The sequence below is a fragment of the Methylobacterium thuringiense genome, assembly GCF_022179645.1.
GTDB classification, from domain to species: domain Bacteria; phylum Pseudomonadota; class Alphaproteobacteria; order Rhizobiales; family Beijerinckiaceae; genus Methylobacterium; species Methylobacterium thuringiense.
The window spans coordinates 169778-225919 of sequence record NZ_BPRA01000014.1 but is presented as its reverse complement, the minus strand read 5'-3'; the positions used below and the strand labels follow the sequence as shown (position 1 = coordinate 225919).

The following is a 56142-nucleotide window of genomic DNA, read 5'->3' as shown; positions in this document are numbered from 1 at the left end:
GGTGCGGACGATGCGGGCCATGTCGAGCCACTCCACAGCGGCCACCGCCACCAGAACCAGCCAGAGCCCGGCGCGAAAGAACACCAGCAGCACGATCACGAAGAAGACGAAGGGCAGGGCGTAGAGGATGTCGACCACCCGCATCATCAGCGCATCGACCGCTCCGCCGAGCATCCCCGAGACCGCGCCGTAGGTGACGCCGACGAGCAGCGCGACGAGGGTCGCCGTCAACCCGATCAGCAGCGAGATCCGCCCCGCCACGAGGCAACGGGTGAGGAGGTCGCGCCCGAGCACGTCGGTGCCGAGCAGGAAGTGCAGTTGTTGGATCCGCACCTCGACGACGAGGCGGCGGCCGTCCTCCGCGCGCTCCAGGATGGTCGGCGGGCCGAAGAGATCCGAGCGGGGCAGGTAGCTCAGGCTGCGCTCGTCGATTCTCTTGTCGGATGTGAGGGTCAGGCGGACGGTGCCGTCCCGCTCCGAAAAATCCGCGACGGCGAGGCGCATGCGGAAGGCCAACCGATCGATCGCCGGCCGGACCGTCTCCGGGCGCGGATGGGCCGCGAGGCCGGGCGCCGTGCGGACGAGGTCCGGGTAGATCCGTTCTGGCGTATGGCCCGTCAGAAGCGGCCCGATCAGGCAGGCGAGGGCGACCGCGACGAGCATGACGAGCGCGGCGAAGGCTGGGCGATTGCGGACCAGGCGTCGGCGGGCGAGGGCGGCCAGCGATGTTGCGCGAGCGGGGGCGCTCATCGGGCCGGGATGTTCCACGTGAAACATCGGCGGCTGCGGCCACGAATTCCCCTACCCTCTCCCTCATCCTGAGGTGCCCGCCCAGCGGGCCTCGAAGGAGGGCTCCAGAGATCGCGAGGCTCGCTGCAGCACCTCAGGATGAGGGGATCTGTTTGAATGGCCGCCCCCGCGCGCATTACGCCCCTAACCTCAAGCGCGGGTCCACGACAGCCGCCAGCAGATCCGCGATGAGATTGAACGCAACCACCATCACTGCGACCAGAACCACGGTCCCCATCACCAGCGTATAGTCCCGGTTGAGCGCACCATCGACGAAGTAGCGCCCGATCCCCGGCAGCCCGAAAATCGTCTCGACGATGACCGAGCCCGTGAGCAGGGCCGCTGCCACGGGGCCGAGGGTCGAGAGCACCGGCAGCAGCGCCCCGCGCAGGGCCTGCAGGGCGACGCGCCAGGGTGGAAGGCCCATGGCGCGTAGCGTCCGGATATGCGGCTGCGCCAGCACTTCGTTCAGGGCCGAGCGCGTGAGCCGGGCGATGGCGGCGATCTGCGGCAGGGCCAGGGTGATCACCGGCAGGACCAGATGCGTCGGGCTTCCGCCGTCCCAGTCGCCGACAGGCAGCCAGGCGAGGCCGAGCCCGAACACGATCTGCAGCAGCGGTGCCGTGACGAAGGTCGGCACCGCTAGGCCGAGGGACGCTCCGATGCCGACAAGGCGGTCCGTCATTTTTCCGCGCCGGAAGGCGGCGAGGGTGCCGAGGCCGAGGCCCAGCAGCAGGGCCAGCCCGAGTGCGAGCGAGCCAAGCGTCGCCGAGACCGGCAGGCCTCGGGCAAACAGGTCGTTCACGGTGAGGTCGCGGAACGAGAAGGACGGCCCGAGATCACCTTTGGCCAGCGAGAGTAGGTAACGGCCGTACTGCACGATCAGCGGCTGATCGAGCCCGTAGAGCCGCTTCAGGTTCTCCATCGCTGCCGGCGGCAGCGGCCGCTCCAGATCGAACGGACCGCCGGGCGCGAGCCGGATCAGGAAGAAGCTCAGCGTCACCACGACGAAGAGTGTCGGGATCGCCTGGAGCAGCCGGCGGAGCGCGTAGCCGATCACGGGCTGACACCCTGGCCGTCGTTGCGAGCCGAAGGCGAAGCAATCCAGGGCCGACGCGTCGACGTCGGGTATGCGGCCCTGGATTGCTTCGCTGCACTCGCAGTGACGATGGGCGGCATCGCACTCTCCCTACGACAACGCCAGGAAGCGCGTCGGCGCGACGTTGCGCAGGTTCGGGTGGATCCCGTGCAGGCGGGGCGAGACCAGCGCCTTCGAGCGAAAATGCAGCACGGGAATCCAGGGCAGTTCGTTCACCACGATGCTCTCGGCCTCGAACAGCAGGCCGGCACGCTTCGCCACGTCGCGCTCGGAGGCGGCCTGCTCCAGCAGCCCGTCGAAGGCCGGGCTCGACCACTTCCCCGTGTTGAATCCGTCGTTTCCTGTTTTCAGAAGAAACAGAAAATTCTGCGGGTCGGCATAGTCGGCGTACCAGGAGTAGCGCGCGAGATCGAAATCGCCGCCGTCGCGCAGATAGGCGAAGTGCGTTTTGGCATCCGTGTTGACGAGGCGCGTCGCGATGCCGAGACCGCGCCACATGTCGGCGAGCGCCACCGCTGTGTTCCGGTTGTTGTCGGTGGTGTTGAAGCGGTACTCGACGGTCAGAGGTGTCTTGCCCGGTCCGTAGCCGGCCTCGGACAGCAGCGCCCGCGCCTGCTCCTCGCGGTCGATCAGCAGGATCTCGCGGCCCGGAAGCTCCGGCGGATCGCGATAGTTGTCGAGGCCGGGCGGGCAGAGCGAATAGGCCGGCCCCATGGTCTCGCCCCAGACGGCCTGCGCCAGGAATTCGCGGTCGATCACCAGGGACAGGGCGCGACGTACCCTCACATCGTCGAACGGCTTTTTCCGCACGTTCACGGCAATGGCCATGAGGCCAAGCACCGGGCTGAGCTGGACCTGATCGCCGAAGCGGCGGCGCAGCGAGACCATCTGGTCGGCCGGCAGGTCCGACAACGAGTCGATTTCGCCGGCCGCGTAGCGCCTCACGGCGGCCGAGAGATCCGGCGTCGGGATGAAGGCCACGGTCTCGATCGGGATCGCGGCGGCATCGCGGAAATGCGGGTTCTTGGTCAGGGTGATGCGGTCGTTCGGCACCATGTCGACGAGGGCGTAGGGACCGTTCGAGACGAGCCGGCCCGGCCGGGTGAAGGCGTCACCGTATTGCGCGATCGAAGGCCGGTGCACCGGCAGAGAAGTCTGGTGGGTCAGGAGTTCGAGCAGGTAGGGCACCGGCTCGGCGAGCGCGATCACTACGGTTCGCGAATCGGGCGCGGTCACACCGAGCGTGTCCGGTGCCGCCTCCCCCCGGTTCAATGCGGCGGCGCCCCGGATCGGATAGAGCACCTCGGCGTATTTCGCCGCCGTCTTCGGATCGAGGATGCGGCGCAGGCCGAACACGAAATCCTCGGCCGTGACCGCATCGCCGTTCGACCAGCGCCCGTCGGCACGCAGCGTGAACGTGTAGGTCAGGCGGTCGCCGGAGACGGTCCAGCTCTCGGCCGCACCGGGGATGATCTTTCCGAAGTTGTCGTAGGTGAGCAAGCCCTCGTAGAGATCGCGCAGGATATGGGCCTCGGCCACCGTCGAGGTCTTGTGCGGATCGAGCGTCTCCGGATCGGCATCGTTGCCGCGCCTGTAGTTCTTGGTATCTGCCCGCGCAGGTTGGATGAGGGACAGGCCGAGCCCCAGCGCCGCACTGCCCTTGAGCCAGGAGCGCCGGGCGATCGTCATGAGCGGGTGGCTCGTGCCTCACCCGTCATTGCGAGCGCAGCGAAGCAATCCAGGGCCAACGCGCCGACTTTGCGGGTGCGGCCCTGGATTGCTTCGCCTCCGGCTCGCAATGACGGATGTGGCATACGTCAGGCCCCAGTCTCCGCGCGAAAGCCGGCAGCCTCGATGCCGGCGACGGCGCAGATCTCGTCATTGTCCGAGGTATCGCCGGAGATGCCGACCGCGCCGAGCAGGCGGCCGTCGGAACCACGGATCAGCACGCCGCCCGGCACCGGCACCAGCGCGTCCGGCCCGACGAGATGGCTCACGGCGGCGACGAATTCCGGCTGCTCCTGCGCTCGCTTGGCGATCGCCCGGGAGCCGAGGCCGAGCGCCAGCGCGCCGTTGGCCTTGCCGCGCGCGATCTCGGCCCGGCGCAGCGAAGTACCGTCCTCGGCCGCCAAGCTCTTGAGGGCGCCGCGCGCATCGTAGACCACGACGCAGAGCGGCTTCAGGTCGCGCTCGCGCGCCGTCTGCAGGGCGGTGGCGACGAGGGTCTGCGCCGCGGCGAGCGTCAGGTCGGACATCGGGCTTCCTCGATCGGTGCGGGGAGAGGGCTCCGTCGATAGCCTGGATGGGCAGGGTTGCAAACACGCGCCCTCCCCTGGCCAGGGCATGTGCGCAATCTACGTCTCGTCCCGATCCCGCTCCGAACACCAAGAGACGATCATGGCTACGACCGACCCGACCGGCGAGCGCCCCCCACGTCACCTGTCACATGACGAGTTCGGTGGACGGCCGCATCAAGACGCGGCGCTGGACGACGCTGGACGCCGACGACCACTACGAGACGATCCACAAGCGCCTCGATGGCGACGCCTGGATGTGCGGCCGCATCACCATGCAGGGCTATGCCGACAGCGCGAAGCCGCTGGCCAAGGAGCCGGACAGCTCCGAGCCGATCGACGGTGGCGACCACATCGCGAAGACCGGCGCCTCGGGCTATGCCATCGCGCTCGACGCACGCGGCCGTCTCGACTGGGGCGCCCGCAACGACATCGAAGGCGACCACGTCGTCGTGGTGCTCACGGCCACGGTGCCGGACGACCACCTGCGGCGGCTCCGGGCCGGGGGCCAATCCTACATCATAGCCGGCGAAACGACCGTCGATTTCCCGCTGGCGCTGCGGAAGCTGCGGCAGCATTTCGGCATCGCACGGCTGCTGGTGGAGGGCGGCGGCCGCATCAACGGTTCGATGCTGAAGGCGGGCGTCGTGGACGAGCTGAGCCTTCTCGTCGCGCCGGCCGTCGATGGGCTGATCGGCACGCCCGCCATCTTCGATGTCGAGGGCAGCGAGGACGAGACCTTGGCCTCGCGCCGGCGGCTGACGTTGACGGGCTGCGAGCAATTGGACGGCGGGACGGTCTGGCTGCGCTACGCGATAGGTGCCGTCGAGGCATAGGGAAGAGGCGAAACGGCTGGAAGCGTCGACCGGGACGGTCCGTCCGTCACTGCCCCGCCAGGCAGGTCTGCACCACCTCGCGAAACGCCTCCTCGCCGACGTCGCCGCGCTGGAGCCTCGCCGTCTTCGGCCCCGCCTGCAGCACAACCTCGCCCGCCCCCCAGATCGCCTTCCAGACCTCGCCGCCCTTCTCAAGCGCGACCGCGGTGACGTCCCAGTTGAAGGTGTAGTCGGAGAGCGCGACCTTGGAGACTTGCAGGCCGAAGCTCACGCCGCCGGCCGCGACGCTGCCCTTGCCGTTCGCCTTGGCGAAGACGGCGGCGGCCTGCTTGGCGTCGAGGTTATGGATCGTGGCGACGAAATCGCCCGGACCGGCGCAGCCGATCTCGGCGATCAGGCATTCGAGCGAATTGTCTTCATCGCAGAGCGAATCGTAGACGACGATCCTGGCCGCCGCGTCGTCCTTGACGATGCGCGTGCGCGGCGCGGCCTCGGCTCCGAGGGTGCCCAGACAAAGCAAGACGCAAGCGAAAGAAACGACGAGCCGCTGGATCACGCTGGCGATCTCCCGGCGGTCTTCTGCGAGACACCGCCGGGTCTTCGATACGCCGAAGATGGTTAAGGGGCCGCAACCTCGAGTTCACGCACCTCCGCGTCGTCCTCCACCCGGGCCAGGACCTCGCGCGCCGCATCCTCCTGCCGCTGGCGGTTCCACAGGGCGGCATAGACGCCGTTGCGGGCGAGTAGGGTGACGTGGTCGCCGCGCTCGACGATGCGGCCGTGGTCGAGCACCAGGATCGCGTCGGCGTTGACGACCGTCGAGAGCCGGTGGGCGATGACCAGGGTGGTGCGCCCCTCGGAGACCCGGTCGAGGGCCGTCTGGATGTCGCGCTCGGTGAAGCTGTCCAGCGCCGAGGTCGCCTCGTCGAGGACGAGGATCGGCGGCCCTTTCAGGATGGTGCGGGCGATGGCGACGCGCTGCTTCTCGCCGCCCGAGAGCTTCAGCCCGCGCTCGCCCACCGGCGTGTCGTAGCCCTCGGGCAGGCTCTCGATGAAGCGGTCGATCTGGGCCGAGCGGGCAGCCTCGCGGACTTCCGCCTCCGTGGCCTCCCAGCGCCCGTAGCGGATATTGTAGCCGATGGTGTCGTTGAACAGCACGGTGTCCTGCGGGACCATGCCGATGGCGGCGCGCAGGGAATCCTGCCGGATCGCGGAGATGTCCTGGCCGTCGATCAGGATGCGTCCGCCCTGCGGCTCGTAGAACCGGAAGAGCAGGCGCGACAGGGTCGACTTGCCGGCGCCCGAGGGGCCGACGATGGCAACCGTCTGTCCGGCCGGCACCTCGAAGGACACGCCCTTCAGGATCGGCCGGGTCGGGATATAGGCGAAGCGCACATCCTCGAAGCGCACGCTCCCGCGCGTGGCCCGGAGGGGGGCGGCACCCGGCTTGTCCGCGATCTCGGGGTTCTGGTCGAGGATCCGGAACATGTCGTCGATGTCGATCAGCGCCTGTTTGATCTCGCGGTAGATCATGCCCATGAAGTTGAGCGGCATCGCGAGCTGAACCAGCATCGTGTTGACGAGCACGAAGCCGCCGATGGTGGCGCGTCCGGCCATGATGTCGGTGGCGGCCAGCCACATCACGCAGGTCATGCCGAGGGTAAAGATCACCGCCTGGCCGGCATTGAGCACGGCGAGGGAGACATAGGTCTGCGTCGAGGCCTTTTCGTACTTCGCCATCGAGCCGTCGTAGCGTTCGGTCTCGCGGGCCTCGGCGCCGAAATACTTCACGGTCTCGTAGTTCAGGAGCGAGTCGACGGCCTTGGAATTGGCGTCGGTGTCCGACGCGTTCATCCGCTTGCGGATCGCGATCCGCCACTCCGTCGCCTTCCAGGTGTAGCCGAGATAGGCGGCGATGGTGACGGCGACGATCGCCGAATAGTGCCAGTTGAACTCCCAGGTGAGCAGGCCGAGCACCAGTGCCAGCTCGATGATCGTCGGCACCAGCGTCAGCACCATCAGTCGCGACAGTTCCTCGATGCCCGAGCGTCCGCGCTCCAGCACGCGGGTGAGGCCGCCGGTTTTCCGTTCGAGGTGGAAGCGGAGCGACAGCCGGTGCATGTGCGCGAAGGTGCGGAGCGCCAGCCGTCGCACGGCATGCATCGCCACCTTGGCGAAGACGCCGTCGCGGATCTGCGTCAGCGCCGCCATGGCGATGCGCGAGAACCCGTAGAGGGCGATCATCGCTGCCGGGATCGCCCAGATTCCGGTCGGAATTGCTTCGGCGTGCGCGCCCTCCTTGCCCGCGCCGATCACGGCCACGAGGGCGTCCGTCGCCCATTTGAAGGTGAACGGCATCACCATCGTCATGCTCTTCACGACGAGGATCAGGCCGAAGGCGAAGAAGATCCGGCGCTGCAGATCGGGCCGGCCAGCCGGCCAGAGATGGGGCCAGAGCTTCTTGTAAGTGGCCAGGAGGCCGGGACGCTGCGGCGCGCCCTCCGCCGCGGGGGCGGGCGAGGATGTCATGCGGAAAAACTTCTTGCGGGATGATCCCGCCATATAGGGGCAGGGATGCTGCAGCGCATCTCCTCGTCGCCGGGAAGGCGCGATCCGCACCTTAAGTCGATCGTCGGGCTCGCCGCGGCGCCGAGCAGCCGTCGGCGGCGCGAACCGCGGTTTCAGCGCAGACCGCCCGGTGCTTGCGCCGGAACGGTTCAGGTCGGCACGCCGTTTCCTGCGCAACTCATCTCCACCGGAGGAAACGATGCGCAAGTCCTTGATCGCCACCGCGGCCGCCCTGACCCTGTTCGGGGTCTCGGCCGCCCAGGCGCAGACCACCGTGATCGAGCGCAACGCGCCCGACACCGTCGTGGTCGACCGGCCCTCGACCGAGTCGAAGTCCGTCACCGTGAAGGATCACGGCGACGGCTGCGTCTCGAAAACGGTCCGCACCGAGAACGACGAAGGCGACACCAAGACCGTCAAGAAAGAGACCTGCGACTGATTTTTTGCGCGTTCGGGCCGCGATTCCCGGACCCAGATGAAAAAACCCGCCCCGGATGCTCCGGGGCGGGTTTTTTCGTCGGGCCGGATCGGCGCGGGCTACTGGTGGGCCAGGATCGCGAGCAGCAGCAGGGCGATGATGTTGGTGATCTTGATCGCCGGGTTCACGGCGGGGCCGGCCGTGTCCTTGTAGGGGTCGCCGACGGTGTCGCCGGTGACGGCCGCCTTGTGGGCGTCGGAGCCCTTGCCGCCGTGATGGCCGTCCTCGATGTACTTCTTGGCGTTGTCCCAGGCACCGCCGCCCGAGGTCATCGAGATCGCGACGTAGAGTCCTGTCAGGATCACGCCGAGGAGCGAGGCTCCGACCGTGGCGAAGGCCTCGTTCTTGCCGGCGATGGCCTGGATCACGAAGAACAGCACGATCGGCGAGAGCACCGGCAGCAGCGAGGGGACGATCATCTCCTTGATCGCAGCGCGGGTCAGCATGTCGACGGCCCGGCCGTAATCGGGACGGTCGGTGCCCTTCATGATGCCGGGCTTTTCGCGGAACTGCCGGCGGACCTCTTCCACCACCGCGCCGGCGGCACGGCCGACGGCGGTCATCGCCATGCCCGCGAACAGGAACGGGATCAGGCCGCCGAGCAGCAGGCCGACGACGACGTAGGGGTTCGAGAGCGAGAAATCGACGGTGACGCCCCGGAAGAACCGGTACTGCGTGTCGCTGGCATTGGCGATGAAGTAGTTCAGGTCCGAGGTGTAGGCGGCGAACAGCACCAGCGCGCCGAGGCCGGCGGAGCCGATCGCGTAGCCCTTGGTGACGGCCTTGGTGGTGTTGCCGACCGCGTCGAGGGCGTCGGTAGCCTTGCGCACGTCCGCGGGGAGACCGGCCATCTCGGCGATGCCGCCGGCATTGTCGGTCACGGGGCCGAAGGCGTCGAGCGCCACGATGAAGCCGGCGAGCGCCAACATCGCGGTCACCGCAATGGCGATGCCGAACAGGCCGCCGAGCGCGTAGGTCGAGATGATGCCAGCCACGATCACCAGCGCGGGCAGCGCCGTGGATTCCAGCGAGATCGCCAGGCCCTGGATCACGTTGGTGCCGTGGCCGGTGACGGAGGATTGCGCGATCGACTTCACCGGGCGGAAGTTCGTGCCGGTGTAGTACTCGGTGATCACCACGATCAGCGCCGTGATGGCCAGCCCGATCACCGCGCAGCCGAACAGGCCGCCCGAGGTGAAGGTCACACCGGTGCTCGTCTTGAAGGTGGTGCCGAACCCGCCGAACAGGGCGAAGTTCACGATGGCGATGGCGCCGATGGAGAGCACGCCCGCGGTGATCAGGCCCTTGTAGAGCGCGCCCATGATCGACTGGTTGGCGCCGAGCTTCACCGCGTAGGTGCCGGCGATCGAGGTGAGGATGCAGGCCGATCCGATGGCGAGCGGGTAGAGCATCATCGCTTCGAGGATGGGCTGACCGGCGAAGAAGATCGCGGCGAGCACCATCGTGGCGACGACGGTTACGGCATAGGTCTCGAACAGGTCGGCGGCCATGCCGGCGCAATCGCCGACGTTGTCGCCGACGTTGTCGGCGATGGTGGCGGGGTTGCGCGGGTCGTCTTCGGGAATTCCGGCTTCGACCTTGCCGACGAGATCGCCGCCGACATCGGCGCCCTTGGTGAAGATGCCGCCGCCGAGGCGGGCGAAGATCGAGATCAGCGAGGCGCCGAAGCCGAGGGCCACCAGGGCGTCGATGACCTCGCGGCTGGCGGGCGCGAGGCCGGCGCCGCGGGTGAGGTAGGTGTAGTAGATCGCGACCCCGAGAAGCGCGAGGCCGGCGACCAGCATGCCGGTGACGGCGCCCGACTTGAAGGCCACGTCGAGGCCGCCGCCGAGCGACGTCGTCGCGGCCTGGGCGGTGCGGACGTTGGCGCGCACCGAGACGTTCATGCCGATGAAGCCGGCCGCGCCCGAGAGCACCGCGCCGATCAGGAAGCCGATGGCGACCTTGATGCCGAGGAAATAGGCGAGCGCCACGAAGAGGACGATGCCGACGATGCCGATCGTCGCGTATTGGCGCTTGAGATAGGCCTGGGCGCCTTCGGCGATCGCACCGGCGATTTCCTGCATGCGGGCGGTGCCGGCGTCGCGTTTCATCACGTCTCGGATCGTGACGATCCCGTAGGCGACGGCGCAGAGCCCGCCTAGGATGATCAGCAGCAATGCGGTCATGCGTTCGTCCTTGAGCTTATCGTTCGTGTTTGCCGAGCTTAGCCTTTGCGGCCATGGGACGGTTGCTCGGATCAGGACGCTCCTCCCTCGAAGAGCGGGCATTGATTGCCAAACTTCAGCGTCGAGCGCAAACGATGGTTACGCTTCCGCAGAACTTATTTTTGCGCTGCGCAAATTGAGAATAATTTCGATTTGTCTCGGAGTTTGTTGTGCGCCGCAGCGCAGACTTTATTGCGGCGGCGAAACATTGGAATCGATCGAGATTTTGTGCGGCTCGGTCGCCGTCATGACGTCATGTTGCTGTGATGTTTCGGCGGCTCAGCGCCACAACGAAGAGATGATCCGCCGATACGACGTGCGGCCGAGCCGTTCGCAAGGCTCGGCAGCATCACGCTCGGGATCTGCAGGCGCAACGAATGCGCAGGATAATTCCAGGAACCGCAGCTTTCACCGCGGAGTCGGATCGCGAAAATTCACGGCAGTCCGGTCAGCGCGCGCAACCGTTTCGGCGCTCGTCGGCGACGATCTCGGCGATCTTCTTGCGGGCGGCGGCCGAGAGGGGCACGTCGGCGATGTCGTCGTAGCGGCAATCGGCATTGCCGTATTCGCGGATCGCCTGAGCCGTCTTGAAGCAGTAGCCGGCGTCCTTGTAGGTCGAGTTCCGCTCGGCCCGGAGCTCGTCGCAGGGGAACCCTGCAAGCGCTGGCGACAGGGTGATGCAGGAGGCGAGACAGGCGAAGGCGAGGCGCAGCACGGGCGGGCTCCGGGGGATGGGGACCGCGTGATCGCAGCCCGGCCGAAGTCATGCAGCGCCGCTGGTTGCCTGAATAGAGCGCTGCCGTCAGCGCTCTATAAAATTCAGGGAAGTTCGCAATCTGCGCGAGCCGAGATTGCTCTGCCCGGCACAGATAAGGTCGCTACGATGAGATCGACTCCGAGGACTGAGTCGATCCATTCGACTGCTCACCGCAGTGGAGCGCGCAGGCCGGGTGCCAGGATCTGCTCGTTGACGTGCCGGCGCTGGCCGAGGCGGCCCTCGGTACTGGCGTCGCTGTAGTAGTCGGCGCCCGAGAGGCCGAAGCCGCCGCCGTTCATCACATGCGGCACGGGCACGGCGTTGACGATGCGCTCACCGGGACCGGGCACGACAGCACTGAGGGGCCGGCCGACGAAGCGGCCGCGATCGGGGTCGACCTGCAGGACGGTCGGGCCGACGGCGGAGGCACGGTTCGCGCGGTCGAGCAGGCTCTCGGCGCGGGCGAAGCCGGTGAGCGACAGGCCGATCAGGGCCGCGGCGGCGAGAAGGCTGGGATGCGACACGGGCTCAGGTCTCCGGCAGGCTGCGGTCGATCGGGTCCGCGCTGACCGATCCTGACGCCGAAACGCTCAGACCGGGTAAACGCGCCGCCCGCATCATAGGCTCTCGATCACGCTGCGTTTTGATCGAACCGATCAAAACGCAGCGTGATCGATTCAAGAGTTTAGAGCAGGCTTCGCGCGAAAAAGCGTTGCCACTTTTTCGCAGCCTGCTCTAGCCCCGCGAGCGCAGGACCGTCGGCGCCTCGCGGTAGCGCGGCGTGCAGTTCGAGATCGCGGCGTTGAGGGGAAGCCGCGTGGTGCCGCAATCATAGGCCTCGGCGGGCGAGGGCGGCGGCTCCGGATCGCGGGCGACGATCGGATGCGGCGCACAGGCCGACACGGCAGCGCCCGCGAGCGCGAGAGCGACGGTCTGCATCAGGCGACGCATGGGGACCTCGAAGACACGGAATCGGGACGGCCAGCCAAAGCCGAGCTGTCGAAACAGGCCGGAACCCTGCGAGCCCCGGCACCGGCTGGCAAGCTTTGCCGGAGACGCAGCCGCGGATTGCCGGCCGATGTCGCCCGGCGGCCACATGGAGGCCGGCTTGATCAGACCCCGTAACCGGCAAGGAACACCCGCACCGCCTCGGCGATCCGATGCTGCTTGTCCGCCTCCGTCGGCGGCTCTCCGGCCGCGAACAGCAGACGGGTGAGCAGCCCCGCCTGGCACAGATGCAGAAAATGCTTGGCGGCGAGCCCGGTGTCCGACTTGCGCAAGCGGCCGGCCGCGACCTGCGTGTCGAGATAGGCGGTGAGCCGCTCGATGCCGCAGGCCGGCCCGGCCTCGAAGAAGGCCTGGCCCAGCCTCGGAAACTTTTCGGTGGCGCCGATCACCATGCGGATCACCGAGACGTGCTCTGGCTTCGAGATCTCGGTGAGATAGGTCTGGCCGAGCCGGGTGAGCGCGCCGCGGACGTCCGGGTCCTGCGGATCGAGCTGGAACAGCGCCTCGGCGAGTCCGCGCTTCTCCTGCGTCGTCAGCGCCTCGAACAGGGCTTCCTTGCTGTCGAAATAGACGTAGAGCGTGCCCTTGGAGACGCCCGCCGCCTTGGCGACCTCGCCCATGCTGGCGCCGTCGAAGCCGGCGGCCATGAACACCGAGCGTGCGCCCTCCAGGATCTGGCGGCGCTTGTCGGTCTCTGCGGTTGAGGATGCGGAAACCGGTCGCTGCGTAGGATGCGCGAGGCTCGTTGCAGGGGCCGCCATGTCTCGATGCTCGTTATTGACCGAACGGTTCGGTCAACGTATTTATGAGTTCGGTCAACGTATTTATGAGCGTGAAGCCGCCGGGCGTCAATGCGTCCTGCTTACCGACCGAACGGTTCGGTCAAGACAATTCGGAGCCCGCGATGTCCCTTCGCGAAGACGGCGCACACCGGGAGGATGCCATCGTCGAGCCGAGCGATGAGAGCGTTTCGCGGGGTCGGCCCGATGTAAGCCGCGCGCCTGCCGTGCCGACGGCCGCGCTGCCCGCCTCGGCGCCTGCCGAGCCTCCGGCAAAGAAGCGCCGGCCCCTCAAGACGCTGCTGTTGCTGACCGTGCTCACGGCCGCGCTCGGCGGGGGCGGCTACGAGGGTTGGCAGTACTGGACGCTGGGGCGCTTCTTCGTCTCGACGGACGACGCCTACGTGCAGGCCGACATCTCCGTGCTCGCGGCCAAGGTCTCGGGCTATCTTGATGCGGTTCCGATCGTGAACGGCCAGTCGGTGAAGAAGGGCGACGTGATCGCCCGGCTCGACGACGGCGACTACCGGCTGGCCTTGCGCGCGGCGCAGGACAAGCTCGCCACGCAGGAGAGCACGATCGCGCGCATCGGCCGCCAGGCCGAGGCGGCCCAGGCCCAGGTCGCCCAGAGCGCGGCACAGGTCGACGGCATGAAGGCCGACGCCGTCCGCGCCGCGGCCGATTACGTCCGCGCCACGCAGATGCAGGCCGACTACGTTGCGAAATCCAAGCTCGACCAGACCAAGGCCGACCGCGACCGCACCGACGCCTCGGTGAAGGGCGCGCAAGCCGCGGTGCTCGCGGCCAAAGCCAATGTCGACGTGCTCGTCGCCCAGAAGCAGGAGGCCGAAAGCCTCGCGGGCGAATTGCGCACCGCCGTCGACCGGGCCCGGCGCGACCTCGACTTCACCGTGATCCGCGCGCCCTTCGACGGCGTCGTCGGCAACAAGGCGGTGGAGGCCGGGGCCTATGTCCAGCCGGGCTCCCGCGTCGCTGCGCTGGTGCCGCTCCAGAGCGTGCGCATCGACGCGAACTTCAAGGAGACGCAGGTCTCGCAGATGAAGCCGGGCCAGCCGGTGACGATCCTCGTCGACGCCTATCCCGACAGGAAGATCACCGGCGAGGTCGAGTCGTTCTCGCCGGCCTCCGGCACGGTGTTCAGCCTGCTGCCCACCGACAACGCCACCGGCAACTTCACCAAGATCGTCCAGCGCCTGCCCGTGCGCGTCCACGTACCGGCCGACGTCGCGAGCGAAGGCCTGTTGCGGCCGGGCATGTCGGTGACGGTCAGGGTCGACACCCGCGGGCCGGACGACCGGTCGCCGGTGCGGACTGCGACTGCCGATCACGAGTAGGACGGCGTCCGATTGGTCGCACCGGTGCATCGTGCACCTCTCCTCCCCCTTGTGGGGAGGAGTTGGAGGTGGGGGTGGTGCAGAAGGCACCGCTGCGTTCGATCCTGAACTACCCCACCCCTAGCCCCTCCCCGCAAGGGGGAAGGGAAGCGACACATCACGCGATCCGACAAATCGGAACCGGCATAACCCACATGGTTGCCACGGCTGCCGTCGCCCCCTCGGCCATCCCGGCCGAACCGCCCCTCGACCGCCGCCGCATGGTGGCGTTCCTGTGCATGGTCTTCGGGATGTTCATGGCGATCCTGGACATCCAGATCGTCTCGGCCTCGCTCAACGAGATCCAGGCGGGGCTCTCGGCCTCGGGCGACGAGATCCCCTGGGTCCAGACCAGCTACCTGATCGCCGAGGTCATCGCGATCCCACTCTCGGGCACGCTCTCGCGGGTGCTCTCGACGCGCTGGATGTTCGTGATCTCGGCGGCCGGCTTCACGCTGATGAGCGCGATGTGCGCCACCAGCTCGTCCATCGACGAGATGATCGTCTGGCGCGCCCTCCAGGGGTTTCTGGGCGGCGGCATGATCCCGACGGTCTTCGCCTCGGCCTTCACGATCTTCCCGCCCTCGAAGCGCTCGATCGTCTCGCCGATGATCGGCCTCGTGGCGACGCTCGCCCCCACCATCGGCCCGACGGTGGGCGGCTACCTGACAGACCTGCTCTCCTGGCACTGGCTGTTCCTGATCAACATCGTGCCGGGCATCTTCGTCACGGTCTCGACCTGGGCGCTGGTCGATTTCGACAAGCCGAACACGAGTCTCATCAAGAATTTCGACTGGACCGGCCTCGTCGTGATGGGCGGTTTCCTCGGCTGCCTCGAATACGTGCTCGAAGAAGGCCCGAACCACGACTGGCTGCAGGACGAGGCGGTGCTCGTCTGCGCCGTCGTCGGCATGCTCTGCTGCGTGGCGTTCTTCTGGCGCGCCTTCACCGCCCGCCAGCCGATCGTGGAGCTGCGCGCCTTCACCGATCGCAACTTCGCCGCCGGCTGCGCGGCGAGCTTCATCATGGGCATCGGCCTCTACGGGCTGACCTACCTCTATCCGGTCTATCTCGCCCGCGTGCGCGGCTACTCGGCGCTGCAAATCGGCGAGACGATGTTCGTCTCGGGGCTGTGCATGTTCGCCACCGCCCCCATCGCCGGCCGCTTCTCCGGAAAGGTCGACCCGCGCATCCTGATGGCGCTCGGCTTTTCGGGCTTCGCCGCCGGGACCTGGATCGTCACCGGGCTGACCAAGGACTGGGATTTCTGGGAACTGCTCTGGCCCCAGGTGCTGCGCGGCTGCTCGCTGATGCTGTGCATGATCCCGATCAACAACATCGCGCTGGGCACCCTGCCGCCCGAGCGCATGAAGAACGCCTCGGGCCTCTACAACCTCACCCGGAACCTCGGCGGCGCGGTCGGCCTCGCGCTGATCAACACGCTGCTGAACGACCGCTGGGACCTCCACCTCGCGCGCCTCCACGAGCGCGTGACCTGGGCGAACGACACCGCGCTCCAGCGGCTCGACGGCCTCCGCCAGGGCTTTTCCGGGTTCGGCAGCGCGGCCGACGCGATGGCGCTGAAATCCCTGACCAATCAGGTCCGCATCCAGGGCATGGTCATGGCCTTCGAGGACGTGTTTCTCGTCCTCACCGCGCTCTTCCTCGTCATGGCCTGCGCCACGCCGCTGATCCGCCGGCCGAAGGCCGCCGTGCAGGCTTCTCACTAAGGGAAAGGCAGCGCAGGCTCGGCGCGAAACGGCCTGTGCGGCGGGTAGGTGTGGTTCGGCGGACGATGCCGGAGCTGCACGCTCACGGAACAGGGCCGGGGCGGCGTCGGCCGCCCCATCCGTCGCTAGGCCCGCGCTGCTTCGAGCGCGTGGGTGTTGCCGTTGAGGCCGGCACAGAGATCGTCGATCTCGGCCACGTCGAGGGCGCTGCCGGCCGTCTCGGCGATGGTGTCGATCAGATGATCCTGCTCGGGGTCGAACGGATGTCCCTGCATCCGGTAGAACTGATAGTAGCGCAACGCCGCCAGAAGGGTGTCGCGTTCACGGGCCGTCACGGTGATGTTCTGCTTGGTCAATGGGCATCCCCCCTGGCTTGCAACGAACGTCGTTCGGGGCGCCGGGCGACTCGCCGAGGCGGTCCTTTTTACCGCCCGGAGCGCAGCGTCGTCCACAGCTTGGCCGTAAGAAGGCGAAGCCGGCTCTGCATCCTCGAGGGGCGGCACGGCCGCCGACGACAGGCGAAGGCCTTGCCGCTCAACGCGTTGGGGGGCGGCGTGCAGCGGTGAAAATTCGAGCAGCCGGGTCTCAGGCCGCCTCGGAACCGATGGTCGCCAACGCGGCGGCCACCTCGTCCGGATCGAGCCGGCGCAGCACCGGCCCGGAGGTCCAGACCAGCATCGGCACGATGGTACGGTCCGGGTAGATCGTCTGCAGGAGCGTTGCATAGAGCGCGATCTGCGCCGCCTCAGCCGCCGGCAGCGGCGCATCCTCGGCCGGCGGGCGGCCGGTCTTGAAGTCGCAGACCAGCACCCGGTCGCCGTCGAGGGCGAGGCGGTCGACCCGGCCGAACACGCGCCGCACCTCGCCGCCGAGCACGATGCTGCCCGAGAGCGCCACCTCGGCCCGGGCCTCCCGGGTGAAGAGCGGCGCGAGGTCCGGCTCCGCGAACAGGCGCAGGCAGGCCGCCACCAGCGCGTCCCGTTTGGGCTTCGGCATGGACGGCGCGCGCGCCGCCACGAAGTGGGCGGCGGCGTCCGTCCGCCTGTCCGGCGCCAGCCGCGGCAGGTGCTCCACCAGGGAGTGGATCAGCTTGCCGCGTTGCCGCGCCTCGGCGGCGGCCTGCCGCCTGCCGGGATCGGGCCGGCCGTCGGCGGCCGAGAGCGCGCCCGAGGGGCTAACCGGTGGCGCCGGTTCGCGCTCCGGCGCGGCCCGGCGGTGGAGCCAGTCCGGAAGGCGCGCGTCGGCGACGGATGACGCCGACCCCTCTTCGGGCGCGGTCAGGCCGGCCGTGCCGTCGCGCCAGAGCGTGACCGGTCCGTGACCGGTTTCCAGGGTCTCGCCCGGCCCGAGGCCGCGCTCCAGGCCGATCCGCACCATCTCGCACCACGAGGCCGGCGTTTCGAGGGTGGCACCGCGATAGGGGGCGATCACGAGGTGGTCTGCCGCCCGGGTCATCGCGACGTAGAGCAACCGGTTGTGTTCTTCGCGAGAACGGGCGTGCAGGGTCTCGCGGGCCTCCGCCGTCGCGGACGAATCCTGCATGCGGCCCGAGACCCAGACCGGCAGCAGCGGGTCGCCGCCCGGTGCGGCTCCGAGCGCGAGCAGCGGCGGGTCGTTGCGCCCGAGCGGCTCGCAGCCGTCGATCACCACGACGAGGGGCGCCTCAAGGCCCTTGGCGCCGTGCACGGTCATCACCCGGACCTCGTTGCGGCCGGATTCCATGTCGCGCTTGACGGTATGGCCGGATTCGCCCCGGCCGGGCCGCGCGACGTAGCGGGCGAGGAAGGCGTCGAGGCTCGGCGCATCGCTGCCGCCCTCGAACGCCTGGGCGGCTGCGAGAAACACGTCGATGGCGTCGCCCGCCTCGCCGCCGAGCCGGGACACCAGCGCCCTGCGGCCGCCGAGCGGCCCGAGCAGCGCGGCGTAGAAGCCGAACGGCCCCTCCGCCGCCGCGAGCCCGATCCAGGTCGCGAGCTTGTCGAGGCCGAGCCTGGCCGCCGCGTTGCCGCCCGCGGCATGGCGTGTGAGCGCGTCTTCCAGCGTCTCCGCCTCGGGGCGGCGGCTCGCGATGGTCACGAGGTCGTCGTCGGTGAGCCCGACCAGCGGCGTCTTGAGGGCGGTGGCGAGGGTCAGGTCGTCGGCCGGGAGCAGCCCGGCCCGGCCGGCCGCCACGAGATCGAGCACGGCGATGTGGCCGGCCATCTCGAGCCGGTCCTGGCCCGCCACGGGCACGCCATGACCCTTCAGCGCCCGGATCACCTCCTCGAAGGCCGCCGAGCGCTTGCGCACCAGGATCAGCACGTCCCCCGGCCGCCAGACCCGGCCGCAGACGTCGCCCGTGGTGGTCCAGGCGCGCACCGCGGCAGCGATGCGCCGGGCCACCGCGATCGGCGGGGCGTTGGCCTCGGGCGCGTCGACGGGCGCGGCCCAGGCGTCGGGGTCGGGCTCCTCGGCCGGTTCGGCGATCGGCCAGATCTCGACCGAACCGAGGGCGTCGCCGCGGGCCGAGCCGTGGACGGTGCCGGTGGCTTTGTCGTCGAAGGACAGGCCTTCGTAGTGCTCCGGCAGGGCGAACACCGCGTCCACCGCTCGCAGCACGCCGGCCGCGGAGCGGAACGAGAGGGTGAGGCCGACATCCGCGAAAGGCAGATCGATCGCGCCGGCGGCCTTGCGCCAGTCCCGGCGGGTTTCCTCGAACTGGCGCGGCTCGGCCCCCTGAAAGCTGTAGATCGACTGCTTGGGATCGCCGACCGCGAAGCGGGTGCGCAGGATCTCACGGGACCCCTCGCCCGCCGCGAACTCGGCGGTGATGCGGCGCAGGATCTCCCATTGCTCGGGATTGGTGTCCTGCGCCTCGTCGACGAGCACGTGGTCGATGCCGCGATCGAGCTTGTACAGCACCCAGGTCGCGTCGACCCGGCGCAGCAGGTCGACGGTCTTGTGGATCAGGTCGTCGAAATCGAGCGCGCCGAGCCGCGCCTTCCGGGCCTCGACCCGGCGATGGATCTCTGCGGCGAGCACGAACAGCGCGCGCGTGCGGGCATGGGTCCGCGCCGCCCGCAACCGGTCGAACAGCGGGACGAGCCGCGCCTGCTCCTCGGCGAGCGTCTCCCGCACGTCCTCCGGCACCGCCTTGGTGCCAAAGCTCTTCCGGGGCTCGTCCTTGTCGGTGAAGAAGACCGAACGATAGGCCTCCAGCGCCTCCGGCCGGGCCGCCGCCTCGCCGGTTGCGATCAGTCCGTCCGCAATGCGTTCGTCGGTGACCTTGCCCGTCCGCAGCCGGCCGGCGAGATCCGTGTCGCCGGCAAGGCCGCCCGCGAGGATGCGGTCTTCGACCGTGGCGACGCTCTCGCCCACCGCCAGCCCAAGGGCCCGCGCAAGGTCGGCGAGGCCCGTCTCCAGGGTGCGGCCGGCATCGGCGAAGAAGCCGCGCTTGCGCATCGCGCCGCGCAACGCCTCGCGAAGCGCATCTCCCGCGGCCTCCGGCCCGACCACGTCCAGGGCCATGTGGAGGTCGGGGCGGCTGCCGAGCACGGCATCGGCCAGCACCGAATCGGTCTCGACGGCGAAGGCCTCGCGGGTCTGGTTCTCGTCGAGCACCTCGAAGCGTGCCGGCACGTTGGCCTCGAACGGGAACATGTGCAGTAGCCGCTCGCAGAGCGCGTGCAGCGTCTCGATCTTGAGGCCTCCGGGCGTCTCCACCGCGCGGGCGAACAGCCGGCGCGCGAGGCTCAAGCCCTTCCGCGATGGCCTGTCGCCGGTGAGTTCCACGAGTTCTGAGGTGAGCGCGTCATCGTCGAGCGTCACCCAGCGGCCGAGGCGCTGAAACACGCGGATCGACATGTTGGCCGCCGCCGCCTTGGTGAAGGTGAGGCAGAGGATGCGCCCGGGCGGCGCGCCGTCGAGCAGCAGCCGCAGCACCCGGTCGGTGAGCACCTTGGTCTTGCCGGCGCCCGCGTTGGCCGAGACCCAGGCCGAGACATGGGGGTCTGCGGCCCGGCGCTGGGAGGCCTGCGTCTGCGGGTCGACGACGAAGCGGGCGGTCACCGTGCAGCTTTCCGTCCGGGCGTTCCGAACTCGGGAATCGATCGCTCCTCCGCACGTGGTTCGATGGTCTCCACGCGCATAGTCAAGTTGAGCGACTTCAGGACGCCGATGACGGTGCCGAGCTCCGGATTGCCCTTGTCCGACAGAGCCCGGTACAGCGCTTCCCGCGCGAGACCGGTGTCGCGTGCGATCTGTGTCATGCCCCTGGCCCGCGCCACGTCACCGATGGCCGATGCAATCAGCTTCGGGTCGCCATCCTCGAAGGCGGTATTGAGGTAGGCCTGGATCGCGTCCTCATCATCGAGATATTCGGAAGGATCCCAGTCAGTCAGATCGATCGACATCTTTGGCCTGCCTCTTGAGTTCCTGGCCGATGATGTCCGCCAGTGCCTTGGCGGCCTTGATGTTGCGCGGCTGGTCGGCCTTGTCGCCTCCGATCAGAACGGTCGTCCCATCCGCGAAGACTTTATAATACACGCGGTATCCGGGGCCGACATCGATCTTGAGTTCGCTGACACCGTCACCGACAGGGGCCGCGTAACCTGGGTTGCCCATGTCGAGCCGCTTCAGGCGGCCGTTGATGACACCGACCGCCGCCCTGTCGCGAAGCCCCCTGATCCATGCCCTGAACTGATCGGTCTGTTTGAGCATCGTGCTGCCACGCCCGTAACCTGCAAGTTACAGCATGGCGCCGGTGTTGTCATGGGCAGCCTTTGCACCAACCAGCACCTCCCCAGGCGACGTCCGCCGGGCTAGGCTGTCACAAGCGGTGCGAAAATCAAAAAAGGGGTCGCACCACGGCACTTCCATCGCGTCTTCAGCGAGGCCAGCCCCATGAAGGTCGACAAGCACGATCCGTTCGATTTCGCAGCCCGGCGGCATATCGGCCCGAAGCTCTCGGAGATCGCCGAGATGCTGGAGGTGGTGGGCGCCAAAACCCTGCACGCGCTCATCGACGAGACGCTGCCGCCGGACATCCGGCAGGCGGAGTACATCGATTTCGGGCGTTCGCTCACGGAGCGGCGGGCGATCGAGCGGATGCGGGCGACGGCGAACAAGAACCGGCTGCTCGTCTCGCTGATCGGCCAGGGCTACCACGGCACCACGATGCCGCCGGCCATCCAGCGCAACATCTTCGAGAACCCGGCCTGGTACACGGCTTATTCGCCCTACCAGCCGGAGATCAGCCAGGGGCGGCTCGAGGCGCTGATCAACTTCCAGACGCTGGTCTGCGACCTGACTGCCCTCGACGTCGCCAACGCCTCGCTGCTCGACGAGGCCACCGCCGCGGCGGAGGCGATGGGCATGGCCAGGCGCATCGCCACGAACGGCCAGACGACCTTCTTCGTCGACCGGGAATGCCTGCCCCAGACCATCGCGGTGCTGAAGACCCGCGCCGCGCCGTTCGGCTGGCAGATCGAGGTCGGAGACCCGTTTTCGGACTTGGACCCGTCGAAGGTCTTTGGCGCGATCTTCCAGTATCCGGGCGTCTGCGGCGCGATCCACGATTTTTCGGACGCGATCGCGGCGCTCCACGACGCCGGGGCGGTGGCGGTGATGGCGGCCGATCCGCTGGCGCTGACGGTGCTGAAGGCGCCGGGCGAGATGGGCGCCGACATCGCCATCGGCTCGATGCAGCGCTACGGCGTCCCGATGGGCTATGGCGGCCCGCACGCCGCCTACATGGCAACCCGCGACGCGCACAAGCGCGGGCTGCCGGGCCGGCTCGTCGGCGTCTCGGTGGATGCCCGCGGCAACCGCGCCTATCGCTTGGCGCTCCAGACGCGCGAACAGCATATCCGCCGGGAGAAGGCGACCTCGAACATCTGCACCTCCCAGGTGCTGCTGGCCGTGATCGCCTCGATGTACGCGGTCTATCATGGGCCGCTCGGGCTGAAGGCCATCGCGCTCCGCGTCCACCGCGACGCCGTGCGCCTCGCCGAAGGGCTGGAAGCCTTGGGCTTCGACGTTCAGCCAAAAAATTTCTTCGACACGATTGCCGTCGAGGTCGGAGCCTTCCAGGGCGTCATCCTGCGCAGCGCCGTCGAGAACGGCGTGAACCTGCGCAAGATCGGCGCGGACCGCATCGGCATCTCGGTCGACCAGCGCACCCGGCCGGACATCGTCCAGGCGGTGTGGCGGGCGTTCGGGGGACAGGCGCTCGACTACGACGAGGCCTATCCCGAGCAACGGTTGCCCAAGGCGCTGGAGCGGACCTCGGAGTACCTCACGCACCCGATCTTCCACATGAACCGGGCCGAGAGCGAGATGACGCGCTACATGCGCCGTCTCAGCGACCGCGACCTGGCGCTCGACCGGGCGATGATCCCGCTCGGCTCCTGCACGATGAAGCTCAACGCCACCGCCGAGATGCTGCCGATCTCCTGGCCGGAGTTTTCAGAAATCCACCCCTTCGTGCCCGACGACCAGGCGCTCGGTTACAAGGAGCTGATCGACGACCTCAGCCAAAAGCTCTGCGACATCACCGGCTACGACGCGATCTCGATGCAGCCGAACTCGGGGGCGCAGGGCGAATATGCCGGCTTGCTCGCGATCCGGCGCTACCACATCTCGAGGGGCGAGGGGCACCGCACCGTCTGCCTGATCCCCTCCTCGGCCCACGGCACAAACCCGGCCTCGGCACAGATGTGCGGCATGAGCGTCGTGGTGGTCGGCGCCGACGCGCACGGCAACATCGACGTCGACGACTTTTCACGCAAGGCCGAGCAGCACACCGAAAACCTCGCGGCCTGCATGATCACCTATCCCTCGACGCATGGGGTGTTCGAGACCCGCGTGCGCGAGATCTGCGACATCGTCCACGGCCATGGCGGACAGGTCTATCTCGACGGAGCGAACCTGAACGCGCTGGTCGGCCTCGCCCGCCCTGGCGACATCGGGGCCGACGTCAGCCACCTCAACCTGCACAAGACCTTCTGCATTCCCCATGGCGGCGGCGGGCCGGGCATGGGACCGATCGGCGTCAAGGCGCACCTGATTCCCTTCCTGCCGAGCGATCCACGCTCGGGCGAGGAGGGCGCGGTCTCGGCCGCCCCCTTCGGCTCGGCCTCGATCCTCCCGATCTCGTGGAGCTACTGCCTGATGATGGGCGGGCGCGGCCTGACCCAGGCGACACGGGTGGCGATCCTCAACGCCAACTACATCGCCAAGCGGCTCGAGGGCGCCTATCCGATCCTCTATTCGGGCCGGAACGGCCGCGTGGCGCACGAATGCATCGTCGACGTCCGGCCGTTCCAGAAGAGCGCCGGAATCAGCGTCGACGACGTCGCCAAGCGCCTGATCGATGCCGGTTTCCACCCGCCGACCATGAGCTGGCCGGTGGCCGGCACTCTGATGATCGAGCCGACGGAATCCGAGACCAAGGGTGAGATCGACCGGTTCTGCAACGCGATGCTGGCGATCCGCGACGAGATCCGGGCGATCGAGGAGGGGCGGATGGACCGGGCCAACAACCCGCTCAAGCACGCGCCGCACACGGTGCAGGACCTGATCGGCGCCTGGGAGCGGCCCTATTCCCGCGAGGCCGGCTGCTTTCCGGGCGGATCGCTCCGCATGGACAAGTACTGGCCGCCGGTGAACCGAGTCGACAACGCCTATGGCGACCGAAATCTGGTGTGCTCGTGTCCGCCGGTGGAGGCTTATACCGAGGCGGCGGAGTAGGGATCCGGAAACCCTCTCCCCTCTGCGGGAGAGGGTGGCCCGCGGAGCGGGTCGGGAGAGGGGAGCACCGTTTCAGGAGAGGGCGCTCCCCTCTCCCGACCCCTGCTGATGCAAGGGCCACCCTCCCCCGCAGAGGGCGGGAGGGGATTCTTGCTCAATCGTCGAGTTCATCCGCGCTCGGCTTGACCGTCTCCAGGATCCGTTCGGCGACGAGGCCGGAATTCTGGCGGATCGAGGCTTCGATCTTGTCGGCGATGGCCGGGTTGTCGCGCAGGAAGCCCTTGGAGTTCTCGCGGCCCTGGCCGAGGCGCTGGCTGTCGTAGGAGAACCAGGCGCCGGACTTCTCGACGATGCCGGCCTTCACGCCGAGGTCGATCAGCTCGCCGACCTTCGACACGCCCTCGCCGAACATGATGTCGAACTCGACCTGCTTGAAGGGCGGCGCGACCTTGTTCTTGACGACCTTGACGCGGACCTGGTTGCCGATGGCCTCGTCGCGATCCTTCAGGGTCGAGATGCGGCGGATGTCCAGGCGGACCGAGGCGTAGAACTTGAGCGCGTTGCCGCCGGTGGTGGTCTCCGGCGAGCCATACATCACGCCGATCTTCATACGGATCTGGTTGATGAAGATGACCATGCACTTCGAGCGCGAGATCGAGCCGGTGAGCTTGCGCAGGGCCTGGCTCATCAGGCGGGCCTGAAGACCGGGCTGGCTGTCACCCATCTCGCCTTCGATTTCGGCGCGCGGCGTAAGGGCCGCCACCGAATCGATCACGAGCACGTCGATGGCGCCCGAGCGAACGAGGGTGTCGGTGATCTCCAGCGCCTGCTCGCCGGTATCGGGCTGCGAGATCAGCAGGTCGTCGAGCTGGACGCCGAGCTTGCGCGCATAGACCGGGTCGAGGGCGTGCTCGGCATCGACGAAGGCGCAGACGCCACCCGTCTTCTGAGCCTCGGCGATCGTGTGCAGCGCCAGCGTGGTCTTGCCCGAGGATTCCGGCCCGTAGATCTCGATGACGCGGCCGCGGGGCAGGCCGCCGACGCCGAGCGCGATGTCGAGCCCGAGCGACCCGGTGGACACGGTCTCGACCTCCGCGATCTTGTCGTTCTTGCCGAGCCTCATGATCGAGCCCTTGCCGAAGGCACGCTCGATCTGGGACAGCGCGGCGTCGATCGCCTTCGACTTGTCCTTATCCATCGTCGAGGGTTCCACCATCTTCAGCGCGGGCTGGGCCATCAGTCGGGCATCCTTATGCATGGGGCGGACGGCGTTCTCAATGCGGCGCCGCAGCGGATTTCGTACCCTTTTTGTTCTCTTTCGGCAAGATGCCGGCCGGATGAAAGTTCGATATTCGTTCTACAGGAGCGAGCAACCGCTCAGGGCACCGGCACCTGCAGCGGCTTGTTCGTGTCGACCACGTAGACCGACAGGATCTTCAACGTCGTGCTGCCGACGTTGGCGTAGCCGGCATGGGGCACCTCGCGCAGGTTGATGCCGTGCTCGCCCGCCGGCCGGGCCTTGACGTCCTTGCCGGGTGTCTGCGCCGTGCCGCCTTCGAGGACGTAGAAGGCTTCCTCGCCGTTGTGGAAGTGGCGTTGGGAGGTCGCCCCGGGCGGGATCTCGACGAGCTGCATGACGACTTCCTTGCCCGCGACGCCCGAGACCGGCGTGCGGCCGAGTTCGGTCCGTTTCACCTCCTGGGCCGAGGCGCTGCCGGCCGCGAGCACGGCAAGGGTTGCGATCACACGGACGAGACGATGACGGGGCATGAGCGTTCCTCGATTTTCATCGAGGATGGCACGGGTTTGCCGTGCACGAAAACGCCCACCGGAAGCAGGCTTCCAGCAGGCGCAGAAATCGTTTCGACCCGCCGGAGCGGGCAAATCCCAAAAAATCAGTTGGCGCCGAGTACGTGCTTGGCTTCGCGCAGCTGCACGATCTGGCCGTTGAGCTGCTCGCGCTTCTCGAGGTCTTCCGTGGCGTCGCGGGCGAGCTCGGCGGCCTCGATCTCCTTGTCGATCACACCTGCGTTGACCTCCTCGATCGGCGCGGCGCGCTCGGCGAGGACGGTGACAGAGTTCGGGCCGATATCGGCGAAGCCGCCCTGGACGTAGATGCGCTTGCCGCTGCCGGCCTTCTCGGTGACCGTGATCACCCCGACCTTGAGGGTGGTCAGCACGGGCGCGTGGCCCGGCAGCACGGTCATCTCGCCCTCGGTGCCGGGGATCTGAACGGCCTCGACCTCGCCGGAATACAGCGTCCGCTCGGGGCCGACGAAATCGAAGTGGAAGGTGGCCATAGCGCGTCCGTCAGTTCATTTGCTGTTGCAAGACGTTATCGGAAAACCGGTTCCCACTTTTCCGCGTCATGCACCGATGAGTGTGTCAGCGCCGGCCGCGGTCGGCGACGAAACCGGCCCCGAAGCCGACGACCGCGCCGATGAGGGCGAACAGGCCGACATGCTGGAGCTGGCCGGTGGTCAACTCGCCGCCGCGGGCGCCCGCGACGGAATCCTTGTCCTGGACCTCGAGGCTGAGAGGTCCGATCTTGATCTCGGCGGCCTGGGGCCGGGTCAGGTAGCCGGCAAGGCCGCCGACCACGAGTCCGACCATCAGAAGGACGATCTTGGCGTTCATACCGGTGTGCTTTCAGGCGTCGAGTCTGGAAATCCGACGCCGAAAGCGCCCCGAGACCGGCAAAAAGTTATGCGGCGTCCTTGGCCAGCTTCTTGGCCTTTTCCTTGGCGTCCTCGATCGTGCCGACCATGTAGAACGCGGCCTCCGGCAGGTCGTCGTAGTCGCCGTTCACGAGGCCCTTGAAGCCCTTGATGGTGTCTTCCAGCGGCACCTGGATGCCCGGCGAGCCGGTGAACACCTCGGCGACCGAGAAGGGCTGCGAGAAGAAGCGCTCGATCTTGCGGGCGCGGGCCACGGTCAGCTTGTCCTCTTCCGAGAGCTCGTCCATGCCCAGGATCGCGATGATGTCCTGGAGCGCCTTGTAGCGCTGCAGCGTCTGCTGAACGCGGCGGGCGACGTCGTAATGCTCCTCGCCGAGGATGGCGGGGGAGAGCATGCGCGAGGTCGAGTCGAGCGGGTCCACCGCCGGGTAGATGCCCTTCTCGGCGATCGAGCGCGACAGCGTCGTGGTTGCGTCCAGGTGGGCGAAGGAGGCGGCGGGCGCCGGGTCGGTCAAGTCGTCGGCCGGCACGTAGATGGCCTGAACCGAGGTGATCGAGCCCTTGGTGGTGGTGGTGATGCGCTCCTGCAGAGCGCCCATGTCGGTCGACAGGGTCGGCTGGTAGCCCACGGCCGAGGGGATGCGGCCGAGAAGCGCCGAGACCTCGGAGCCGGCCTGCGTGAAGCGGAAGATGTTGTCGACGAAGAACAGCACGTCCTGGCCCTGATCGCGGAAATCCTCGGCGATCGTCAGGCCGGTCAGCGCAACGCGCGAGCGGGCGCCGGGGGACTCGTTCATCTGGCCGTAGACCAGTGCGCATTTGGAGCCCTCGGCCGAGCCGCCGTTCTCCTTCGGGTCCTTGTTGACCTTGGACTCGATCATCTCGTGGTAGAGATCGTTGCCCTCGCGGGTACGCTCGCCGACGCCGGCGAAGACCGAGTAGCCGGAGTGCACCTTCGCGATGTTGTTGATCAGCTCCATGATCAGCACGGTCTTGCCGACGCCGGCGCCGCCGAACAGGCCGATCTTTCCGCCCTTGGCGTAGGGGGCGAGCAGATCGACGACCTTGATGCCGGTGACGAGGATCTGCGACTCGGTCGACTGTTCGGTATAGGCCGGGGCCGGCTGGTGGATGGCGCGCAGCGTGTCCGAGTGGATCGGGCCGGCCTCGTCGATCGGCTCGCCGATGACGTTCATGATGCGGCCGAGCGTGTTGTGGCCGACCGGCACCCTGATCGGCGCGCCGGTGTCGGAGACCTCCTGGCCGCGCACGAGGCCTTCCGAGGTGTCCATCGCCACGCAGCGGACGGTGCTCTCGCCGAGCTGCTGGGCAACTTCGAGGACGAGGCGGTTGCCCTGGTTGGTGGTCTCGAGCGCGTTCAGGATCTCCGGCAGGTGGCCGTCGAACTGCACGTCGATCACCGGACCGATGACCTGGGTGATGCGGCCCTTGGAGGTGTTGGCGGGGGAAGCGGTGTTCGCCATGGAGAGCGTGTCCTTCAGATGATCTGTTGCGTCGCGCTCCCTGGCGACGAACCGGCATCCGGCCCGTCGGAGAGCGCCCTGTGGGTCAGAGCGCTTCCGCGCCCGAAATGATCTCGATGAGTTCCTTGGTGATCATGGCCTGACGCGTGCGGTTGTAGATCTGCGTCTGCTTCTTGATCATCTCGCCCGCGTTGCGCGTGGCGGAATCCATGGCGCTCATGCGCGAGCCCTGCTCGGAGGCGGCGTTCTCGAGGAGCGCCTTGTAGATCTGCACCGTGAGGTTCTTCGGCAGCAGCGTCGTGAGGATCGCCTCCTCGCTCGGCTCGAACTCCATGGCGGCATCCGCGGAGGCGCCGGTCGTGGTCTTGCCGTCGGTGCTCGGCAGCTCGGCCGGGATCAGCTTCTGCGCCGTCGGCACCTGCGAGATCACCGACTTGAACTGCGAATAGAACAGGGTCGCCACGTCGAACTCGCCGGCATCGAAGCGGGCGAGGATCTTGTCCGCGATCTCGCTGGCGAAGGCGTAGTCCACCGGCTTGGTGCCGCGGATGTCGATGTTCTCGACGATCTCCGCCCGGAACTGCCGGCGGAGCATGTCGTAGCCCTTCTTGCCGACGGTGAAGATCTTGACCGTCTTGCCTTCGCTCGCGAGCTTGCGGGCGTGCCGGGCGGCGAGGCGCGCGATCGACGAGTTGAAGGCGCCGCACAGGCCGCGATCGGCCGTGCAGACCACGAGCAGGTGGGTCTTGTCGTCACCCGTGCCGGAGAGCAGCTTCGGGGCGCCGACGCCGCCGACGAGGTTCGCGGCGAGGTTGCCGAGCGTCGCGGACATCTTTTCCGCGTAGGGCCGGCCGCTCTCGGCGGCGTTCTGGGCGCGTCGCAACTTGGCGGCGGCGACCATCTGCATGGCCTTGGTGATCTTCTGCGTCGACTTCACCGAAGTGATGCGATTCCGCAGATCCTTCAAACTCGGCATCGAGGAATATCCAGACCGGTTCCGAGAGCCCTCTCCTCCCCCTTGTGGGGAGGAGCCGGAGGTGGGGGTGGTTCAGGATGGGGCGTGGTGGTGCCGTCTGCGCCACCCCCACCCCGACCCCCTCCCCACAAGGAGGAGGGGACGAGCCTTAGTTGAACGACTTGGAGACGCTCTCGACCACGCTCTTGAGCTTGCCGGCGCTGTCGTCCGACAGGTCCTTCGAGTCGCGGATCGCGCCGAGGAGGTCGGCGTGCTTGGAGCGCAGGGTCTCGAGCAGCTTGTCCTCGAAGGGACGCACCTTGCTGACCGCCATCTTGTCGAGATAGCCGTTCACGCCAGCATAGATCACGGCGACCTGCTCTTCCATCTTCAGCGGGGCGAACTGCGCCTGCTTCAGGAGCTCGGTGAGGCGCGAGCCGCGGTTCAGGAGCTTCTGCGTCGAGGCGTCGAGGTCAGAGCCGAACTGCGCGAAGGCCGCCATCTCGCGGTACTGCGCGAGCTCGCCCTTGATCTTGCCGGCGACCTTTTTCATCGCCTTGGTCTGGGCCGAGGAGCCCACCCGCGAGACCGAGAGGCCGACGTTCACCGCCGGGCGGACGCCCTGGTAGAACAGGTCGGTCTCGAGGAAGATCTGGCCGTCGGTGATCGAGATCACGTTGGTGGGGATGTAGGCCGAGACGTCGTTGGCCTGGGTCTCGATGACGGGGAGCGCGGTGAGCGAACCCTTGCCGGCGGCGTCGCCCATCTTGGCGGCGCGCTCGAGCAGGCGCGAGTGGAGGTAGAACACGTCGCCGGGATAGGCCTCGCGGCCCGGCGGGCGGCGCAGCAGCAGCGACATCTGGCGGTAGGCGACGGCCTGCTTGGACAGGTCGTCGTACACGATCACGGCATGCATGCCGTTGTCGCGGAAGTACTCACCCATGGCGCAGCCGGCGAAGGGCGCGATGAACTGCATCGGGGCCGGGTCGGAGGCGGTAGCCGCGACGATGATCGAGTATTCCAGGGCGCCCTGGTCCTCGAGAACCTTCACGAACTGGGCGACGGTGGAGCGCTTCTGGCCGATGGCGACGTAGACGCAGTAGAGCTTCTGGCTCTCGTCGTCGCCCTGGTTGAGCGGCTTCTGGTTGAGGATGGTGTCGAGGGCGATCGCGGTCTTGCCGGTCTGGCGGTCGCCGATGATCAGCTCGCGCTGGCCGCGGCCGATCGGGATCAGCGCGTCGACGGCCTTGAGGCCGGTGGCCATCGGCTCGTGCACGGACTTGCGCGGGATGATGCCCGGCGCCTTGACGTCGACGCGGCGGCGCTCGGTCGACTGGATCGGGCCCTTGCCGTCGATCGGGTTGCCGAGGCCGTCGACCACGCGGCCGAGCAGGCCCTTGCCGACCGGAACGTCCACGATGGCGCCGGTGCGCTTGACGGTCTGGCCTTCCTTGATCTCGCGGTCCGAACCGAAGATCACGACGCCGACATTGTCGTTCTCGAGGTTCAGGGTCATGCCCTGCACGCCCGATTCGAACTCGACGAGCTCGCCGGCCTGGACCTTGTCGAGGCCGTAGACGCGGGCGATGCCGTCACCGACGGCGAGCACCTGCCCGACCTCGGAGACTTCGGCGGCTTCGCCGAAATTCTTGATCTGCTCTTTGAGGATCGCGGAGATCTCGGCGGGGCGGATGTCCATCGTCGGGCCTTCTTATGAGTGTCGGACGTCTGTCGCGTGTTCGGATGAGCCGTGCGGCGTGCCGGATCAGGCGGCGCGCATGGCGAGGCGGATACCGTTGAGCTTGGTCCGCAGGGATGCGTCGACCATGCGGGAGCCGATCTTGACGACGATGCCGCCGATCAGGCTCGGATCGACCTTGAGGTCGAGCTCGATCTCGGAGCCGGCGACCTCGCGCAGCGTCGCCGCGATCTCCTGGATCAGGGCGTCGGAGGGCTTTTCCGCGACGCGGACCTCGGCGCGCACGATGCCCTTCGATTCCCGCACCTTTTCGCGATACCCGCGGATCATGTCGGGGAGGGCGAAGAGGCGGCGGTTGGCGGCCGTGAGCTTGATGAAGTTAGCGGCGATGCCGTCGATGCCGGCCTTGGCCAGGATCGCCTCGATCGCGGGCCTCTGCTGCTCGGCCGTGTAGGCCGGGCTCCTCACCAGGCGGCGCAGGTCGTCGCTCTCGTTGTAGAGGGCGTCGAACTGGTCGAGATGCCGGGCGACCTCGTCGATCTGCTTCTCGTCGCGCGCCAGCTCGAACAGGGCGAGCGCGTAGCGACCTGCCACGCCGGAGACCAGGGTACCGTCGGAACCGCTCTGCGCCACCTGCCCGCTCTCTTTTGTTTCGTGCCCGCCGGTTCCGCGGTCCGTGCCGACCCCTGTCGGGGCGGCGGCTCGGTGAACCGTGAAAAATGGGAATGCGCCGGCTGTGCGGGCGGGTGACGACACCCCCCCTGCAGCGCGGGGTGGCCGTAGCATGGCACCGTCGCTCCGCGCAAGGCGACGGTTCCCCCGATTCCGACGCCCGGCGAGGGAATCGGCACAAGGGGTTAGCGGCAGCGCTCAGGCGCCCCGCAACAGGCGCAGCGGCCAGCCGACCCGCACCAGCGTCTCGTCGGGATCGGACAGCGAGAATTCGCGCATGCCCCAGGGCTTTTCCTCGACCCCGCCCGGCTCGATCGTCTCGCCGGCAAACCGCCGGGCAAGCGAATCGACGTCGGGTGCGTAGAGATAGAGCCCGAACGGATTGCGTCCCGGCACCAGCCAGCCCTCGACGGCGGCCGTGAGGTGCAGCATCGCCCCGGTCGGATGGGTCAGGATGCGGTAGCCGGCCTCGCCTGCGTCGCACGCGAAGCCGAGACGGGCGTAGAAGGCCTGGGAGGCGTCGAGGTCGTTGGAGGGCAGGATGGCGACGAGAGCCGGTTCGATGTCCATGCGCTCCTCCCATAGGCCATGAACGCAGCGAAGCACTGCGGCGGGGAGCATACCCTCTTCATCGCCGACGCGCTCCTTCCCCGGACGGGTGTAGCGTCAGCGGAAGCCGATCCGGGGCCCAGCACGACAAGCCGCGAAGCGTCGAGACGTCGGCACCGTTCGCATCGAACCGCTGACGCGGCCCTTCTTTCGCTAGATCCCGGATCGCCTTCCGCTGACGCTTCAGGCGTCCGGGAAAGGGCGGAGCAGTTCGATCACTTGCCTTCAGACCCGCTCATCGAGCCACGCGCGGGTTTCGTGGCCGGGGGGCAGGCAGCGCCGGGCGCCGCGGGCGAGGGTCGGATAGGTCACGGCCCCGCCGCGCACGAGATCGCCGATCGTCTCGATCTCGGCCTCGTCGAAGAAGGCGCGCACGTGATGCGCGTAAGGAGCCGGCACGCGCTCCGCGTTCAGCGCGGCGAGCAGCGTCGGTCCGTCGATCGGATCGCGTGCGGACGCGTTGATGTGGCGGACGGCAAGGGCCAGCGGGCGCTCCGCGGCCGGGATCGGCAATGCGGCCATAGGATCGCCTCGGGTAAAGGCGGCCGGGTCCGACAAACGATCAGATCCAGCCTTGGAGCTCCCGCCTTACCACGCTCTCGATCACCCGCATGCCGAGATCGGAATCGTTGAGGCAGGGGATGAAGGCGTAGTGCTCGCCGCCGTTCTCCTCGAAATAATGGCGGTTCTCGCCGTCGAGCTCTTCCAGCGTCTCCAGGCAGTCGGCGGTGAAGCCCGGGGCGACGATCGCCATGCGCTTCACGCCGGACTTGGCCAGGGCCATCACCGTCTCGTCGGTATAGGGCTTGAGCCATTCCTCGTTGCCGAAGCGCGACTGGAAGGTGACGCGCATCTTCTCGGTCGAGTAGCCCAGCTTCTCCCGGATCAGCCGGCCGGTCTTGAGGCACTGGCAATGGTAGGGGTCGCCCTTGAGCAGGTAGCTCTTGGGCACCCCGTGGAACGAGGTGAGGATCACCTCCGGCTCGAAGTCGAGCTTGGCCAGGCCTTCCCGAATCGAATCGGCCATCGCTTCGATGTAGACCGGGTCGTCGTGATAGGGCGGCGAGACCCGCACGGTGGGCTGCCAGCGCATCTGCATCAGCGCCTTGAAGGCCTGGTCGCAGGCGGTGGCCGAGGTCGCGGCGGCGTATTGCGGATAGAGCGGCACCAGCAGGATGCGGTCGCAGCCCTCGTCCAGCATCGCCTGGATTCGCACCGAGACCTCCGGCTTGCCGTAGCGCATGGCCCAGTCGACGAGCACCGTGTCGCCCATCGCCACCTGAAGTTTTTCCGACTGGCCGCGGGTGATGGTCTTCAGCGGGCCCTCGTCGCGCTCCTTGTTCCAGACGCTGTCGTAATCCTTGCCCTTGGGGCCGGGGCGCTTCGTCAGGATGATCAGGTTCAGGAGCGGCCACCAGATCAGGCGCGGCACCTCGATGACGCGGCGGTCCGACAGGAATTCCTTGAGATAGCGGCGCATCGGCCAATAGCTGGTGCCCTCGGGCGTCCCGAGATTCATCAGCAGCACGCCGACGCGGCCACTCTTCACCACCGGATGGTCCGGGGGCACGGTGGGGGCCACGATCTTCGACGAGACCCGGCTGTGCGGGTGCAGGGTCTTGGGCTCGACGCGTTCGTTCATCACGCTTCCGGTCACGGCAGGGCGTCTCCCCGCAGACGATCAACGCCGATATGGGGAACGCGGTCCGGTTGTCTGCAGGCTAATCTTGCGCCAAAGCGCGCAGTGTGCCGGCCTCGGGGTGTCATCGGACGATCCTCGAGCCGCCCCTGATCGTGTTTTCGCCACACGACCCGATCACACATCGCCCGAAATCGCCCCGGAGGCCAGCGCGGCATGCCGTCCCCCCACTATTTCCTGAAGCATTTCGTGCCGTTCACGGGCTACCCGTACAAGGGCGCGCCGGCCGCCTGCAACCTGTGCGGTTCGCACGAGGCGATCACCGTCGCGGAAACGGACCGGCGGCTCAAGACGCTGAAATCCATCGCCTGCGTCCAGTGCGGCCTGATCCGCACCGACCCGATGCCGACGCCGGACGAGCTCGCCGAGTACTACACCACCTCCTACCGCGCCGATTACCAGCTCGCCTTCTCCGGCGGCCCGCCGCGCCACCACCTCAACCGCTCGGCCCGCGAGGCGGTGTTCCGCGCCGACCTGCTCGCCGCCAAGCTCGTGCCCGGTGCGCGGCTGCTCGATTTCGGCTCGGGCTCCGGCGAGTTCCTGGCCGAGGCGCGCCGACGCGGCTGCGAGGCCATCGGCGTCGAGCCGGGCCGCGACTACGCGACCTACGCCCGCGAGCATCACGGGGTCGAGGTGCTGGACGAGGCGGAGAATCCGAGCCGTTTCCCCGCCGGGCATTTCGACGTCATCTCGACGCACCACGTGCTGGAGCACCTGCGCAACCCGGCCGAGGCCGTGGAGCGACTGGCCGGCTGGCTGAAGCCCAACGGAGTGCTCTACGCCGCCGTGCCGAACATGGCCGCCACCGGCAAGCCGCCGCACGAGCGCTTCCACTTCGCCCACGTGCACGGCTACGTCCGCGAGACCTTCGACCTGCTGGCCCGCCGCGCCGGCCTCGTGCCGCACACCGATTACTGGCGCGAGGACACCACGGTGGTCTACCGCAAGACCGACGCCCCCGTCGGCCGCCTCGCCAACCCGGGCCTCGCCGAACGCCTCGCCGTCGACCTCAAGCCGATGCCGGCCGGAATCTACCTCGCTTCCGGCGCCTGGATCTGGCCGGCGATCCGCCGCAACGCCAAGGCCGTGCGGGACGGGCTGGCCAAGCGCTAGGGCATCTGCGATTCGGCGGCGATGCCTCACGGACCCGTCGTCGACTCCCTCGAAGCGTTTCGCGCCAGCGGTTCGCCCTGGCTCGCGCTGCCGTTCTTTTCGGATGGGGGTGCCGAGGCCGTCGCCGAGCGGATCGACGCCCGCGTCGCCGACGGCGCGCAGATCCTGCCGTTGCCCAACGACATCTTCCGCGCGCTGACGCTCACGCCTCTCGACCGCGTGAAGGCGGTGATCCTCGGGCAGGATCCCTATCCGACGCCGGGCGACGCCAACGGCCTCGCCTTCTCCTATGTCGGCCCGCGCCGCCTGCCGGCCTCGCTCAAGGTGATCCTTGCAGAGGTCGTCGAGGCGGCGAAGGGTGAGAAGCCCGTCTTCACCAGCGGCGACCTCACACCCTGGGCCGGGCAGGGCGTGCTGCTGCTGAACGCCGCGCTGACCGTGGAGGCCGGCAAGGCCGGCGCGCATCTGCGGCTCGGCTGGTCGCGGCTGGCGGACGAGGCGGTGGCGGCTGTCTCGGCCAGGATGTCGCCCTCGGTCTTCCTGCTCTGGGGCGCCCAGGCCCGCGCACGGGAGCCGCTGATCGACACCACCCGCCACGGCGTCATCGCCTCGGGCCACCCCTCGCCGCTCAACCGCGCCCGCGACTTTCCGGGCTCGCGGCCGTTCGCGCGGGCGAACGCCTGGTTGGAGGAGCGCGGACTGGCGCCGATCGACTGGCAGCTCGAGTAGCGTTCAGCGAGTCGGCGGAATGGCCGGCTGCCGTGTGGCCGCCATCGCCGCCGCTCTGCCCGCAGCCGCGTAGAGGTCGAGCCGCGAATACAGCCCGAAGGCGGAGCCATCATCCAGAAAGCCGCCGCCCGGTCCGAGGGTCGCCGTCAGGATGGCGTTGGCCTCATCGAGCGTCAGGGACGGGAAGGCCGCCGTGAGAAGATAGCCGGCTTCGGGCGCGGTCTTGCCGACATCGATCGCCCGGTCGGCGGTGGCCGGATGGACCACCGGCAGGCCGTAGGTCTGCGTGGCGTCGTAGAAGGCGCGGTTGGCCGAGGCATCCTTGAACCGGCCGGTATCGGTCGCGGCGCAGGCGGCGATGGTGCCGCCGCAATTCGCGGTGAGGAAGGCCGTGAGATCCGTGCGCGCCGCCGCCAGGGCAGCCGGATAGTCGGCGATGCCGACGCCGTCACCCTCGCTCCGGCCCATGGCATCGATGACGGCCGGGTTCTTGCGGACCTGCCCGACATAGGCCGGATCGTTGGCCAGGAGATGCGCCACCGCGTGCAACGCCACGCTGCGCCCGCCGAGCACGTCCATGGCGTAATGCGCGCCGACCACGATGCGGTTGTTGCCGTATTCGGCCGCCCGCACGATCATCTGCTGGTAGCGCTCCGGCACCAGGATCGCGAGGAGCAGGGACTCGGTGTAGCCGTAGGTGGTGTGGCCGCTCGGATAGGACGGGCTGTCCGTCAGGTTCTGGCTCGGCCCGCGCAGCCAGTCGAGGCTGTGCGACGGATGCCCGAAATAGTCCGAGCCGCGATACGCGACGAGGATCGGGTCGGTCTGGAACGGCCGCGAATTGCCGAAGGCGTCGGCGCCGATGCTGCCGGCGAGGCGGCCATAGGCCTTGCCGAACACGTCGGTGGTGCCGCCTGTCGCGGTGAGGATCGCCGCGGCCGCCAGCGAGACCGGCTCCTTGCCGTCGGTGGTGGCGTTGGCGAAGAAGTATTTGCCGGCGTTCGAATCCGACTTGGCGACGTTGTTGGTGTAGCCGATCAGGTCGGCCAGGGCCTTCGAAACGCTCGAAAAGTCCTTGTAGGTCTCGTAGCGGGCCTTGGCCTGGTAGGCGCCGCCGAGGCTCGTCCCCAACCCGTCGGCGAGTTCCGTGGCGTTGCCGTCGGTGATGAAGGCGTCGCGCAGGGCGAGTTGCCGCTGCTCGGCGAAGGGCAGGAGGGTCGGCTGCCCGAGTGCGCCGGTCTGGATGCCGCCGGTCACGCTCAGGTTCGCGTCGAGCGCCGCCTGACCTTCGGGCGTCTTCAGGAGAAGGCCGACCGGGGCGAGCCCCTTCAGGGCGGTGATGTTCGCCGCCGACTGCGCCTCTAAGCGCAGCGGGACCAGGGCCGTCAGGAGCGCGAGCCCGATTGCCGTGCGGTGGCCCATGGAACTCTCCCGTCGTGGTGCCGGCCACAGCGAGGCGGCCGATTCACCGCCCTGCTCTCACCGCATGCGGTGAAAGAGATATGACAGGAGCGCCGGAATTCGAAACCGGCGGTGCACTTCGCCGGGGGCTCGCGATCTTCGGCTGATCCTATTGCCCTCTCGTGCGTTGAACACGCCGAAGAGCGACATCACCCGAGGGTATCCCAATGAACCACGACGCACTGAAACGCGAGACTGACGCCGCCCTGGCAGCGGAAGCGCGGGCGCATCGGCCCTCGCTGCGCTCGGACGGATCCGTCAGCGACGGGGTCCGGCACGAACAAGCCCGCGTCTTCCGCATGAACGGCGGCATCGAAAAGGTCGGCGATCGCGCCGGCCAGACCCGCTCGGTCGGCTTGCGCCAGGGCTGAGGTTTTCGGCAGCCCGCCGACACTTCGGCAAAAGTCTGCGTTGAACAGGTGGCGGCGGCAAGCCGCCGCCTACCCCGCCGTCAGCGCCGCGACGATCGCCTCCAAAGCCGCGTCGGCCCCGGCCCCGTTCGGACCACCGGCCTGAGCCATGTCGCGGCGGCCGCCGCCGCCCTTGCCGCCGAGATGGCCGGCACCGGCGCGGACGAGGCCGACGGCGTCGTAGCGTTCGGCAAGATCCTCGGTGACGCCCACGACCAGCCCGGCCTTGCCGTCGGCCGCGACGCCGACGATGGCGACGATGCCGGAGCCGAGCCGGGTCTTGCCCTCGTCGGCGAGGCTCTTGAGATCGCGCATCTCGACGCCCTCGACTACACGCGCCATCAGCTTTACGCCGGAAATCTCGCGGGTGCCGTCGTCGCTGCCGCCAGCCGTCCCTCCACCGCCGCTCATCGCGAGCTTCTTGCGGGTGTCGGTGAGTTCGCGCTCCAGGCGGCGGCGGTCCTCGACGAGGGCGGCGATGCGGTCGGTGACGTCGGCGACGGGCGCCTTGAGCAGGCCGGCGAGCTGGCTCAGCGTCCGGCTCTCGTCGGCACGGTGCCGCCGGGCGCCGTGTCCGGTCATCGCCTCGATGCGGCGGACGCCCGCGCCGACAGCGCTCTCGCCGAGCACGGTGATCTGGCCGATATCGCCGGTGCGGCCGACATGCGTGCCGCCGCAGAGCTCGATCGAGAAGTCGGCGAGGCGGCCGCCCTCGACCTCCGTGCCTGCGTCGTCGACCGGCTTGCCCATGGAGACGACGCGAACCTCGTCGCCGTATTTCTCGCCGAACAGAGCGCGCGCGCCGGATTCGATCGCCTCGTCCACCGCCATCAGCCGGGTGACGACGCTCTGGTTCTGGAGGAGCACCGCGTTGGCGATCTCCTCGACCTTGCGAAGCTCGTCGGCCTCGATGGGCTTGGGGTGGCTGATGTCGAAGCGCAGGCGGTCGGGCGAGACCAGTGAGCCCTTCTGCGCAACGTGGTCGCCGAGCACCTGGCGCAGGGCCTCGTGCAGCAGGTGGGTCGCCGAATGGTTGGCGCGGATCGCCGAACGGCGGCCGTGATCGACCTTCAGCTCAACCGCAGCGCCGAGGGCGAGCGTGCCGTCCACGACCTCGACATGGTGCACGAACAGGTCGCCGAGTTTTTTCTCTGTCGCCCTCACCCTGGCGCTCAGACCGGTGCCGGTGAGCGTGCCGGTGTCGCCGACCTGACCGCCGGATTCGCCATAGAACGGCGTCTGGTTGAGCACCGCGAGCCCGCTCTCGCCGGCCGACAAAGTCTCGACCTCGGCGCCGTCGCGCAGCAGCGCGCCGACGACGGCCTCGGCCTGCTCGCTGTCGTAGCCCAAAAATTCGGTGGCGCCGGTGCGCTCGCGGACGGCGTACCAGACCGTCTCGGTCGCCGCCTCGCCCGAGCCCTGCCACGCGGCGCGGGCCGCCTGCTTCTGGCGCAGCATCGCCGCGTCGAAGGTGGCCGTGTCCACGCCGATGCCGCGGGCCTTCAGGGCGTCCTGCGTCAGGTCGAGGGGAAAGCCGTAGGTGTCGTAGAGGGTGAAGGCGGTCTCGCCGGAGAGGTTCTGGCCGGAGCGGAGATCGCGCGTCTCGGTGTCGAGGATGGTCAGACCGCGCTCCAGCGTGCGGCGGAAGCGGGTCTCCTCCAGCCGCAACGTCTCGGAGATCAGCGGCTCGGCCCGGGTCAGCTCCGAGAAGGCCTGGCCCATCTCGCGGACCAGCGTCGGCACAAGGCGGAACATCGTCGGCTCGCGGGCGCCCAGCAATTCGAGGTGCCGCATGGCGCGGCGCATGATCCGGCGCAGCACGTAGCCGCGGCCCTCGTTCGAGGGCAGCACGCCGTCGGCGATCAGGAACGAGACCGAGCGCAGGTGGTCGGCGACCACCTTGTAGGAGGCGACGGTGGCCGGCTCCGGCGGCTTACCCACCACGTGGGCGACCGCGTCGATCAGTGCGCGAAAGAGGTCGGTCTCGTAGATGTTCGGCACGCCCTGGAGGATCGCGGCCATGCGCTCGAGGCCCATGCCGGTATCGATCGAGGGCCGCGGCAGGTCGCGACGGTCGCCCGGCGCGATCTGGTCGTACTGCATGAAGACGAGGTTCCAGAACTCGAGGAACCGGTCGCCGTCCTCGTCCGGGGAGCCGGGCGGGCCGCCCGCGAAGCTCTCGCCCCGGTCGATGAAGATCTCCGAGCAGGGGCCGCAGGGGCCGGTATCGCCCATCTGCCAGAAATTGTCGGACGTCCCGATCCGGATGATTTTCTGGTCCGAGAAACCTGCAATCTTCTTCCAGAGCGATGCCGCCTCGTCGTCGTCCGCATAGACGGTGACGAGCAGGTTGTCGGGCTTCAGCCCGAACTCCTTGGTGATCAGCGTCCAGGCCAGTTCGATCGCCTGCGGCTTGAAATAGTCGCCGAAGGAGAAGTTGCCGAGCATCTCGAAGAAGGTCAGGTGGCGCGCGGTGTAGCCGACATTGTCGAGGTCGTTGTGCTTGCCGCCCGCCCGCACGCACTTCTGCGACGAGGTCGCCTTCACGTACGGGCGCTTCTCGACACCCGTGAAGACGTTTTTGAACTGCACCATGCCGGCATTGGTGAACATCAGCGTCGGGTCGTTCTTCGGCACCAGCGAAGACGACGGCACGGCCGTGTGGCCGGCCTTCGAAAAATAGTCGAGGAAGGTCGACCGGATCTCGTTGACGCCGCTCATCGTGGATCGCTCGGGGGTCTGGAATCGCGTCCTGGGTCGGCCGAGCGCGCGTCACGCCCCGGCCATGCTCGCGTCCTCATAAGGAGGCGCGGACCCCGAGTCACGAGTGGTGTGCGGCTGGGGCTGCTTGTCGCCGGTGGCGGGCGCGTCTACCCCGCCGGGGCATGATGCGGTGAGGCGGGATCCGGGGGACCGGAACCGCCAGGCGCCGTCGACGACCTGAACCTCGCGTGGTTTCACGTGAAACCACGGCCTGCCCAGCCGCGCATAGAGGGCGAGATCGGACCGAATGCCTGCGGAAGCGACGTCAGCCGCCCCGGTGCCCCTCGGTTCCGGCCTCAGCTCGGAGGTATTCCTGCACGGCGCCGACCGGGTGCTGAAGCTCTACCGCGAACCGTCGGAGCCGGCCGCGATCGAGAACGAGTTCCGCGCGAGCGCGCTGGCTCACGAGCGCGGCCTGCCCGTGCCGCGGCCGATCGCGCTGCTGAAGCGGGACGGGCGCACCGGCATCCTGTTCGAGCGCCTGCACGGCCCGACCATGCTGCGCCGCTACGCGAAAAATCCCCTCGGCATGATGCTGGCGCTGCGCCGGCTCGCCGCGATCCAGCACGCGATCCACGCCCTGCCCGCCCCCGACCTGCCGGCGCAAACCGACCGCATCGCCCACGACATCGGCTGGGCCCGGGTCCCGGAGGCGACGCGGGACGCGGCTTTGGCCGTGCTCGATCGTCTGCCGCGGGGCGACGCGTTCTGCCACAACGACATCCACCCCGGGAACGTGCTGTGCACCCCCGGCGGCCTCGCCATCATCGACTGGCAGAAGGCCGGCACCGGATGCCCGGCCGCCGACGTCGCCCGCACCGAGCTGATGATCCGCTACGGCCGCCTCCCGAAAGCCGGCGAGGGCAACGCCGACCGGATCCGGGGCATCGCCGCCGACTGGTACGTCCGCTGCTACCGCCGGCTCGGCGGCGTCAGCCGCGCCGAGATCCGCGCCTGGCACCTGCCGCTGATGGTCGCCCGGCTCTGCGCGCGGCGCACCGACAAGGACGCGCAGATCCTGGGCGTGGTCGACCGGCTGCTGAGCGCGCGGCAGGGCGCCTGAACCTCGCGTCCGGCCTCACACCTTCGGGCGAGCCGCCAGGATGTCGCGGATCTCCGCGAGGATCCTCACGTCGGCCGGCACCTCGGCGACGGGCTCGGGCTTGGCCTCTTCCCGGGTCTTCAGCTTGTTCACGGCGCGGATCACCATGAACAGCACGAAGGCGACGATGGCGAAGTTGACGGCCAGCGTCAGGAACTGGCCGTAGCCAACCACGGCGCCGAGCTTCTTGGCGTCGGCGTAGGCGAGGCCGGGCGTCACCTTCGAGGACAGGGCGAGATAGTAGTTCGAGAAGTCGAGGCCGCCGGTCACCGCGCCGATCACCGGCATGATCACGTCCTGGACCAGCGAGGTCACGATGGCGCCGAAGGCCGCGCCGATGATCACGCCGACGGCGAGATCGACGACGTTGCCGCGCAGGGCGAACTTCTTGAATTCTTCCAACATTCGTCGTCTCCTCGAATTTCGGGCGCGCTCCACCGAAGTGGATACCGGTTCGGCGTAACAGCGTGGCCACGCTATTGCAGGATACGGGCCTGCCAAGGCGGCTGCCGGGACTGTCCACGGCCGATTGCCCGGTTTTCAACCACCGGACCCGGCCCTCGTGCATGTGGAGGCGCAATGTCGGACTGGAACGCGTCCCAGTATTTGCGCTTTGCCACCGAGCGCACCCGGCCGGCGGCCGATCTGCTGGCCCGCGTGCCGCTCGACCGAGCCTCCGACATCCTCGATCTCGGCTGCGGCCCCGGCAACGGCACGGCGCTGCTGGCCGCGCGGTTTCCCAAGGCCCGGATCCTCGGAGTCGACAGCGCGCCCGACATGCTGGCCCAGGCCCGCCGGGCGCTCCCCCGCATCAGCTTCGTCCAGGCAGATCTGCGCGATCTCGCGCCGCATGATCCGCAGGACCTGATCTTCGCGAACGCCGTGCTGCAATGGCTGCCCGACCACGCGACCCTGATCCCGCGCCTCGCCCGCCTGCTGAAACCCGACGGCTGCCTCGCGTTCCAGGTGCCGGACAACCTCGACGAGCCCTCGCACGCCCTGATGCGCGCGGTCGCGGCCGACGGCCCGTGGAGCGCCCTGATCGGGGATGCCGGGGCATCGCGTAGCCGGATCCCGCCGGCCGGCGACTACTACGACTGGCTGCGGGCGGCGGATTGCAGCGTCGACATCTGGGCGACGACCTATGTCCACCCTCTGCCCGACGCCGCCGCGATCGTGACCTGGCTGCAGGCGACGGGGCTGCGGCCCTTCCTGGCGCCGCTGGACCACGACATGCGCGTCGCGTTCCTCGCAGCCTACGCGGCGGCGCTGGAGAGCGCCTATCCGCGCCGAGGCGACGGGCGGGTGCTGCTGCGCTTCCCGCGGCTGTTCGTCGTCGCGCGGCGCGCCTGAGGCTCAGGCTGCCGTCTCGTGCGCCTCGTCAGGCGCCGGCAGGGCGGGCTCCTGCTTCTGCCGCCGGCGATATTGCACCGCGCCGACGGGCAGGGCGGCGAGGTAGGCGACGGCGAGGGTTACCATCGTCTCGAAGGGGAAGCTGATCACGAGGCCGAAGACGACGACGATCACCAGGAAGATCGGCAGCACGAATTCGCGCGGCACCCGCTTGCCCCAGGTCTTGCCGGAGAAGGTCGGGACGGTGGAGACGACGAGCAGCGCGATGCCGAGGACGTAGGCGAGCACCAGCGGTGCGGCCCAGCTCTCGAAGGTCAGGCCGAGGAAGTGCAGGTAGAGCGGCAGCATCGCCGTCAGCGCGCCGGCCGGCGCCGGCATGCCGACGAAGAAGTCCTTCTTCCATTCGGGCCGGCTCGGGTCGTCGAGCATGGCGTTGAAGCGCGCCAGCCTGAGCGCCATGGCGATGGCGAAGACCAGCGCCACGATCCAGCCGACCGAGCGCAGGGGATTGAGGGCGAAGCCGTAGAGGATCAGCGCCGGGGCGCAGCCGAAATTGACGAAGTCGGCCAGCGAATCGAGTTCGGCCCCGAAGCGCGAGGTGCCCTTGAGCAGCCGCGCCACCCGCCCGTCGATGCCGTCGAGCACGGCGGCCACCACCACCGCGATCACCGCCGGCTCGAACTTGCCCTCGAAGGCGAGCCGGATCGCGGTCAGCCCGAGGCAGAGCGCGAGCAGGGTGATCATGTTCGGCGCGATCATCCGGAACGGCACCGGCCGGAAGCGGCGGCGGCGCGGCTCGTTCGCGTCGGGCTCGAAGGGCGGAAACAGATCGTCCATTCAGGGCCTGTTTTTCGCGCGAGGTGGAGGCGGGAGCGAGCGCTCAGATACGGCGGAATGCCCGCTCGGGGCCACCCCCGAGATCGGCGAGCACGGTCTCGCCGGCCACCGACTTCTGGCCCAAGCCGACGAGGACCCGCGCCGTCGTCGGCAGGTAGACGTCGACCCGCGAGCCGAAGCGGATCAGGCCGAATCGCTCGCCGGTCTGCAGCGTGTCCCCCGCCGAGACGAAGCCGACGATGCGCCGCGCCACGAGGCCGGCGATCTGCACCACGCCGACGCGGAGCGGCAGGCCCTTGTGAGTGGTCTCGATGACGAGGCCGTTGCGCTCGTTGTCGTCGCTGGCCTTGTCGAGTTCGGCGTTGAGGAACAAGCCCGGCGTGTAGTGGATCTGGCCGATCTTACCCGCCACCGGCACCCGGTTCACGTGGCAGTCGAACACGTTCATGAACACCGAGATCCGCAGCATCGGCTCGTGCGAGAGGTCGAGCTCGGGCGGCGGCAGCACGGTGGAGATCAAGTTCACGCGCCCGTCCGCCGGGGCGATCACGAGGCCGTCCACCGTCGGCACCACCCGCTCCGGATCGCGGAAGAAATAGCAAACCCACAGCGTCAGGATCAGGAAGATCCAGAAGAAGGCCTGGGCGAAGTAGCCGAGCAGCACGGTGAGCACGATGCCGATCAGGATGAAGGGATAGCCCTCCTTGTGGATCGGCACGAGGGTCCGGCGGATCGTCTCGAAGAGGTCGGTCATGGGGCCCTGACATGGTCTCGCGGCGAGCGCCGCGATGGCAGGCACCCGGGCGAACGTCAACCGTGGGGCATTTTCGATGGTGTCAGCCGTGAAGCCTCGACCCGGCTCTGGACAGCATCCGGCTGTTGCCGCGTTCCGCTTCACGCGTCAGGATCGCGCCTCGACGTCCGGCGAGAACGCGCAATGTCCTGGCACCTGCACTGGCTTGAAGCGTCCGGCGATCTGCGCCCCTGGCGCGATACGATCACCGCTGAGGTTGAGATCGCCCGGAAGGCCGTCGCGGGCGTGCTGCCCGTGCCCCCGCTCGATATCCTCATCGAGCGTCTCACCGGTGCGACGATCCCCGAAACCGGCACGACGGGGCGCGCCTACCGGCCGGGGCTGTTCGCGCTCACGCTCGATCCGGACAACACCAACTTCGCGGGATCTCTGAGGAACGGCGACCTTCGCCGGACGGTGGCGCACGAGGCGCACCATTGCCTGCGCATGGCCGGGCCCGGCTACGGCTGGACCCTTGGCGAGGCGCTGGTCAGCGAGGGGTTGGCGGGACGGTTCGTGAGCCATCTGTTCGGCACGCCGCCCGAGCCCTGGGAATGCGCCGTAACCGACGCGGTGCTCGAGGCCAACCGTCCCGACAACGCCACGCTCGTGGCGAACGGCCACGATCACGGTGCTTGGTTCTTCGGGGCAGGCGGGCGCTATCCTCGTTGGCTCGGCTATACGCTCGGCTACCGGATCGTCGGCGATTGGCTGATGGCGAATCCGGGCGTCGACGGCCGCGCCTGGGTCGATGTCGCGGCGCACGACGTGCTCAGGGCAGCCCGCGGCCGTACGCTGTCCGCCGGCTGATCAGGGCGCGTTGCCGAGTTCCGTCCTGGCGCGGCCGATGGCGTCCATGCAGGCCTTGGCGTCGCCCTTGCCGTCGGCGGTGCGCGCCTCGTCGAGGGCGACCTTGGCGGCCTGCGCCTTGTCGGCGCCCTTGCCGGCGTCGGCCGACTTGTCCGGGGGCGTGTTCGAGGCTTCGCCCGATGCCCCGGTCTTGCCCTGGCCGCCGCGCGCCGCCGCGTCGGCCTGCCCGCCGGTCCCGGCCGCGATCGCCTGCCTGCCTTCCTCGTGGACCTTACCAGAGAGGGCCTCGATCTGCTCGGAGCAGGGGGAACCCAGGACCGGGCCGGCCGTCAGGGCCGTGAGCAGGGCGGCGGCGAGGTACGCGTGACGCGTCATCGGTTTTTTCCTGGTGAGATCGGGACAGTGGTGAGCGCGCCTCTTCCCGCACGCGGGGAGAGGGCGTCATGCCCCCTTGTCGGGTCATGATTCGAGGCGGCAGCCGAAAGTGAGGGGTTACCCCCGGAGGAGCCACTTTCGGCGGCTCCCCCTCACCTATGCTTCGGCTTCGCCTCCGCTCGCCACGGACCCTGCAAGGGGTCCGTGGCCCTCTCCCCGCGCGCGGGGAGAGTGGGCGTGGTGAACTCCGAAAAGACTCAGCTGCTCAGCTGGTCCTTGATCGGCAACTGCCGGATGCGGCGGCCGGTTGCGGCGAAGACCGCGTTGGCGATGGCCGGGGCCACCGGCGGCACGCCGGGTTCGCCGACGCCGCCGAGCGGGCTGTCGAAGCCGGTGGAGTTGACGAGATGGACGCGGATCACCTTCGGCGCGGCGTCCATGCGGACCACTTCGTAGCCGTCAAAATTGTTCTGCTCGGCGCGGCCGTTCTTGAAGGTGATCTGCGAGGACAGGGCGAGGCCCATCCCCATGACGACGGCGCCTTCCATCTGCGAGCGGATGCGCTCGGGGTTCACCTGCGCTCCGCAATCGACGGCGATGTCGATGGCGTGCACCTTGACCTCGCCCTTGTCGTCGACCTCCACCTCGGCCGCGACCGCCGTGTAGGTGACGAAGCTGTAATGCCCGGCGACGCCGAGGCCCCGGCCCTTTTCGAGCTTGCGGCCCCAGCCGGCACCCTTGGCAACGGCCTGGATCACGCCCTTGAGGCGCCCGGTATCGACGGGATAGCGGCTCGGATCCTCACCGTAGTTCCAGACGTCGCCGAGCGTGGTCGGATCGATCTTGCGGTCGGGTCCGATCAGGGCGAGCAGGTATTCCAGCGGGTCGCGCCCGGCGGCATGCGCGAGTTCAGCCACGAAGGACTGGATCGCGAAAGCGTGCGGGATGTTCGAGACCGAGCGGAACCAGCCGATGCGGACGTGGGCCGCGGCTTCCGGGTTCTCCAGCCGGACGTTCGGCAGGGCGAACGGCAGGTTGGTGAGCCCCATGCCGAGCTCGAACGGCAGCTCGTGCTTCGGATCGGGCGCGAAGATCGAGCCGATCGTCGGCGCGGTCGAGCGGTGCAGCCAGGCCACCGGCATGCCCTTGTCGTCGAGGCCGGCCTCCAGGCGCTCCACCGAGATGGTGTGATAGTAGCCGTGGTGCAGGTCGTCCTCGCGGGTCCAGACGAGCTTGACCGGCGCGCCGTCCACGGCCTGCGAGCAGAGCGCCGCCTCGACGATGAAGTCGGGCTTCGACTTGCGGCCGAAGCCGCCGCCGAGCAGCGTGACGTTCACCTTCACCTTGTCGTCGGCGAAGTTCAGCCGCTTCATCAGCCGATCGTTGGCCGCCTGCGGACCCTGGATGCAGGCCCAGACCTCGCAGAACCCGTCCTTGACGCGGGCGACGGCGGCCGGCGGCTCCATCGGCGCCTGGGCGAGGTGGGGCACGAAGTACTCGGCCTCGATCTTGGTCTTGGCCGTCTTCATCGCGCCGTCGACGTCGCCCTGGTTGCGCACGACCTTGCCGGGGGCGCGGGCCGAGGCTTCCAGCTCCTTGCGGAAGGCCGTGGTGTCGTAATTGGCGTTCGGACCGTCGTCCCAGACGATCTTGAGCGCCTCGCGGCCCTTCATCGCCGCCCAGGTGTTTTTCGCGACGACCGCGATGCCGCCCAAGGGCATGAACTCCGAGGGGATGTCTCCCCCCTCGATCTTCACGGTCTTGACGACGCCCGGGATCTTCAGCGTAGCGCTGTCATCGAAGCTTTTCACTTTGCCGCCGTAGACTGCGGGGCGGGCGACAACTCCGAAAAGCATGCCGTCGAGTTGGGTGTCGAGGCCGTAGATCGCCTTGCCGGTGGTGATGTCGTGGTTGTCGATCAGGCCGATCTTGCCCTTGCCGATATAGCGGAAGGCCTTCGGGTCCTTGAGCACGACGCTCTCGCGGGCCGGCACCGGCAGCTCGGCGGCGGCGGCGGCAAACTCTCCGTAGCCGGCTGTCTTTCCCGACTTCTTGTGGCTGATGACGTGGTTCTCGGCCACGACTTCACCGACCGGCACGCCCCACTGCTTGGCGGCGGCCTGGACGAGCATCAGCTTCGCAGCGGCGCCCGCATGGCGAAAATGCTGGAAGAAGTGGCGCAGGCTGCGCGAGCCGTCGGTGTCCTGGTTGCCGAAGCGGCTCTCGTCGCCCCAGGCCTGGATCACCTTGACCTTCGACCAGTCGGCCTCGAGCTCGTCGGCGACGGTGAAGGCGATCGAGGTGCGCACCCCGGTACCCATCTCGGAGCGGTGGTTCGTCACCGTCACGGTGCCGTCGGCGGCGATGGCGACGAAGACCTTGGGGTCGTCGCGCCAGCCATGCGGCATGCCGTCGGCGCCGTATTTCTTTTCCTGTTGCTCCTTCGTCTGGCCTTCGTCGGCCATGGCCCGATCGCTGAGCGAGAGAGCCAGAACGAAGGCGCCGAGTCCGCCGAGGGTCGCGCGGCGGCTGACGTTGTCGAGGAGGGCAGGGGCCTTGGGGGCGGGGGCCGAGGCGAGTTCGGCCATGAGCTTCGCGTCGTGGATCACAGCTTGCCTCCCTCGGTGGTGGAAGCCGGCTGGCCGGCGGCCTGATGGATCGCCGCGCGGATGCGCGGGTAGGTGCCGCAGCGACAGATGTTGCCGCTCATCGCCTCGTCGATGTCCTGGTCGCTCGGCTTCGGCGTGTCCTTGAGCAGCGAGGCGGCCTGCATGATCTGGCCGCACTGGCAGTAGCCGCACTGGGCGACGTTGAGATCGCGCCAGGCGACCTGGACCGGATGGTTACCGTCGGGCGAGAGCCCCTCGATGGTCAGCACCTCCTGGCCCTCCGCCGCCGAGACCGGCGTGGTGCAGGAGCGCGTGGCGGTGCCGCCGAGATGGATCGTGCAGGCCCCGCAGAGCGCCTGGCCGCAGCCGAACTTCACGCCGGTGAAGCCGAGTTCGTCGCGCAGGTACCAGAGCAGCGGCATGTCGGGGTCGCCGTCGAAACTGCGCTCCGCCCCGTTCACGGTGAGTTTGATCATCGCTTCGTCCTGTCGTGAGGCCGCCGCGTGTCGCTTCGGGCGACGCGACGACGAGCCGGTGTCGAAGGGCGGTCGCCGGGAGCCGGAGGCTCGCGCGATCGCTGAGAGCATGCGGGACGAATCCGCTACGGCCGGGCTGTCGCTGCCGGCACGCGCACGAAGGCCCCCGCCCCCGCACCGCATCTTGGAATGGGAATAATGTATCCGCCCGCGGGATGATCGCGCAATGCAGGCCGGAGCGGGGATTTCGCCGTCGGGTTGCATGGGGCGAAGACGGCGTGACGTTTCGCACATGGCGACGGCGCGTGTTCGCGCTGGTCGAAGGGCCGAGTGCGGAAGAGCCGAAATCGACGGCTTCGGTCTCACGCCGTTTCCGGTCGAGGGCTTCGGCTTACCACGCCCCCCTTCCCCGGACGGGTGGAGCGTCAGCGGAACCCGATCCGGGGCCCAGCATAAGGACGTCGCGAAGCGTCGAAACGTCGGCGCCGTTCGAATCGAGCCGCTGGCGCGGCCCGTGTTCTCGCTGGGTCCCGGATCACCTTCCACTGTGTTCCAGGCGTCCGGGAAAGGGCCGTGGACATCGGATGGATCAACTGGATCGAACGGATCGACCGGAAACGGTCTCAAACCTTCGCCGACGACTCCGCCGCGACGACGAACCCGACGCCCTCGATCTCCGGATGGCCCGCTTCGTTCGGCACCGTGAGGGGATAGAAGCTCATCCGCAGGTGGCGGATTCCGCCCGGCACGGTTCTGGAGGCGACCGGCACGGGGAGGTCGGACGTCGCCACGCCCTGCCGCAGGGCGGCGTGGAGCGGTGTCGAGAGCCGCTCCTCCAGCGCCGGCAGCGCCGCCCAGATCGGTTGGCCGATGCCTGCACCGAAGCCGCTGCCGCCGAGGCTCGCCAGCGCGCGGTTGCGATGCTGCAGCCGCAGGTCGCGGTCGAGGAAGCCGAGGCCCACGGGGGCGTTCTCCAGCACGCCTTCGAGGAGCGCGCTGGTCAGCCGGCCCTCCTCCCGGCGCAGGACGAGCAGCCACGCGACCAGGGCCACCGCGCTCCAGGCGGTGGTCCCGGTAAGCAAAGCCAGCAGCAGCCCGCGCAGGCGGTCGCTGCGCTGGATCTTGTCGACCCGCTCGGAGAGCTTCGTGCGGATCGCCACGGCCTCGGCGCGGATCGCGTCCATGGTCTCCTTGCCGTCCCCCGTCCGCACGAGGTCCGTCGCGGCCTCGAACCCCTGTTCCTTGCGCAGGGCCACGACGCGGGCGGCGAAGGCGCGCTTCTCCGCCACCAGCACGTCCAGCGGCCTGCCGCCGGCGACCGACGGGTCGAGATGCCCGCGGGTGATCGTGTTCAGCCGAGCCAGGCTGCGGTCGATGGCGGCGCGGGCGCCGTCATAGGGGATCAGGTAGTTGTCGCTGCCGACGAGCACGAAGCCGCGCTCGCCCGTCTCCAGGTCCTTGATCGAGGAGAACAACCGCTCGACTTCGAGCACCACGCCGTTGGCCTCGGCCACCCGGTCGCGGCTCGATTCGGCCACGAGGTAGTTCCAGCCGGCGGCGAGCAGGGCGATGATCAGCAGGCCGAAGGCGACGGGCGAGTTGACGAGCGCTGCGGTGAGCCTCGACCGACGCCGGTTCCAGCGGCGCAAGGCGGCGATCGGGGCGTGCATGGCTGTGGTCCGGGACCCTGCGACGAGGCCCGGGCATGATACCGCTTCGCCGACGGAGCCAACAGGGCGATTGTGGTGAGGCCGTGGGTGGACCTCAATCCACGAACCGTCGGCCGCCGGTGCATGCGGCTTTCAGGCTTCTCCTGCCGATCGCGAAACGTGCCGAGCCCGCTCTCGGTGGAGACCCCGGCGCCGGTCAGCACGAAGATGTCTTTCGGATCCGCCATCGCTCGTGCCCGTCGCCGATACAGGATTCGTCGGTATGCACCCCTTTTATCGGAGATTAACCAAATTGGCGTTCAATCGGAGACGGTTAAGGTTGATGTTTCCCTGACGGCCGAGTTGGCCTTTCCGGCCCGCGATCGCGCTTCTTCGAGCGCGGCGCGGGCGGGACGGCGTCCGTGCGGGATACGCGTATCCGAGTACAGCCCGCATGATCGACGACGCGTATCGCTACGGCCGCCTGACGCGCCGCCCCCGTCGTCGCCGGCTGCGCGCCGACCTGCTGGCGATGACCGCCGCGGCGGCGATCGTCGTCGGCGCCCTGCCCCGGTTCACGGCGGATAACGACGTCGCCGCCGAGCCCGAGGCCCCGGTGCTCTCGCTGGCGGCGGCCCCCGCCCCCGGACGCGACGCCTGGCTGTTCGATCCGACGCCCGCCCTCGGCGCGCGGACGCTGACGCTGCTCCCGGTGGCGGCGCTGCACGCGGCGTTCGAGCCGGCTCCGCCACCGGCCGTCGTCGCAGCCCTGGTCGCAGACACGGTCGCGCGCCAGCCGGTGCCGACGCCGCGTCCGCAGGTCGTGCAGCAGACCGCCCGCCTGATGCCGGCTCTCACGCCGCAGACCGTGCCGCTGCCGGTGCGGAGGCCCTCCGACCTCCTGGCCGCGCGCACCACCTCCGTCGTCGCCCGGCTCGCCGAGCGGCCGGCCTCGCCGCGCGCCAGGATCGCGGCGCAAGGAGCCGTCGCGCAGGAGAATGCCGAGGCCGAGCGCTCCTTCTTCGACACGGTGTTCGGTGCCAAGCCCGAGGCCGAGCGGCCGCAGGCGCTGGCCTATGCCGGGGTCGACACCCAGGGCCTCGGGATGTCGCCGCGCCGCGCCACCGCCCCTCAGGCCGGCGGCGGCACCGCCGTCTACGACATCAGCGCCGGCCGGGTGACGCTGCCGGGCGGCGAGGTGCTGGAGGCCCATTCCGGCCTCGGTCCGAGCATGGACAACCCGCACAACGTCCACCTGCGCATGCGCGGCTCGACCCCGCCCGGCACCTACGATCTCACCGAGCGCGAGGCGCTGTTCCACGGCGTGCGGGCCCTGCGCCTGAACCCGGTCGGCGGCGCGGGCGCGATCTACAACCGCAACGGGCTCCTCACCCACACCTACATGCTCGGCTCGAGCGGCGCCTCGAACGGCTGCATCTCGTTCCGCAACTACCCCCGCTTCCTGCAGGCCTATCTCAGCGGCGAGGTCCGCCGCGTCGTCGTGGTGGCGGGGTCGAAGGGCGACCGCACCCCGAGCTTCGCCAGCCGGATCTTTGGGGCAAGCGCCTCGGCAGAATGATTTTTTGGGAGTCGGGCGGCCGATCTCCGTGACCGAAGGCCGTTGCCTCCACACCCATCACTGAAGTAAGGAATATTCCTTACATCGGGCGTCGGAGGTTGCGATGGCGACTCGTCTTCGGGAGCGCAGCAGGATCACCGCGAAGGGTCAGACGACGGTGCCCAAGGCCGTGCGCCAGGCGCTCGGCGTCAGCTACGGCGGAGAGATCGCCTACGTCGTGGACGAGCACGGCGTGAGCCTGAGCCGGGTCGAGACCGACGCGCAGGACCCGGTCATCGAAGCCTTCCTGGCCTTCCTCGCCGAGGACATGACGCGCAACCCGCAGGCCATCACGCAGATTCCCGCGAGACTCCTGGAGCGCGTGGTCGCGCTCACCGCCGGGGTCGCGGTCGACCTGGACGAGGAGCTCGACGGCCCCGTGGCGCTCTGAGCGATGATCGTCGTCGACGGCTGGACGCTCTTCGCCCACCCGCTGCTGCTCGACCAGCTCGGGCGGCTGACGGACGCCGTTGAGAAGGCCGCCGATCCAACAGGGGGCAGCGCCAACGCGAAGCTGCTCGCCATGCTGCAAAAGCTGATCTTCGAGATCGTGCCGCAGGACCCGAGCCGCACCGAGTACCGGCAGGGCGACACCCTCGGCGCATCGCGAAAACACTGGTTCCGCGCCAAGTTCGGCAACGGCCGGTTCCGGCTGTTCTTCCGCTACGACAGCCGAAGCAAGGTCATCGTCTTCGCCTGGGTGAACGACGAGCACAGCCTGCGCACCTACGGGTCGAAGACCGACGCCTACCGCGTGTTCCGCAAGATGCTCGACGCGGGCGATCCGCCCGACGACTGGGCCGCCCTGCTGAAGGCGGCCTCCGCGAAGCCGGCGACGGCGCGGCTGGACATAGCGGCGCCGAAGCGCCGGTGAGTCTCGCTACGGCACCCGCTGCGCCAGGATCTTGTCGATCCGGCGCCCGTCCATGTCGATCACCTCCAGCCGCCAGCCCTGCGTCTCGATGGCGTCGCCCTCGGTGGGGATGCGGCCGAGCTCGACGATGACGAAGCCGGCCAGCGTCGAAAAGTCGTCGGTGCGCGGCTTGTCGGCGAAGTCGAGCCGGTCGAAGGCCTCGCCCGCCGGCATCATGCCGTCGATGAGCAGCGTGCCGTCGGCGCGCTCGACCACCATCTGCTCCTCGCCGGGGTCAGGGATCTCGCCGGCCATGGCCTCCAGCAGGTCGGTCTGGGTGACGATGCCCTCGAGGCTGCCGTACTCGTCGACGACGATCGCCATGCGCACCGGCTTGGTGCGGAACGCCTCCAGCACCTTCAGGATGGCGAGGCCCTCGTGCACGACGATGGGCTCGCGCATCGCCGCCGCCACGTCCGGCGCCTTGCCGTCGAGGAGCTGGTCGAGCAGGTCCTGCTTGCGCAGCACGCCGACCACGTCGTCGATGAAGGCGCGCGAGACCACGATCTGCTCGTGGCGGCACTCGCGGATGGCGCGGACGATCTCCTCCGGGCTGTCGTCGAGGTCGACCCAGTCGACCTCGCCGCGCGGCGTCACGATCTCGCGGATGCGGCGCTCGCCGATGGCGAGGATGCGGGCCACCGCGTCCTCCTGCGCCTCGTGCAGGAACCCGGCATCGTGGCTCGCGGTGACGAGCAGGCTCAGCTCGGCCGGGGAGGGCAGGTTCTCCTCGCCGGTGCCGGGCTGCAGGCCCATCAGCTTCAAGACGCCGTTGCCGAGCCCGTTGAGGAACATGATGGCGGGGCGAAACACCATCAGGAACAGGCCGAGCGGCCGCACGATCACCAGCGCCGTGCGCTCGCTACGCTGGAGCGCGAGGCTCTTCGGGGCGAGCTCGCCGAGGACGATGTGCAGGGCGGTGATGATCACGAAAGCGATCGCGACGGAGAGCGTATGCGCACCGATGCCGGCGAATTTTTCGGGCAGCCAGGCGAAGGCCGGCTCGACGAGATGCGCCAGCGCCGGTTCGCCGACCCAGCCCAGCGCCAGGGACGAAATCGTGATGCCGAGCTGGGTCGCGGCGAGATGCGCGTCGAGCTTGTCGGTGGCGTGCTGGAGCGCCTTGGCGTTGAGCCGCTTCTCGTTGACGAGCTCGGCCACCCGGCTGCGCCGCACCGCGACGAGGGAGAACTCCGCCGCCACGAAGAATCCGTTGGCGAGAACGAGCGCCAGGACCGCGAGCAGCCCGAGTGCCGTAGACCAGCCGTCGTCGAAAATCGCGCCCTCCGAGGCGTCACGCCGCCCGTATGGCGACGCCTGCGCTTAGAGCCGAATGTCGAGGCGGCGTGAAGGGGTCATACCGACGGCCGCAGGCAGCGAGTCTTCCATCGATGGCCGTCGCAAGCGCGAATGCGCGCCGCCGCTTATGCGGCGAAGCCTCGAAGGCCAATGACCTCAATACCCCAACCCGGAGAACCGGTAGGCGAGGCCGGCGGTCACGAGCTGGCCCTGCGTGCGGGCGATGACGTCGGCCGTGTGGCCGGCGGGCATGAGGCCGCCGGGGCCGTAGACCGGCCCGACGCCGTTGACCGGGACGGTGCGGCGCCCGAGGTCGTAGCGCAGGTATTCGACCTTGAAGGAGAGGCGCCCGGGGGTGACGAAGCCCGGCACGAAGCCGTCCGGCGCCATCATCTCGATGCCGCCGCCATAGACGAAGCCGGTATCGATGCCGCCGTAGCGGCCGGCATCGTAGAGGCCGCTATACTGGACGCTCGACACCCCCGTCTGCCCCGAGACGCCGATGCCGCCATAGGCGAAGCCGCCGGTGCCGTAGAGCAGCACGGGGCCGAAGGCGTAGCCGAGGCGGCCGCGCACGGTGCCGAGGAAATCGAGGGTCTGGCGCGCCTCGATCGCGAAGTCGCTTCCGCCGAAGCCGAAGCCGGTGGTGCGGGTCCGCTGGATGTTGGTGTAGAGCGCGTCGGTGGCGAGGCCGACGACGAAGCCGGAGCCCGGCGTGAATTGCAGGTCGTAGCCGAGGCCGCCACGCAGCACGTAGGAGCTGCCCGCCAGGGCCACGGCGCCGAGATTGCCGAAATCGATCAGCGCCTGCTCCTCCGGCGTGGTGCCGACGGTCTTCAGGTGCTGTGTGCCGGTGCGGATGTAGCCGGCATCGGCCCCGATAGAGAACCCGCCCCAGACCGGCGGCGGCGCGGGCGGCGGCAGCTGCTCCATCGGCGGCAGGGACGAGCGCAGGGGCAGGTCGGCGGCCTGCGCCGCGCCGAGCCCGCATAGGGCCGGGATCAGCCCGAGCCGGGCCGTACGATGCAGGACTGTGAGGAGCGCAACCATGCCGTCACTTTGCCAAAGCGTGCTTAACGCGCGCTTACCGCGACGCCCGCCGATTCAAGCCGTCTTCAGGTTGTTCCGAAGCAAGGCCGCAGGAGACGACACGGTTCCTGGCCGGCTGGACCGGCCGTTTCAGCCGGAAACCGTATGAGACCGTTTCCGGTTGATCGAAGCGGGCTGTGCGCATCCCCTCTCCCCGCACAGATCTCGGGCCTGCCCGAGATCTGCTTCATGCGCCGAAGTCGGGCAGGCCCGACTTCGGGTGGGGAGAGGCCTTCATGGACCCTGTCGTCCATGAAGGAATTGCAGGCGAAGCCGAAGCGAAGGTGAGGGGGGGTCCGAAAGGAGCTTTCCCGACGAAGCCCCCTCGCCTTCGGCTGCCGCCTCGCCGCGCCGACGACGAGGTCGTCGCGGCCCTCTCCCCGCAAGCGGGGCGAGGGGATGCGCGCACCCGAACCGATCGGCTGGAAACGGCATGAGGAGCGACACGGGCGTGGACGCCGGTCGCAAGGGCGATCGTACGAAAGGGCGCTCGCGCCGTCATCGCCTGGCTGGAAGCGACTGGATGGCCCGGCGGATCGCACTGCATTGCTGCTGCAGCTGGCGCTCGACGGCGATCTCGGCGCGCCGCGTCGCCAGCGCAGCGGCCTCGGCCGCCTTCGCCGCGGAGGCGTCGAGGTCGTCGAGCAGGCGCTTGAGGCCGGCAAGGTCGCGCAGCAGCTTTGCCGGATCCATTGGCGGCGGCGCGTCCGGGCGGGTCAGGCGCCCGCTCGCGGGAGGGAACCCGGAGTGACGGCACCGCCCGGGGAGGCCTCCATACGAAGGCATGATTTCGGGACTCTGATGTCCATCCCGGCATTCCCACGGCATCGGACGATGCCACCCAGGATGCGCATCGAGGTGAACGGTTCACCATCATGGATCGTAAAAGCGATCTTAACCCTCGCGGCGCAGGGTGGGACCGAGGGCGCATCCGGTCGCGTCGTGCGAGGAGTGGTTCCGTGGCCAAGATCCAGAGCGAGCCGAGGACCGACACGCGGCCGCACCACGCCGACACGCCCCCCTTGAGCGCCACCGTGCGCCGGCATCTCGGCAAGAGCCTGCGCTCCCACTACGCCGCCTCCCTCGCCGAGCCGGTCAGCGAGCGCCTCGAAGCGCTGCTCGCCAAGCTGCAGGGCCCAAAGGGCTGATCCCTCAGGGACATTCCGGCCGTCCGCCGCGATCCGGCAGGACCGGGCGCCCCTCGGCCTCTGCGCAGGACGGTGTCCGGACCTCTTCGGTCTATCCGGCTCCGCACCGGG

At 68.7% G+C, this 56142-nt stretch carries 52 protein-coding genes and 1 pseudogene (1 of these 53 running past the window's edge); 15 read left to right on the top strand and 38 right to left on the bottom strand.

The features are described 5' to 3' along the window. From MFF07_RS15745 to MFF07_RS15730, 4 genes are all read right to left on the bottom strand, one after another. Nucleotides 1-750, bottom strand: partial view of an ABC transporter permease gene (locus tag MFF07_RS15745; RefSeq protein WP_147817411.1) — the 5' portion only. Its footprint begins 357 nt before the window's first position; only the first 750 of its 1107 coding nucleotides appear in the window; it begins with the start codon at nt 748-750; the stop codon falls past the left edge of the window. A 175-nt stretch (nt 751-925) separates the two neighbouring features. Further along, nucleotides 926-1849 carry an ABC transporter permease gene (locus tag MFF07_RS15740; RefSeq protein ID WP_238232327.1) on the bottom strand — a complete coding sequence of 308 codons (924 nt, stop codon included), beginning with the start codon at nt 1847-1849 and terminating at the stop codon, nt 926-928. 129 nt (nt 1850-1978) lie between these two features. Continuing rightward, complete coding sequence (locus MFF07_RS15735; protein WP_238232326.1) at nt 1979-3577, bottom strand: peptide ABC transporter substrate-binding protein; 1599 nt, start codon at nt 3575-3577, stop codon at nt 1979-1981. A gap of 128 nt (nt 3578-3705) precedes the next feature. Then, on the bottom strand, nt 3706-4143 hold the full coding sequence (locus MFF07_RS15730; protein ID WP_147817414.1) for a GlcG/HbpS family heme-binding protein: 438 nt from the start codon (nt 4141-4143) through the stop codon (nt 3706-3708). 173 nt (nt 4144-4316) lie between these two features. On the opposite strand from MFF07_RS15730, the pseudogene MFF07_RS15725 reads away from it, so the two are divergent. Next, nucleotides 4317-5018 (top strand): annotated as a pseudogene (locus MFF07_RS15725) (dihydrofolate reductase family protein); the annotation flags it as partial. Nucleotides 5019-5064: 46 nt separating this feature from the next. On the opposite strand, the gene MFF07_RS15720 reads toward MFF07_RS15725, so the two are convergent. Both MFF07_RS15720 and MFF07_RS15715 read right to left on the bottom strand, forming a co-directional pair. After that, a complete protein-coding gene (locus MFF07_RS15720; RefSeq protein WP_147817416.1) occupies nt 5065-5538 on the bottom strand; it encodes a hypothetical protein in 474 nt (157 codons plus the stop codon). A 98-nt stretch (nt 5539-5636) separates the two neighbouring features. Beyond that, nucleotides 5637-7547, bottom strand: coding sequence for an ABCB family ABC transporter ATP-binding protein/permease (locus MFF07_RS15715; protein WP_147817417.1), 1911 nt, complete (start codon nt 7545-7547; stop codon nt 5637-5639). Between the two features lie 238 nt (nt 7548-7785). On the opposite strand from MFF07_RS15715, the gene MFF07_RS15710 reads away from it, so the two are divergent. Then, nucleotides 7786-8025 carry a hypothetical protein gene (locus MFF07_RS15710; RefSeq protein WP_147817418.1) on the top strand — a complete coding sequence of 80 codons (240 nt, stop codon included), beginning with the start codon at nt 7786-7788 and terminating at the stop codon, nt 8023-8025. Between the two features lie 98 nt (nt 8026-8123). Here MFF07_RS15710 and MFF07_RS15705 read toward each other — a convergent pair whose 3' ends face one another. From MFF07_RS15705 to MFF07_RS15685, 5 genes are all read right to left on the bottom strand, one after another. Further along, a complete protein-coding gene (locus tag MFF07_RS15705; RefSeq protein ID WP_147817419.1) occupies nt 8124-10253 on the bottom strand; it encodes a sodium-translocating pyrophosphatase in 2130 nt (709 codons plus the stop codon). A gap of 487 nt (nt 10254-10740) precedes the next feature. Then, a complete protein-coding gene (locus MFF07_RS15700; protein ID WP_373322363.1) occupies nt 10741-11007 on the bottom strand; it encodes a YARHG domain-containing protein in 267 nt (88 codons plus the stop codon). Nucleotides 11008-11216: 209 nt separating this feature from the next. Then, nucleotides 11217-11573, bottom strand: a complete 357-nt coding sequence (locus MFF07_RS15695) for a hypothetical protein (RefSeq protein WP_147817420.1) — start codon at nt 11571-11573, stop codon at nt 11217-11219. 211 nt (nt 11574-11784) lie between these two features. Further along, the gene (locus MFF07_RS15690) at nt 11785-12000 is read right to left on the bottom strand and encodes a hypothetical protein (protein WP_147817421.1); all 216 of its coding nucleotides are present in this window, start codon (nt 11998-12000) and stop codon (nt 11785-11787) included. Between the two features lie 161 nt (nt 12001-12161). Next, entirely contained in the window at nt 12162-12818 is a 657-nt protein-coding gene (locus MFF07_RS15685) for a TetR/AcrR family transcriptional regulator (protein ID WP_147817422.1), read from the bottom strand. 143 nt (nt 12819-12961) lie between these two features. Between MFF07_RS15685 and MFF07_RS15680 the strand changes: the two genes are divergently transcribed. Beyond that, nucleotides 12962-14191, top strand: a complete 1230-nt coding sequence (locus MFF07_RS15680; RefSeq protein WP_147817423.1) for an HlyD family secretion protein — start codon at nt 12962-12964, stop codon at nt 14189-14191. Between the two features lie 194 nt (nt 14192-14385). Beyond that, a complete protein-coding gene (locus tag MFF07_RS15675; protein ID WP_147817424.1) occupies nt 14386-15960 on the top strand; it encodes a DHA2 family efflux MFS transporter permease subunit in 1575 nt (524 codons plus the stop codon). A 125-nt stretch (nt 15961-16085) separates the two neighbouring features. Here MFF07_RS15675 and MFF07_RS15670 read toward each other — a convergent pair whose 3' ends face one another. The 4 genes from MFF07_RS15670 to MFF07_RS15655 all read right to left on the bottom strand — a co-directional run bounded on the left by MFF07_RS15670 (nt 16086) and on the right by MFF07_RS15655 (nt 20658). Beyond that, nucleotides 16086-16316: a hypothetical protein gene (locus MFF07_RS15670; protein WP_147817425.1), complete on the bottom strand. Its 231-nt coding sequence runs from the start codon at nt 16314-16316 to the stop codon at nt 16086-16088. 229 nt (nt 16317-16545) lie between these two features. Continuing rightward, nucleotides 16546-20007, bottom strand: coding sequence for a double-strand break repair helicase AddA (gene addA / locus MFF07_RS15665; protein ID WP_238232324.1), 3462 nt, complete (start codon nt 20005-20007; stop codon nt 16546-16548). Next, nucleotides 20004-20351 carry an addiction module antidote protein gene (locus MFF07_RS15660; RefSeq protein ID WP_238232323.1) on the bottom strand — a complete coding sequence of 116 codons (348 nt, stop codon included), beginning with the start codon at nt 20349-20351 and terminating at the stop codon, nt 20004-20006. Before MFF07_RS15660 ends, addA begins: the two co-directional genes overlap by 4 nt. After that, nucleotides 20332-20658 carry a type II toxin-antitoxin system RelE/ParE family toxin gene (locus tag MFF07_RS15655; protein ID WP_147820230.1) on the bottom strand — a complete coding sequence of 109 codons (327 nt, stop codon included), beginning with the start codon at nt 20656-20658 and terminating at the stop codon, nt 20332-20334. The genes MFF07_RS15660 and MFF07_RS15655 overlap by 20 nt, the downstream gene beginning before the upstream one ends. Nucleotides 20659-20841: 183 nt before the next feature. Between MFF07_RS15655 and gcvP the strand changes: the two genes are divergently transcribed. Further along, complete coding sequence (gene gcvP / locus MFF07_RS15650) at nt 20842-23688, top strand: aminomethyl-transferring glycine dehydrogenase (protein WP_147820228.1); 2847 nt, start codon at nt 20842-20844, stop codon at nt 23686-23688. 154 nt (nt 23689-23842) lie between these two features. On the opposite strand, the gene recA is transcribed toward gcvP, so the two are convergent. The 11 genes from recA to hemH form a co-directional block, all read right to left on the bottom strand. Then, entirely contained in the window at nt 23843-24904 is a 1062-nt protein-coding gene (gene recA, locus MFF07_RS15645; RefSeq protein ID WP_373322366.1) for a recombinase RecA, read from the bottom strand. A 161-nt stretch (nt 24905-25065) separates the two neighbouring features. Then, nucleotides 25066-25458 carry a cupin domain-containing protein gene (locus MFF07_RS15640; protein WP_147820225.1) on the bottom strand — a complete coding sequence of 131 codons (393 nt, stop codon included), beginning with the start codon at nt 25456-25458 and terminating at the stop codon, nt 25066-25068. A gap of 125 nt (nt 25459-25583) precedes the next feature. Next, nucleotides 25584-25988, bottom strand: a complete 405-nt coding sequence (locus MFF07_RS15635; RefSeq protein ID WP_147819410.1) for a F0F1 ATP synthase subunit epsilon — start codon at nt 25986-25988, stop codon at nt 25584-25586. A gap of 85 nt (nt 25989-26073) precedes the next feature. After that, nucleotides 26074-26325: a hypothetical protein gene (locus MFF07_RS15630; protein WP_147819408.1), complete on the bottom strand. Its 252-nt coding sequence runs from the start codon at nt 26323-26325 to the stop codon at nt 26074-26076. 67 nt (nt 26326-26392) lie between these two features. Further along, nucleotides 26393-27850: a F0F1 ATP synthase subunit beta gene (gene atpD, locus MFF07_RS15625; protein ID WP_147819406.1), complete on the bottom strand. Its 1458-nt coding sequence runs from the start codon at nt 27848-27850 to the stop codon at nt 26393-26395. Nucleotides 27851-27935: 85 nt separating this feature from the next. Continuing rightward, entirely contained in the window at nt 27936-28826 is an 891-nt protein-coding gene (locus MFF07_RS15620) for a F0F1 ATP synthase subunit gamma (protein ID WP_147819404.1), read from the bottom strand. A 148-nt stretch (nt 28827-28974) separates the two neighbouring features. Then, complete coding sequence (atpA, locus tag MFF07_RS15615; protein ID WP_147818867.1) at nt 28975-30504, bottom strand: F0F1 ATP synthase subunit alpha; 1530 nt, start codon at nt 30502-30504, stop codon at nt 28975-28977. A 66-nt stretch (nt 30505-30570) separates the two neighbouring features. Further along, nucleotides 30571-31137 (bottom strand): F0F1 ATP synthase subunit delta, encoded by a 567-nt coding sequence (locus MFF07_RS15610; protein WP_147818865.1) that lies wholly within the window; start codon nt 31135-31137, stop codon nt 30571-30573. 237 nt (nt 31138-31374) lie between these two features. Then, nucleotides 31375-31746, bottom strand: coding sequence for a VOC family protein (locus MFF07_RS15605; RefSeq protein ID WP_147818863.1), 372 nt, complete (start codon nt 31744-31746; stop codon nt 31375-31377). A gap of 264 nt (nt 31747-32010) precedes the next feature. Then, nucleotides 32011-32307 (bottom strand): hypothetical protein, encoded by a 297-nt coding sequence (locus MFF07_RS15600; protein WP_147818861.1) that lies wholly within the window; start codon nt 32305-32307, stop codon nt 32011-32013. 40 nt (nt 32308-32347) lie between these two features. Then, nucleotides 32348-33427, bottom strand: a complete 1080-nt coding sequence (gene hemH / locus MFF07_RS15595) for a ferrochelatase (RefSeq protein WP_147818859.1) — start codon at nt 33425-33427, stop codon at nt 32348-32350. A 213-nt stretch (nt 33428-33640) separates the two neighbouring features. On the opposite strand from hemH, the gene MFF07_RS15590 reads away from it, so the two are divergent. Together MFF07_RS15590 and MFF07_RS15585 are read left to right on the top strand one after the other, a co-directional pair. Continuing rightward, complete coding sequence (locus MFF07_RS15590; RefSeq protein WP_147818857.1) at nt 33641-34597, top strand: class I SAM-dependent methyltransferase; 957 nt, start codon at nt 33641-33643, stop codon at nt 34595-34597. 21 nt (nt 34598-34618) lie between these two features. Then, entirely contained in the window at nt 34619-35326 is a 708-nt protein-coding gene (locus tag MFF07_RS15585) for a uracil-DNA glycosylase (RefSeq protein WP_238232322.1), read from the top strand. A 3-nt stretch (nt 35327-35329) separates the two neighbouring features. On the opposite strand, the gene MFF07_RS15580 is transcribed toward MFF07_RS15585, so the two are convergent. Continuing rightward, the gene (locus MFF07_RS15580; RefSeq protein ID WP_238232321.1) at nt 35330-36748 is read right to left on the bottom strand and encodes a phosphatase PAP2 family protein; all 1419 of its coding nucleotides are present in this window, start codon (nt 36746-36748) and stop codon (nt 35330-35332) included. 206 nt (nt 36749-36954) lie between these two features. Between MFF07_RS15580 and MFF07_RS15575 the strand changes: the two genes are divergently transcribed. Continuing rightward, on the top strand, nt 36955-37158 hold the full coding sequence (locus MFF07_RS15575) for a hypothetical protein (protein WP_147818852.1): 204 nt from the start codon (nt 36955-36957) through the stop codon (nt 37156-37158). A gap of 69 nt (nt 37159-37227) precedes the next feature. Here the strand turns inward: MFF07_RS15575 and alaS are convergent, their stop codons facing one another. Then, the gene (alaS, locus tag MFF07_RS15570) at nt 37228-39918 is read right to left on the bottom strand and encodes an alanine--tRNA ligase (protein WP_238232320.1); all 2691 of its coding nucleotides are present in this window, start codon (nt 39916-39918) and stop codon (nt 37228-37230) included. A gap of 289 nt (nt 39919-40207) precedes the next feature. On the opposite strand from alaS, the gene MFF07_RS15565 reads away from it, so the two are divergent. Further along, nucleotides 40208-41023 (top strand): phosphotransferase family protein, encoded by an 816-nt coding sequence (locus MFF07_RS15565; protein ID WP_147818848.1) that lies wholly within the window; start codon nt 40208-40210, stop codon nt 41021-41023. A 15-nt stretch (nt 41024-41038) separates the two neighbouring features. Here MFF07_RS15565 and mscL read toward each other — a convergent pair whose 3' ends face one another. Further along, nucleotides 41039-41467: a large conductance mechanosensitive channel protein MscL gene (gene mscL / locus MFF07_RS15560; protein ID WP_147818846.1), complete on the bottom strand. Its 429-nt coding sequence runs from the start codon at nt 41465-41467 to the stop codon at nt 41039-41041. 174 nt (nt 41468-41641) lie between these two features. Here mscL and tam point away from each other — a divergent pair, with 174 nt between their 5' ends. Beyond that, nucleotides 41642-42415, top strand: coding sequence for a trans-aconitate 2-methyltransferase (tam, locus tag MFF07_RS15555; RefSeq protein ID WP_147818844.1), 774 nt, complete (start codon nt 41642-41644; stop codon nt 42413-42415). Between the two features lie 3 nt (nt 42416-42418). On the opposite strand, the gene MFF07_RS15550 is transcribed toward tam, so the two are convergent. Both MFF07_RS15550 and MFF07_RS15545 read right to left on the bottom strand, forming a co-directional pair. Further along, nucleotides 42419-43252: a CDP-alcohol phosphatidyltransferase family protein gene (locus MFF07_RS15550; RefSeq protein WP_147818842.1), complete on the bottom strand. Its 834-nt coding sequence runs from the start codon at nt 43250-43252 to the stop codon at nt 42419-42421. A 43-nt stretch (nt 43253-43295) separates the two neighbouring features. Beyond that, nucleotides 43296-44006 carry a phosphatidylserine decarboxylase gene (locus MFF07_RS15545; RefSeq protein ID WP_238232319.1) on the bottom strand — a complete coding sequence of 237 codons (711 nt, stop codon included), beginning with the start codon at nt 44004-44006 and terminating at the stop codon, nt 43296-43298. Between the two features lie 183 nt (nt 44007-44189). On the opposite strand from MFF07_RS15545, the gene MFF07_RS15540 reads away from it, so the two are divergent. Next, nucleotides 44190-44855, top strand: a complete 666-nt coding sequence (locus MFF07_RS15540) for a DUF2268 domain-containing putative Zn-dependent protease (RefSeq protein WP_147818838.1) — start codon at nt 44190-44192, stop codon at nt 44853-44855. Here the strand turns inward: MFF07_RS15540 and MFF07_RS15535 are convergent, their stop codons facing one another. The 4 genes from MFF07_RS15535 to MFF07_RS15520 form a co-directional block, all read right to left on the bottom strand. Then, nucleotides 44856-45230, bottom strand: a complete 375-nt coding sequence (locus MFF07_RS15535; RefSeq protein ID WP_238232318.1) for a hypothetical protein — start codon at nt 45228-45230, stop codon at nt 44856-44858. A 257-nt stretch (nt 45231-45487) separates the two neighbouring features. Then, a complete protein-coding gene (locus MFF07_RS15530) occupies nt 45488-47839 on the bottom strand; it encodes a xanthine dehydrogenase family protein molybdopterin-binding subunit (RefSeq protein ID WP_238232317.1) in 2352 nt (783 codons plus the stop codon). Then, nucleotides 47836-48315 (bottom strand): (2Fe-2S)-binding protein, encoded by a 480-nt coding sequence (locus MFF07_RS15525; RefSeq protein ID WP_147821775.1) that lies wholly within the window; start codon nt 48313-48315, stop codon nt 47836-47838. The genes MFF07_RS15530 and MFF07_RS15525 overlap by 4 nt, the downstream gene beginning before the upstream one ends. Nucleotides 48316-48938: 623 nt before the next feature. Further along, entirely contained in the window at nt 48939-49985 is a 1047-nt protein-coding gene (locus tag MFF07_RS15520) for a CHASE3 domain-containing protein (protein ID WP_147821773.1), read from the bottom strand. A 433-nt stretch (nt 49986-50418) separates the two neighbouring features. Between MFF07_RS15520 and MFF07_RS15515 the strand changes: the two genes are divergently transcribed. The 3 genes from MFF07_RS15515 to MFF07_RS15505 all read left to right on the top strand — a co-directional run bounded on the left by MFF07_RS15515 (nt 50419) and on the right by MFF07_RS15505 (nt 52456). Next, complete coding sequence (locus MFF07_RS15515; protein ID WP_238232316.1) at nt 50419-51543, top strand: DUF2778 domain-containing protein; 1125 nt, start codon at nt 50419-50421, stop codon at nt 51541-51543. Between the two features lie 103 nt (nt 51544-51646). Beyond that, the gene (locus tag MFF07_RS15510; RefSeq protein ID WP_147818015.1) at nt 51647-51973 is read left to right on the top strand and encodes a type II toxin-antitoxin system PrlF family antitoxin; all 327 of its coding nucleotides are present in this window, start codon (nt 51647-51649) and stop codon (nt 51971-51973) included. Between the two features lie 3 nt (nt 51974-51976). Beyond that, nucleotides 51977-52456, top strand: a complete 480-nt coding sequence (locus MFF07_RS15505; RefSeq protein WP_147818014.1) for a type II toxin-antitoxin system YhaV family toxin — start codon at nt 51977-51979, stop codon at nt 52454-52456. Between the two features lie 6 nt (nt 52457-52462). Here MFF07_RS15505 and MFF07_RS15500 read toward each other — a convergent pair whose 3' ends face one another. From MFF07_RS15500 to MFF07_RS15490, 3 genes are all read right to left on the bottom strand, one after another. Beyond that, nucleotides 52463-53728 carry a hemolysin family protein gene (locus MFF07_RS15500; RefSeq protein WP_147818013.1) on the bottom strand — a complete coding sequence of 422 codons (1266 nt, stop codon included), beginning with the start codon at nt 53726-53728 and terminating at the stop codon, nt 52463-52465. Between the two features lie 222 nt (nt 53729-53950). Continuing rightward, nucleotides 53951-54844 (bottom strand): outer membrane protein, encoded by an 894-nt coding sequence (locus MFF07_RS15495; protein WP_147818012.1) that lies wholly within the window; start codon nt 54842-54844, stop codon nt 53951-53953. A 537-nt stretch (nt 54845-55381) separates the two neighbouring features. Further along, nucleotides 55382-55576: a hypothetical protein gene (locus tag MFF07_RS15490; RefSeq protein WP_147818010.1), complete on the bottom strand. Its 195-nt coding sequence runs from the start codon at nt 55574-55576 to the stop codon at nt 55382-55384. A gap of 275 nt (nt 55577-55851) precedes the next feature. Between MFF07_RS15490 and MFF07_RS15485 the strand changes: the two genes are divergently transcribed. Continuing rightward, on the top strand, nt 55852-56031 hold the full coding sequence (locus MFF07_RS15485) for a hypothetical protein (protein ID WP_147818022.1): 180 nt from the start codon (nt 55852-55854) through the stop codon (nt 56029-56031). Nucleotides 56032-56142 lie beyond the last annotated feature (111 nt).

Coding starts and splice junctions, on each gene's coding strand:
- MFF07_RS15635 (WP_147819410.1), bottom strand. CDS start 25,988: ATGGCCACCTTCCACTTCGATTTCGTCGGCCCCGAGCGGACGCTGTAT.
- hemH (WP_147818859.1), bottom strand. CDS start 33,427: ATGAACGAACGCGTCGAGCCCAAGACCCTGCACCCGCACAGCCGGGTC.
- MFF07_RS15585 (WP_238232322.1), top strand. CDS start 34,619: ATGCCTCACGGACCCGTCGTCGACTCCCTCGAAGCGTTTCGCGCCAGC.
- MFF07_RS15605 (WP_147818863.1), bottom strand. CDS start 31,746: ATGGACATCGAACCGGCTCTCGTCGCCATCCTGCCCTCCAACGACCTC.
- MFF07_RS15630 (WP_147819408.1), bottom strand. CDS start 26,325: ATGAACGCCAAGATCGTCCTTCTGATGGTCGGACTCGTGGTCGGCGGC.
- MFF07_RS15690 (WP_147817421.1), bottom strand. CDS start 12,000: ATGCGTCGCCTGATGCAGACCGTCGCTCTCGCGCTCGCGGGCGCTGCC.
- MFF07_RS15735 (WP_238232326.1), bottom strand. CDS start 3,577: ATGACGATCGCCCGGCGCTCCTGGCTCAAGGGCAGTGCGGCGCTGGGG.
- MFF07_RS15590 (WP_147818857.1), top strand. CDS start 33,641: ATGCCGTCCCCCCACTATTTCCTGAAGCATTTCGTGCCGTTCACGGGC.
- MFF07_RS15685 (WP_147817422.1), bottom strand. CDS start 12,818: ATGGCGGCCCCTGCAACGAGCCTCGCGCATCCTACGCAGCGACCGGTT.
- recA (WP_373322366.1), bottom strand. CDS start 24,904: ATGGTGGAACCCTCGACGATGGATAAGGACAAGTCGAAGGCGATCGAC.
- MFF07_RS15600 (WP_147818861.1), bottom strand. CDS start 32,307: ATGGCCGCATTGCCGATCCCGGCCGCGGAGCGCCCGCTGGCCCTTGCC.
- atpD (WP_147819406.1), bottom strand. CDS start 27,850: ATGGCGAACACCGCTTCCCCCGCCAACACCTCCAAGGGCCGCATCACC.
- gcvP (WP_147820228.1), top strand. CDS start 20,842: ATGAAGGTCGACAAGCACGATCCGTTCGATTTCGCAGCCCGGCGGCAT.
- MFF07_RS15505 (WP_147818014.1), top strand. CDS start 51,977: ATGATCGTCGTCGACGGCTGGACGCTCTTCGCCCACCCGCTGCTGCTC.
- alaS (WP_238232320.1), bottom strand. CDS start 39,918: ATGAGCGGCGTCAACGAGATCCGGTCGACCTTCCTCGACTATTTTTCG.
- MFF07_RS15525 (WP_147821775.1), bottom strand. CDS start 48,315: ATGATCAAACTCACCGTGAACGGGGCGGAGCGCAGTTTCGACGGCGAC.
- MFF07_RS15580 (WP_238232321.1), bottom strand. CDS start 36,748: ATGGGCCACCGCACGGCAATCGGGCTCGCGCTCCTGACGGCCCTGGTC.
- MFF07_RS15675 (WP_147817424.1), top strand. CDS start 14,386: ATGGTTGCCACGGCTGCCGTCGCCCCCTCGGCCATCCCGGCCGAACCG.
- MFF07_RS15565 (WP_147818848.1), top strand. CDS start 40,208: ATGCCTGCGGAAGCGACGTCAGCCGCCCCGGTGCCCCTCGGTTCCGGC.
- tam (WP_147818844.1), top strand. CDS start 41,642: ATGTCGGACTGGAACGCGTCCCAGTATTTGCGCTTTGCCACCGAGCGC.
- MFF07_RS15515 (WP_238232316.1), top strand. CDS start 50,419: ATGATCGACGACGCGTATCGCTACGGCCGCCTGACGCGCCGCCCCCGT.
- MFF07_RS15510 (WP_147818015.1), top strand. CDS start 51,647: ATGGCGACTCGTCTTCGGGAGCGCAGCAGGATCACCGCGAAGGGTCAG.
- atpA (WP_147818867.1), bottom strand. CDS start 30,504: ATGGACATCCGCCCCGCCGAGATCTCCGCGATCCTCAAAGAGCAGATC.
- MFF07_RS15680 (WP_147817423.1), top strand. CDS start 12,962: ATGTCCCTTCGCGAAGACGGCGCACACCGGGAGGATGCCATCGTCGAG.
- MFF07_RS15545 (WP_238232319.1), bottom strand. CDS start 44,006: ATGACCGACCTCTTCGAGACGATCCGCCGGACCCTCGTGCCGATCCAC.
- mscL (WP_147818846.1), bottom strand. CDS start 41,467: ATGTTGGAAGAATTCAAGAAGTTCGCCCTGCGCGGCAACGTCGTCGAT.
- MFF07_RS15495 (WP_147818012.1), bottom strand. CDS start 54,844: ATGGTTGCGCTCCTCACAGTCCTGCATCGTACGGCCCGGCTCGGGCTG.
- MFF07_RS15550 (WP_147818842.1), bottom strand. CDS start 43,252: ATGGACGATCTGTTTCCGCCCTTCGAGCCCGACGCGAACGAGCCGCGC.
- MFF07_RS15535 (WP_238232318.1), bottom strand. CDS start 45,230: ATGACGCGTCACGCGTACCTCGCCGCCGCCCTGCTCACGGCCCTGACG.
- MFF07_RS15705 (WP_147817419.1), bottom strand. CDS start 10,253: ATGACCGCATTGCTGCTGATCATCCTAGGCGGGCTCTGCGCCGTCGCC.
- MFF07_RS15575 (WP_147818852.1), top strand. CDS start 36,955: ATGAACCACGACGCACTGAAACGCGAGACTGACGCCGCCCTGGCAGCG.
- MFF07_RS15715 (WP_147817417.1), bottom strand. CDS start 7,547: ATGACATCCTCGCCCGCCCCCGCGGCGGAGGGCGCGCCGCAGCGTCCC.
- MFF07_RS15640 (WP_147820225.1), bottom strand. CDS start 25,458: ATGCCCCGTCATCGTCTCGTCCGTGTGATCGCAACCCTTGCCGTGCTC.
- MFF07_RS15520 (WP_147821773.1), bottom strand. CDS start 49,985: ATGCACGCCCCGATCGCCGCCTTGCGCCGCTGGAACCGGCGTCGGTCG.
- MFF07_RS15710 (WP_147817418.1), top strand. CDS start 7,786: ATGCGCAAGTCCTTGATCGCCACCGCGGCCGCCCTGACCCTGTTCGGG.
- MFF07_RS15655 (WP_147820230.1), bottom strand. CDS start 20,658: ATGCTCAAACAGACCGATCAGTTCAGGGCATGGATCAGGGGGCTTCGC.
- MFF07_RS15490 (WP_147818010.1), bottom strand. CDS start 55,576: ATGGATCCGGCAAAGCTGCTGCGCGACCTTGCCGGCCTCAAGCGCCTG.
- MFF07_RS15620 (WP_147819404.1), bottom strand. CDS start 28,826: ATGCCGAGTTTGAAGGATCTGCGGAATCGCATCACTTCGGTGAAGTCG.
- MFF07_RS15540 (WP_147818838.1), top strand. CDS start 44,190: ATGTCCTGGCACCTGCACTGGCTTGAAGCGTCCGGCGATCTGCGCCCC.
- MFF07_RS15730 (WP_147817414.1), bottom strand. CDS start 4,143: ATGTCCGACCTGACGCTCGCCGCGGCGCAGACCCTCGTCGCCACCGCC.
- MFF07_RS15660 (WP_238232323.1), bottom strand. CDS start 20,351: ATGTCGATCGATCTGACTGACTGGGATCCTTCCGAATATCTCGATGAT.